Origin of the sequence: Falsiroseomonas sp. HW251, assembly GCF_050563545.1 — a bacterium.
Lineage (GTDB): Bacteria > Pseudomonadota > Alphaproteobacteria > Acetobacterales > Acetobacteraceae > Falsiroseomonas.
The window spans coordinates 220,336-275,511 of the sequence record NZ_JBNXUM010000002.1 but is presented as its reverse complement, the minus strand read 5'-3'; the positions used below and the strand labels follow the sequence as shown (position 1 = coordinate 275,511).

Sequence of the window (55,176 nt, the reverse complement as noted above, 5' to 3'; positions counted from 1 at the left end):
AGGTCCGCGTCGCCGTGCATGTCGCGGCCGACGCGCCGCGGGAAGCGCTGGCGGCGCTCGTCGCGCGCGCCACGCTCCGGTCGCAGGTGGCGAGCACGCTGCACGACGGCACGCAGATCACCGTCGCCCTGGCCTCGCCCGCCGAGGGCTAGTCAGGGTTCCCGGCGTCGCGTGATAACGGCGGGTCCAGGAGGGCGGCTTGGTCGCGGAAGGCCGCGACGACGGCGTCCAGCACCAGCCGGATCCGCGGCGTGCGCCGATTGTCCTTGTGCACGGCGAGCCAGATGCCGACCGCGGTGACCGGAACGCCAGGCGGCTCAATGCGCCGCAGCTGCGCCGCGAAGGCGTCGCCGCGCAGCCGGGCGAGGCAGGCGATCCCCGCCCCGCACAGGGCCGCGCGGAGCTGCGCCTCGGGGCTGTCGGTCCGCAGGGCGACGGTCGCGCGCGCCGCCAACTCGGCGAGCCAGCCCGCGACCTGCGGCACCTCGGCGCCGTCGAGCCCTGCCACCAGGCGGTGGCCGGCACAGCCCGCCGCGAAGTCCGGCTCGCCCTGGCGCTCCAGATAGGCGGGGCTCGCATAGAGGGCGTAGGACAGCGTCCCGATCCGCCGCGCCACCAGGTCGTGTCCCTCGAAGGGCGCGAGGCGCACGGCGATGTCGGCCTCCCGCATCGAGAGGCTGAGATGGCGCACATCGGCGACGAGTTCGAGCGCGACCTCGGGGCTGCCCGCCTGCAGGGCCGCGATGCACGGCGCGAGGACATGGCTGGCGAGGGTTTCGACGGCGGTCACGCGGACCACGCCTTCGAGCTGCGCGTCGCGTCCGCCGACCGTCCTCTCGACGGCACGCATCTCCGCTTCGACGCGCTCGGCCTGGCCCATGATCGCCTCTCCGGCCAGGGTGGGGACATAGCCCTCCGGCGTCCGGTGCAGCAGGCGGGCCCTGAGGCCGCTCTCGAGCGAGGCGAGTCGCCGGCCGACGGTGGACTGGGTCACGCGCAACTCGCGCGCCGCCGCGGAGAGGCTCCGCAAGCGCGCGATCGCGAGGAAGAAGCGCAGATCGTCCCAGTCCAGCATCGTCACCGCCCATCTCTGCCCGCCCGGCGCAGGCCGGACGGCTCAGGCGTGAAACGAAGTGGCGCCGGCGCGGTTTGCCGGGCCTGCGAGGGAAGCAGGCCCGGATCCGCGCCGGCTGGTCGGGCTCAGTCGTCCTCGCGCGGCGTGTCGGGCGTCTCCGCGCCGTCGTCGGGGGCGCCTGCGGCGGAGACCGGCTCGATCCGGTGGCTTTCCCGGATCAGCGCCAGCGCGTCGCGTGCCGTTGCCGCCCAGTCGCCGCCATTGGCGCCGTGCAGCGCGGCGATCCGCGGCGCGAGGCGGGCGGCGAGGTCATCGTCAAGGCTTGCCATTGTCGCCTCTCCGTCCCGGATTGCGCGCCGCCGCTCAGGCCGTGCGCGGGGTCATGCGGGGCGACGCCGCCTGGACGGTCACCCGGTCGCGCGTGCCGCGCCGCGCGCCCAGCACGGCGGCGATGGCGCCGAGCAGCAGTGCCGCGAAGGCGCCGAAGGCCCCGATCGAGGCGGCGCGCGCGGTCGCATCGGCGGCGGCGCGGGCCTGCTGCGCGGTCTCGGCCGCGGCGCGGTTCGCCTGGTCCTCGACGCTCCGCACGCGACGCGCCGCTTCCTCCGCGGGTATGCCGGTCTCGGCCGCGACGAGCGCGGTCAGCCGTGCCCGCGCCTCGTCGGGGAAGCTGCCGGTCGCGGCGCGGCGCGCGAGCAGGGACGCGATCTCGGCGCCACGCTGTTCCGTCGTCATTGCGCCGGGATCGTTGCCGGTGCCCCGCAGCGTATCCTGTGCGCGCTGCAGCAGGGCCTCGGGGCTTGCCTGGCCGGCGACGGCCGACACGGCCGATCCCACGCCGCTCGCGGCACGTCCGGCGACGCCCGACGCGGCCGAGGCCGCGGTGGACGCCACGCCGGCAAGCAGGTTGCCGAGCAGGACGGCGGAGACGAGGAACGCGATCGCCCAGACCGCCAGTCCGTGCAGCACGCCATCCGTGCCGTCCGCGCTGCCGGAGAGGCGTGCGGCCGTGTAGCCGCCGGCGGCGAGCGCGATCGTGTTGGCGACGACCATCCACGCGACGGCGCCGATGCCGAAGCTGGTCGCGCCGGGCGTGGCGTGGGCAACGGCATCGACCGTGGTCGCGCCGATCGCTGCGCCGAGGATGTTGAGGGTTGCCGAGATCGCGGCGGCGATGACGCCGCCCGCCAGCACGGCTCCCCAGGAGATCCGGGAGGGCAGGGCGGGTCCGCCTTCCGGCAGTGTGACGGCAGCGATGGTTTCGGTCTGGGCGCTCATGGTCGGTCTGTTCCTGTATGGTCGGCCATCGCAACGCGCCGAGCCCGCCAGGGCGGCGGATGATCCGCGCATAGCCACTGCCCGCCTTTCATGGTTCTGCGGAAGGCCGTCTCCCGCGTTGATCACCCGAACACACGGCCAGCTGCGGCCGGATACCGCCGGGAGTGCAGGCAAGGTGACAGATCAAGGGGCCGGCGCGACGGACCGGGCGATCCCGCTTCTTCAGGAATACCTCACCTTGGGCCACTGCGAGGTGGAGGCAGGGCATGTGCGCGTGCATTTCGCGACCACGACCGAGGACAGGACGCTGCGCGCGCCGGTGCAGCACCAGCGTGCCGAGGTCCAGCGCATCGCAATCGGCCGCGTCGTGAACGAGGCGCCCGGCATCCGCGAGGAGGAGGACGGGGCCGTCATCGTCGTGCCCGTGCTGGAGGAGATCCTCGTCACTGAGCGGCGGATCGTCCTGAAGGAGGAGATCCGCATCCGCCGCGTCACCACCACCGAAAGCGTGGAGACGACCGTCGCCCTGCACAGCCAGGCCGCGACGGTCGAGTGCCTGCCGCCGGGATCGCAGGCCGTGCCCGAAAGGGTCCGCGATGCGCTGCGCCGCACCGAGGAGGAGTTCGAGGACGACCGGGCGACCGGCGAGGGCATGCCCGCGCCGCCGCAGGCGGCTGGGGAGACGCCCGCCAGGCCTGCGACCACCGGCCTGCGCCGGTAGCCGAACTTGGGTGCGTCAGCGCAACGCGAGATGGAGGCGCCGCCGGCCGGCCGCGCCCCCGGCGCCGCTGCGGAACTGCGGGCCGTGGCGCTCGGGTTCCAGCGTCCCACCGGGCGCATCGCCCTGTTCCAGATCGCCACGACGATCCTGCCGCTGCTGATGATGATCGCGATGATGCACGCCGCGGTGGCGGTCGGCTGGTGGTGGGTGGTGGCGCTGCTCGCCCTGCCCGCCGCCGCGCTGACGGTGCGGACCTTCATCGTCCAGCACGATTGCGGGCACGGCTCCTTCCTGGCCTCGCGGCGTGCCAACGACGTGGTCGGCCGGCTCTGCGGCCTGCTCACCCTGACGCCATACGCCCATTGGCGTCGGCAGCATGCGCAGCACCACGGCACATGGAACGACCTGGACCGGCGCGAGGGCCGCGGCAGCGATCTCTACTCCACCTGCCTGACCGTCGCGGAGTACCGCGCCTTGCCGCGCTGGTCGCGGCGCTGGCACCGCCTGACGCGGCATCCCGTGGTGACGCTGGTGCTGCTGCCGCCGCTGATCTTCCTGGCGGTGTACCGCGTTCCCTTCGACACGCCCGCTTCGTGGCGGGCGGAGCGGCGCAGCGTGCACCTCACCAATCTCGGCCTGCTCGCCCTGCATGGCGGGCTCGGCCTGGCGCTCGGCTTCGTGCCGGTGCTGCTGGTGCTGCTGGCGGTCATGGTCCCGGCCAGCATCGCCGGCGTCGTGCTGTTCTCGCTGCAGCATCACTTCGACGGCGCGCGCTGGGCGCGTCACGAGGCATGGGATCCCGTCACGGCGGCGCTCGAGGGAAGCTCCTTCCTGCGGCTGCCGCGCCCGCTGCAATGGCTGACGGGCAGCATCGGCTACCACCATGTCCATCACCTCGCGCCGCGCATCCCGAACTACCGGCTCGAGGCGTGCCACAACGCCCACCCGGCCTTCACGACGGCGCGTGTCCTCGGTCTGCGCGAGGGGCTGCGGGCATCGCGATACGCGCTGTGGGACGAGGCGGCGGGCCGGATGGTGCGTTTCGGCGACGCCGAGCGCGCCGTGGCGCCCTGACGCGGCAGAGACCGCATCGCCGGCCCATCACGTCATGTCGGCAGAAATGCCGGGCCGCCCCAGGGCGGGCCGAGGCCCACGGTCAAATGGATGACGCCCAGCATCAGCGCGAGGGCGAGGAGGCAGGCGCCGAGCGTCAGCCGGAAGCGGTGCTCCGAGACGAAGGCTGCGGACACGGTGGGGGTCATCGTCATGGCGGCCTCGTCTGGTCGTGTGGTGCAAGCAGGGCGACGTCGGCGCCGCGCCCGGTCACAGGGGCGGCGTAATGTCCGCCGCTTGATCCCGGTCCGCGGCGATGGCCTTCTCCAGCTCGGCCGGATCGATCACCTGGGCCTGCAGAACGGCGCCTGAGGCCGCCATCCGCCGCGTCATCGTCGTCGAGACGCGGCGGTAGGCCGGGAAGGACAAGCCTTCCAGCAGCTCCTCCTCCGTCTCGATGTCGTAGGTGCCGGCAGGCTGCGGGCGGTCGAGGCCCTTCAGGACGAAGGGATGCCGGAAGACGAGCGTGGTGCGCTGGCTTCGGGTCAGCATGGTGCGCCTCCCGTGATGCGGATGGGATCGGCTGGCGAGAGCTTCGATGCGGCGGACGGCACGTCCCCGGCATTGCCGAACAGGGTCTCACTCCGGGCGACGGCACCCGGCGTCTCGCCGGTGAGCCAGAGCTGGAGCTGCTGGCGCGCGCGGAAGACGCGGCTCTTCGCGGTGCCGACGGCGCAGCCCGTCATCGCGGCGACCTGCTCGTAGGACATGCCGTGCAGGACGATCATGAAGAGCGTCTCGCGCTGAACCGCGGGAAGGCGGCCGAGCGCGACGTGAAGCTCCTTCAGCACCAGCATGTCCTCATGCGCGGCTGGCGTGGCGAGGAGCGCCTCCGGCACGGCGTCCAGGTCGGACGAGGGCCGGCGCTTGCGCGTGTCGCTGATGAAGCGGTTGCGCAGGATCCGGTGCATCCAGGCCGGGAAGTTGGTGCCCAGCGTGAAGCTGTCGCGTGCGGCCAGCGCGTTGAAGATGGCGTCCTGGACCAGATCGGACGCCGCGCTCGGGTTGCGGGTCAGCGCCAGCGCCTGGATACGCAGCCGCGGCAGAAGGGCGATCAGCTGACTGTCGAAATCGTCGAAGTGGGTTTTCATTCATAGTGTATACACTCTGCGACACGGCAGCAGGTGCGCCCATTCCACGAAGTTCAGCACGCATGCGCGAGGCGCCTTTGCCGACGCGGCGGCAAGGGCGCTCTGGCAGGAGCGGCATCGCCCTCCGCGTGCTGCCGTTCAGCGCGGCGGAGGTTCGAGCGGCCGCTGCAGCCTCGTCGATTGCGCAAGAACGCTCCGCGGCAGGACGAGAAGGGCAACGAGCCCCGCCTCGGGGCAGGTGATCTCGACCGTTCCGCCGAGATCGTGTCGGATCTCGCGCTCGATCAGCTCCGAGCCGAAGCCCTGGCGCGTCGGGGCGGGGTCCGGCCTCGGCCCGCCGGTCTCGGTCCAGCGCAGGACGAAGGACCGCTTGCCGTCCTGGATCTCCTCCGACCAGGCGATGGTGACCTTTCCGCCGTCGGTGGACAACGACCCGTGCTTGGCCGCGTTGGTGGCGAGTTCATGCAGCACCATGCCGAGCGCGAGCGCGGCCTTGGGCCTGAGCTGGACCGGCGATCCGACCGTCGTCAGGCGGTCGGCCGCCGGTGCATAGGGCTCGAGCTCCTTCCTGATGAGGTCGGCCAGCGGGACTTCCGCCCATCCGCCGATCGAGACGAGCTCATGCGCGCGGGCCAGCGCCCGGATCCGGCCAGAGAAGACGACGCCGAAATCCTCGAGGCTCGAGGCGCGGCGGAGGGTGTGGCTCGCGACCGCCGAGACCACCTGCAGCATGTTGCGGACGCGGTGGTTCAGCTCGTCCACGAGGCTGCCGAGGATCTCGCCCTCGACCACCTTGGTGACGTCGAAGAAGGTCACCACCGCCCCGTCCACCGCGCCGGCGCCGGTGGTGTAGGGCAGGATGCGCATGAGGTGGTGGGATGCGCCGTTCTGCGCGGTGACGCGCCGCTCGGTCGGCGACCGCGCCTCCATCACCCGCAGCGCCTCCCGCGCGACGTCCACGCCGTCGAGGTGCGAGGCGAAGCTGCTGAGCGGCCGGCCCCGATCCGCCTCCACCAGGTCGAAGATCGCGGTGACCGCCGGGGTGAAGTTGCGGATCCCGAGGTTGCGGTCGAGGAAGACCGTCGCGACCTGCGTGCTGTCGAACAGGTTGCGCAGGTCGGCATTGGCGCGGTCCAGCTCCTCTATCTTGCCCGACAGTTCGAGGTTGCTCGCGCGCAGCTCCTCGTTCACGGACTGCAGCTCCTCCTTCGAGGTCTCGAGCTCCTCGTTGATGGATTGCAGCTCCTCGTTGACCGAGACCATCTCCTCGTTGGCCGATTTCAGCTCCTCGGTGGCGGTCTCGTATTCCTCCGCCATGGATTGCAGGCGCTCCCGCGTCTCCCGCAGCTCGGCCTCGAGCTGCTCCACCACGCGTTCGCGCGGCGCCGAGTCAGCGGGGTCGGGCATCTCCTCCGGCGCGGCCGGGTTCTCGGCGAAGGCCACGAGGTAGAGCGCGTCCGCCCCCTCCGGCCGGGGCAGGGGTGCGACCGTCAGCGCGATCGAGAGCGGCACGCCGTCGAGCTCGAAGACGACGCGCGGGCGCACCACGCGCCGCTGCGTCTCGACCGCCTCGCGCAGCGCCGCGCGCAGCTCCGGCCGGAGACCGCGGCGCGCGAGGGAAGCGAGCTGGTGGCTCGGCGCGCCGGCCGGCAGTTCCAGGTAGCGCGACAGCCCGGCGGACTGGTGCACGACGTTGCCGTCGGCGTTCACCAGCAGGTGCGGCGGCGCGAACAGCTCGGCCGCGAAGGCGGAGGCGGCCTGCTGGAGTTCGGCGACGCCGCCGGCGCGCGGCGGCCTCGGCGGCGCCGGCGGCGGCCAGTGGCGGCGGATGGCGAGCGAGGCGGGCTGCAGCCGTAGCACCCCTTCGGCCGCCGCGCCGTCGCGCCGGCGGAAGATCCGGTGCGCCTTGTCCACCGGCGCGAACAGCCCGGCATGGCGGGTGACGGATTCCGCCACGCCGAGGAACAGGAAGCCCGAAGGCCGCAGCGCGTAGTGGAACAGCGGCATCACCTGTTCCTGCAGGCGGCCGCCCATGTAGATCAGCATGTTCCGGCAGGACACCAGGTCGATGCGGGAGAAGGGGGCGTCGCGGATGATGCTGTGGCTGGAGAAGACGCAGAGCTCGCGCGTCGTCGGCCTGATCGTCTGGAGCGCGCCATCGCGGAAGAAGAACCGTGCCAGCCGTTCGGCGGAGACCCCTTCCATCATCGACTTCGGATAGCGGCCGAGGCGCGCGATGGCGAGCGCGGCCTCGTCGATGTCGGTCGCGAAGATCTGCACCCGCGGCGGCGCGCGGCTCTTCGCCATCTGCTCCTGCGCGAGGATCGCAAGCGAATAGGCCTCCTCCCCGGTCGCGCATCCCGGGACCCAGATGCGGACCGTGTCGTCCGCGCCGCGGCCGGCGAAGAGCGGCTGCATCACCTGCGTCTCGAGCGCCTCGAAGGCTTCGGCGTCGCGGAAGAAGCCGGTGACGCTGATCAGCAGGTCGTGGAACAGCCGTCCCGCCTCCTCCGCGTCGCGTTGCAGGAAGGTGAGATAGGCCGGCAGGTCGGCGACGCCCGTGGCCTGCATGCGGCGCTGCACGCGACGGAAGAAGGTCTTGTCCTTGTAGCCCGAGAAGTCGTGGCCGGTGTTGTTGCGCAGGATGTCGCTGATGACCTGCTGCGTCCGCGAAAGGTCGCCCGCGATGGCGTCGCTGCTGCCCAGCTCGCCCGGCTGGCCGAGGAGGGCGGCGAGCCGGGCCGGCATGGCCTCGACCGGGATGACGAGGTCCACCGCGCCGGCGGCGACCGCGCTGCTCGGCATGCCGGGATAGCGCGGCGCGGAGCCGTTGGACCCCTGCGCCATGGTCAGCCCGCCGGCCTGCTTGATGGCCTTGAGGCCCAGGCTGCCGTCGCTGCCGTTGCCGGACAGGATGACGCCGATCGCCTCCTCGCCGCGGTCGGTCGCCAGCGACGAGAAGAAGAGATCCACCAGCTGGCGCTCCCGCGCCGCGGCGTCGGCCTGCGGCCGCAGCACGAGCCGCCCGTGGGCGAGCGTGATGAGGGCATCGCGCGGCGCGACATAGGCGTTGCCCGGCCGCAGCGCGTCGCCGTCCTGCATCGGGTGGACCGGCATGGCGGTGCAGTTCTGCACGATGGTCGGCAGCGCGCTTTCCTGGTTCGCCCCGAGATGCGTGACCACGACGAAGGCCATGGCGGGAGGCGGGTCCGGCATGGCGCGGAAGAAGGCCTGCAGCGCCTCGACGCCGCCGGCGGATGCCCCGATCCCGACGATGGGGAAGCGTTCAGCCGCGGGCATCGATGCCCTCCGATGTGGTGCGTGCGTGGAGCCGGCCGATCGCTGCGGAGGCGGGCGGCATCACCCGGTGCGCCGCTCTCGCCTCAACGTCTGCGCAATGTCTACACCCCGGCGGCGGCAACAGCCAGCGTTGCATGCAGCCGGCAGCGCGGCGTGGACCGTTCCGTGATGCGCGCTTCGTTGGTCGGCTATCCGACGGCGTCCTGGTGCTCCCGCAGGGCCTGCTCGACGGCCGCGGCGAGTTCCGCTTCGGCATAGGGCTTCGCCAGGACGGCGGCGCCCGGCAGCGCCGGCCCTCCGGTCGCGAGATCCTCGCTGTAGCCCGTGGCGAAAAGCACGCGCAGCCCCGGCAGGGCCGCGCGCGCCTGCTGCGCGAGCATGAGGCCGTTCATCCCGCCCGGCATCGCGATGTCCGTGAACAGCAGTTTCACTCCAGCGCCACCGGCGGCATGGAGCAGCGCGAGCGCCTCCTCCCCGCTGCGCGCGGCGAGGACCTCGTAGCCGCGCGTGGCGAGATGATGGACGGCAAGGTCGAGTACGTCCTCGGTGTCGTCGACGACGAGGATGCCGCATCGCGCTTCCGCCGGTCCGGGCGGCACCGTCGGCTCCGCCGATTGCTGGACGTCGGTCCCAGGCAGCGCCGGCAGGAACAGGCGGACCTGCGTGCCATGACCGGCCGCGCTGTCGATCTCGATGAAGCCGCCGGACTGCCGCCCGAAGCCGTGCACCGTGGCAAGCCCCAGGCCGATGCCGCGGCCGGGCTTCGTCGTGAAGAAGGGCTCGACGGCGCGCTCGAGGATTTCGGGCTCCATGCCCCGGCCCTCGTCCTCGACCGAGAGCATGACATAGGGGCCTGGCCTGGCCGCCGAGCCCGCGGTCAGGGTCTCGCGTGGCCCGATGATGGTGGCGCGCGTCCGTATCGTCACCCGCCCGCCCGACGCCGTCGCGTCGCGCGCATTCGACAGCAGGTTCAGCAGCGCGGCCTCGAGCTGCGCCGGATCCGCCATGCACCATGGCAGCGCGGGGTCGAGGTCGTAGCGCAGGTCCACCGTCGCGCCGACGGCGCGCGCAAAGGCGTCGTTGCAATCCGACAGCACGGCGTTGAGCGACACCGCCCGAGGCTGCAGGCGCGAGCGCCGCGCGAAGGCCAGGAGCTGGCGGGTCAGTGCCGCGACGTGCTCGCCGCCGCGGCGGGCGCGGTCCAGCGCCCGCCGCACCTCCTGCTCATCGGCGAGCCGCGTCTCCGCACGCCCGAGGTTGCCGAGCACGACATGGAGGGCGTTATTGAAGTCGTGCGCCAGCCCGGCCGCGAGCTGGGCCACCGCGTCCAGCCGCTGCGCCTTGTGCTGTTCATCGTCGGCCTGATGGCGGGGCGTGACATCGACCTGGGACGCGAAGAAGCACTCCGCCCTGCCGTCGGCGCCGAAGACGGGTGCGACGAACAGCGCGTTCCAGAACAGCGACCCGTCGCGGCGGCGGTTGAGGATCTCGACCGCGACCGGACGCTCGGCGGCCAGCGCGTCGCGTAGTTGCCGGATGGTCCCGGCATCGGTCGAGGGACATTGCAGGAAGCGGCAGTTCCGCCCCAGCACCTCGGCCTCGTCATAGCCGGTCAGGTCGAGAAAGGCCTCGTTGGCGAAGACGATGGGGTGGTCGGGCCGCCGCGCGTCGGTCACCACCATGGCCATGCGGGTCGACGCCGCGGCGGCGGCCAGCAGGCTGCCACGCTCGCTGAGGCCCGCCGGCGCGTCGCCCGGCAGCGCCCGGGTGTCGCCTGCGCCTCGATCCGCCATGAAGCCGGGTGCCGTTCCTGTGTCATTGGCCAACGTGCCAGGACCGCCCCGGCTCTTTCCGGCCATGGGCCCGAGAGGCGGAAAAGCCGGCGATGCCGGAGAAGTTTGCGGTGAGCCCTGCGAAGGGCGAGCCGCCGCGGTCAGGCGGCCCGACGCGGCGTCGTCGCCGGCGCAAGGGGCCGTCCGGCCGGCGCCGCCTGGCTGTCGTGGCGATGGATCGCGCGCGCGGCGTCCTGTCGCGCGGTCCTGGCGGCCAGGCCCCAGCGGCGACGGTAGCGCAGCCGCCCGAGCAGCCGGTGGACGAGGGTGAGGATCATGCGAGGGCCGGCGGGTCGGCAACGGCCGGCGCGGCCGGGCCGAATTCCTCGATGTCGCCCGACCAGAGCATCAGCGGGCCCTGCATGGCCGACCTTCGCCTCCGGAGCTTGTTCAGGACCATCGCCTCGACCGGGATGCGATGGGCGGCGAAGACGCGCAGCAGGTCCGCCGGCTTGAAGCAGCGCGACGCGGACAGGTCGCGCAGCGCGTCCGGCGATATCGCGCAGGGCAGTTCCGCCCCGTCGTGGCGCACCTCGAACAGCACGCGGCGCCCATCCCATCGGGCGTGCCGCGGTGCGGTGGCCGGAACCGCCGTCATGTCCCTGCTCCTTCTTCGACGCGCCGTTGCCGGTCGGCGGGCAAGGTCGTCAGGCCCGGAAGAAGGCCCGGCCCGCCTTGAGCTGCGCTTCGCGGAACACCCTCTCCAGCCCGTCGGTGCTGCTGCGGGCGCGGTAAGTCCTGCCGTCGTCGTCGCCCGGCAGGGCACGCGTGACGACATAGCCACCGCGCGGGATGTTGCGGTCGAAGACGGAAGGCATGAACTCGACGTCCTGGCCGACGGCGAATTCGTGCGGGCCGATCCGCGAGCGGCCGGGCGCGAGCGTCATCACGCGCGCTGCAGCTGGACGGCGGAGGTCTTGCCCTGCCGTCCCTGCTCGACCTCGAACCCGATCTTCTGGCCTTCGCTGAGGGTGCCGAGCCCGGCCCGTTCCACCTCCGACGCATGGACGAACACGTCGCCCGAGCCGTCCTCGGGTTGGATGAAGCCGTAGCCCTTGGTCGAGTTGAACCACTTCACGGTGCCGGTCTGCATGGGATGTTCCGATGAACGAGAGGCCTCGGCGCGCGCTCTCGCGCGCCGAATCAGCCTGCCGATGATCGAACACCAGGCCCGCGCTCCGCAGAGGCGCGTCGGGCAGGGCCAAGGACCGCACGGGTTGACTGTTCAGATGTGGGATGTCGCCGTCCGTTCTACGAGCGATTGAGGATGACGAAGCCGTGTTGCCGCATGGCGGAAGGACCTGGCGGAGAGGGCCGAGGCCTCGAGGCGCGCCGACGCTGAAATGCCGTTCTGGCCGAGGTCGAACGACGGACGCCCTCCGATGGCCAGGTGCAAGGAAGCGGGCGTCCGCCCCTCCACCGGTTCGGTCGGCGATGCCTACGACAACGCCATGGCCGAGGCTTTCTCCGCCACCCTCGAGTGCGAGCTGCTGGACCGCCGCAGCTTCCGCTCCCAGGCCGTGGCGCGGATGGCGGTGTTCGCTTTCATCGAGGGCTTCTACAACCCCACCAAGCGCCACTCGGCCCTGGGCTACCTCTCGCCCATCGAACACGAAGCCAGAGCCATGGCCGAAAACAACAGATCCCTACCCGCTAACCGTCCACGGAAGCGGGGCAACTTCAACGCGGCTTTGGACTGGGCGCTTGGCAGCTGCGGTGTCGCTTGCCGTCACCTCCTCGTCCGGCCGCGCGGCAGCCGCGATGCCCAGCCGCTCTTCTAGCCGTCCCCAGGTGAACATGAGAGCCGGCCCGAGCACGAGATAAGCGGCCAAGTAAGGCCACGTCCGCGGGTTTTCTGCGACGAGCGACACGAGCCACCAGCCAAGGCCGCAGAACAGGGCTACGGCGACTGCCCACATAAGCCCGTCCTCCCGGAAAAACCTGTTTCGGATGCCTTCGCGATCAATAGCGCCCTAAGCTGAATGCCCAATGGCCATGATAAACGCCTGACCGTGGCCACCGATGCCGCATTGGAGGGAGCGGCCTGGGACTCTGGTGGTAGGCTTTGGCAATGGATGCAGCGGTAGTTACGCCTTGCCCTTGAGACGGCGTTACAGCAGTTCGGCACACGCAGCAGCGTGGTGGCCCCCAGACGCCGCAGCGTGTCACCCGCCGAATTGCGGATGGGGCTGACCTAGCGAAGGCTAGGAGCGGGGATCCGAAGCTCGTCCAGGCCAGTCCAGTTGGCCAGGGTTCTGAGCAGACGGCGAGGCGGCGCGCAGTTGAAGCGCCACTCGCACCGCGCCTGGAACGCTAAGCGCAGCGTGGCCGAGTGCAAGGACTGCCGGGGCTTGCCGCCATGCGCGAGCGCGTTCCGCATTCAGTTCTCGCGGCGGCGTTGACGGCTTCGAGGTCGTCGGCAGGCCCATGGCCTGCACCAACTCGGCAACTCACCGCGTCGAGACCCCGCCGATCCAGGGCCTTGGAAATGCGCCGCTGCTGGGCGCCGAGCCGCGTGTGGCGCGTGCCGCCGCGGAAGCCCTTGCGGTCGTTCAGCCGCTCGCCGACGCGCTCGTGCTACCCGGCGCCCAACGGGCCCTCCACGTTGGCGACCATAAGCATCCGCAGCACCGCCTCGGCGACGCTGCGCAGGCTTAAGTGCATTAAGGTCAAGGCTGCCTTCTGCTTTTCGCCAGCAGCTTCGCAAGTGGCAGCCTGTTGTCAGTGACAGCGGCGTTGCTCGATTAGGGGCGAGAGCCCCTCAACCCTACACGCCGGTCAAGATTGGATTTTCCAGCAGTTCCTCGAATGCTACCGGACGAACGGAAACTAACAAACTGCCGGTTTTGTCGAAGCAAATGTTTTCAATCGAATGAGGTATTTTGACACATAAGTGACCGGATCGTGGCGCTAGTCACTTGCGGGAGCCTAATGAATCCAGGAATATGTCAATCAGGCGCACGTCTATTAGACGATTCCGGTACGAATACCGACCAATCAATAAGAATCGAATATTTTGATCTATACTAAATTAGGAGGGTCGTATGAACGACAAGACCCGCATAGCAATCGTCGAACCTACTCCAATATTCCTAGAAGGCATCAAGCATGTCTTGGTTGATGCAGGCTACGATATTTTCTATTGTACTAGAAGCTTAGATGATTTTTGCGAATCTGAACTTGGTAAGATAGCAGACATATTAATGGTTTCTCTTCCTGCGACTTACCTGGCGGATTGCTCCGAACAAATGGAGGGCATCCGCGCACGTATGCCGAAAGCAAAAATTGTGGCTCTTGTCGATTCCGTCACCGCCTATGAGGTATCGCAAATCTGGTCGTTCCTTGACGGGTTGATGGTACGCAACATAGATGCGCAGGCTCTCATTAAGGCTCTCGACATGATTGCTCTCGGGGAGAGGCTGATGCTCGGGATACCTCGAAACTCGACACTCGGGAGTGCTCATATCTCGATTCCCGGCGGCGGGCTCTGTGCCAGCGAGTTCTCCCATCTCTCGCCGCGCGAGGTGGACGTGCTTCGCTCCTTGAGCGCAGGCAGTTCGAACAAGATCATCGCTCGCCAGATCGGCGTCAGCGAGGCGACCGTGAAAGTCCACATGAAACGCATCCTGCGGAAGTTGAAGGCCAGGAATCGTACGGAAGCGGCGATGTGGGCCAAGGCAAACGGTCTCGGCTTCGACCAGGCCACCCCGCGCTAGCGGGTCGCCAGCCCGCACGCTGGATTTCTTCAAGAGATCCGCGCCGTCACGGTCGCATGCTGAAGTCCTGCGCGGAGCGGCGCGGGCCGTCCGGCAAGTCATTCGAGCAGCTCACAATACGGCTCGTTCTTCATCTGCCTTCCCGCCCTTGGTGTGGCCTGCCCGGTGCGCAACACCAGCACGATCGGGGCGTCCCGCGATTCGTGGAGAGCGGCCCGCGCTTTGCTGCGTTGCCCGGACACGCAGAGCCGGTGCTACGGAATCGCGTCGTCGGCCCGCGACAATGCTGGCCTCTGGATCGGCCGCGACGGGATCGCTGAAGCGCTCGTCAGAAGCTCGGCATACAGCTTCCTGTAGCGGTCGACCGTGAGCTCGAGGGAGAACTCCCGCCTGACGAGTTCCGCTGCGCGCTCCGCCATGATCCGTCCCGCCGCAGGGTCCGCCAGAGCCTGCAGGATCGCCTGGGCCAGCTCCTGGGGGGAACCCGGCGTCACAAGGATGCCGGTATGGCCATGCTCGACGACATCGGTGCAACCCGGCATGCGCGTCGCGATGATCGGAAGCCCTGCAACTGCGGCTTCGAGCAGCACGCGGGGGACCCCTTCGCGGAACTCGGTGGGGAAAGCGAAGACGTCAGCGAGCCGGAGAAGCGCGGGCACATCCGATCGCTTGCCGGTCGCGACGACATAGGGGGCGTGTGCATCGATTTCGGCCTGCGACACCGCGAAGCGCCCGGTGCCCTCCCGTGGCCCGACCAGCAGGAAGCGCACGTCCGGCCGCGCCGCGTGGACCAGCGCTGCTGCCTGGAGAAGGGTGGGAATGCCCTTCTCCCGTGTCACGCGCGTCACAGTCACCACGACTGGCGACGTGCCAAGTCCGAGTTGCTCTCGCAATTCGGCCGGCGAGTCGCCGGCACTCGGGACGGGGCGGAAAGCGGCAATGTCCACGCCGGAGCCAGGGATGAGCCGGCTCACGCCGTCGCCTACCATCCCATTTCGTTCGAAGTAGCTCATGTCCTCCCTGTTCTGGAACACGCTGGCCGAGGTCCAGCGAGCGGCTAATCGGTTCAGGGCGCAGTAGGCCGGGCGGAGCGCCAGGGCGAGCGGCGCCTTCGACGAGTAGAGCCAGCCCATTCCGTTAATAGTACGCACAACAGGGAAACCGCCCACTCGTCCGGCCGCCAGCGGGACGAGGATGTTCGGCTTGGTGTCAAATGACTGGACGATGTCGGGCCTTACCTGCCCGAAGATCCGCGTGAGCGCGCCGAGGCTCAACCAATCCGCCAGCGGGTTAGCGGACCGGTCGAAATGGAACGAGTGGTAAGTCAGCCCAGCCTGCGCGAAGGGCGCGGCGTCGCCGGTCCCGGCCGCGGAGACGCAATATCCCTCCGCTCGCAGCGCGAGAAGGAAGGCTATGCGCAGGTCATGGTCCTCTCCTCCAACCAGGAGAATCCGTGGACCTCGATCGTCGCCACGGGCACAGTACGCGCTGACTCGCTCCGATGCGATCGGCGACTTGGCTGTGTCTCGGTTCATATCTACACACCTACGATGTCGGGCAAGTAGTTCACGCACGGCAGCCGCGGAGCAGGTCCACGGCTACCCACTCAGAAGGCACGAACTCGGGGCAGCGCCTCCGCCAAGTCGGCCGGCCTGCGTCGCGTGATGCAAAGAGGCGCATGCGTTCAGCGCCCCACCAGCAGCGTGAAATAGCGCGTGAACACGGCGAGCAGGTCCGGAGCCTCGCGGCCATCCGCCATCGCGAGCGTCGGGCAGGCATGACGCGGCTGCGCGCCCCAGGAATACGTCATGTCGAAGGGACGGCGCGCCGGCGGGACAAGCTCGTCCCACAGGTCGAACATGGCCCGCATCTCGGCCTCGGTCGGCAGGCGCTGATACCCCGGCGCAGCGGTGCTGCAGGACTGTCCGAAAGCCTGGAAGACCGGCACCAGGCGCTCCGGCGCGATGCCGGCGGCCAGGGCGCCTTCGATGCGCTCACGCATTGCGCGAAGGTCGCAGCCCCGCGCCGCGTTCTTCCGATTGCAGGGGTACGGGTCGATCCCGACATAGTCCGCGGCATCGCGCAGCTGCGCGAGTTCATCGGGGTACCTCGAGGTGTTGAGCACCACGATGAACGTCCTGGCCCCTGGATGCAGGTAGCGGATCAGGGCGCTGCGCTCCGCGATCCGCCGAGGCGCTTCCGGACAGAGCGACGGATGCGGCTCGTCCGCAATGAAGTAGATGCCGCTGAAGCGCGGATGGCCGCGCACGGCCACGACCATGCTGCGGACGTCCGCGTCATCCATCCGCCACGCGCATTCGTTGCGCCGCCCGTTGAACCCACTGCGAAGCCAGAGCAGACCCTTCATGCCTTCGGGAAGCAGGTCGAGCGCCGAGGGAGAGGAGACATCGGCCAGGTTGAAGCCGACGGACGCCGCGCGTGCGTACTCGCCGCGGAGATTGACGGCGTAGTGCAGCGGCGCTTCGCGCCGGGTCTCGGCGATGGCCGGGAACGACAGGAGCAGGACCAGGCTCGCGACGGCGATCCGGAGTCGCCCTGCCATCCCGGGCGGGGAGAAGCGCATCAAGCCACTTGCCTCGTCCACCTGGCCCGTCTCCATCTTCATGCGCCGGAGATGCGGTGGTCGAATGGTGGCGCGATCCGCTGGCGGAGCGCATCGTCGCCACCTGGCGCGGCGGCATCGATAGCGTAGCGCCGCAGATCGACCTGCATCAGCACCGCGCTCACCGGCGTCGCATCGCCGTCGCGCTCGAGCGCCTTCGGGATCTCCCGCAGGGCGGCCCGAGCCGTGTCTAGTCTGGTGGAGCCCCATTTCAGCGCCAGCAGCACGTGATCGGCCAGGGCGACGAGCACCCGCGTCTCCGGATTGCCGATAAGCGGCGCGCCGTCGATGACGACACAGTCGTAGCGGCGCCGCATCTCCGCGAGCAGCGTCCTCAAGCTCTCGTCGGCGATCAGCAGCAGCGGGTCGGCCGCTGCGGGCGTGAGGGAAAGATAGTCGATGCCGATCTCGGGGCTGGTGCGGATGGCCGCCTCGGCGGGCATGCCCTGCAGCACCTCCAGCACGCCGGGTCCGTCATCGGCGCCGAGACGCCGAACCAGGCTGGGCGAGGGCAGGTCGAGGTCGATCACGAGCACCTTGCGCCGAAGAAGGGCGACATAGCAGGCGAAGCTGAGCGCCAGCGTCGTCTTGCCCTCCCTGCCCGCGCCGGAGGTGACGAGGATGACCTTGCCGCGCTGCTGCTCCATCGAAAGGCCGAGCATCGCCATCACGACGGAGCGGATCGCCTTGGTGTAGGGCGCGAAGGGCTCGCGCAGCAGCGCCAGCACCGAGTGCAACGTGGCCAGGCGTCGCGCGCGCGGCACGACGCCGATGCACGGCACGCCGAGTGCCGCCTCTGCCGCGCGCGCGTCGCGCACGCGACGGTCGAGGCGATCAAGGGCAATGGCGAGCAGGCTGCTACCGACCGCGCCCACCAGGAGAGCCGGCGCGAGAAAGAGGATCGGGTCCGGCGAGCTCGGCTCGTCCGGCGCGTTGGCAACCGAGACCAGTCTCGCGGCGGGCTGGACGGGGCTGTCGCGCAGTTCCGCTTCCTGGCGCAGCACCGCCTCATAGCCTTGTGCGGCGGAGGCCGCTTCCAGGCGCAGTTCGCGGAGCTGCGCCTCGTCGGTACGCGCCAGCGCGCTCGCCTCCTGCAGAGAGGCAAGCCGCGCGACGAGGAAGCGCACCCGGGCTTCGAGCGTCGCCGCATCCGTGCCGCCCACCGGGGCTGCGCCGGCGCTGAACTGGGACGCGGCGGGCCGACCGGCCGCAAGCGAGACGGCGCCGTCCTGCAGGCCGGCCTGCCTGCGGGCCGCAAGATCGGCGCTGGCGACGGCGAGCTGACGGCTCACCTCGGCGATCTGCGCGTCCGTCTGGTCGGCCCGATCGGCATCAGACACGCCATGCTCGACCCGGTACCGTGCGACCGCCGCCCCGGCGCGGTTCACGTCGCTGCGGGCGCGTTCGACGCGATAGCGCAATGCCCGGAGGTCGCGGTCACGCTCGAGCTGCTGGCGCTGGAGGTTGTCCTCCAGGAACAACGTTGCGCTGCGGTTCGCGATGGCAGCCGCGACATTCGGATCGGGCCAGGTGAAAGTGACCGACAGCACACGGGATGCGCGCTCCTTGAAGGACCTCAACCTCAACTGGAGCTGATCCAGGTCCGGCATGGACCTCGGCGCCGCGCCCGCCTCCTCTCCGGTGCCGGAGGGAGCCTGCGCCCCGTTCCCGAACATCGGTGCAAGGGTTGCCCGGACGACGTCGAGCAGAGTGCTCAGCACGGGCCGCTGGAAGTCCTCGGATCCGGGCACGATCGGATTCGTCCTGAGGCTCTCATCGAGCCGCCGGATGTGACTGTCCGTCGAGAGAAGCTCCGCCCAGGTTTCCACCGCGGCGTCGTCGAAGCGGGGTGAGCTGCCCGTCGGCGCCTCCAGGACGATCTGCGCCTTGGCCGTGTAGCGCGGCGGCACCACCAGGCCGATCGTCAACGCGGCCGTGCCGGCGAGCAGGGTGCCCGCAGCCACGACCCGCCAGCGCCGGCGCAGGACGTGCGCAAGCACGCCGAGCTGCAGTTGCCCACCGAGATTCTGGTTCATGATGTCGCCTCGCTGAACGCCTGCCGGTCCGATCCCGCGCTATGCAACACGCGCGCAGATTCCAGGAGGCAACACACCACGCCGAACCAGAATACCGGTTGTCGCACGATGAGGTGGAACATGCTGAAGGTGATCAATGCGCACAGCAGTGCTGCGATGCCGCAGAACCCGGCGCGCCAGGCGCCGCGGAACGCGACGAGCCAGAGCCATGCGAACGCGCCGACCGCCAGGAGGCCGCCCTGTGTGAACAGGTCCAGGAACGTGTTGTGCGCCTCGAACTTGTCGGGCGGCGGCCGCTTGTAGGACTTGCTGGTCAACTGCGGCCCCGGCCCCAACCCGATGAAGCCGGAGCTCACGCCCCGCTGCAGCGCCTCGCGCCAGAGATTGAGGCGCGTGTCGCCTTGGTCGTTGTCGTTGTAGAGCCTGTCGGAAGTCTGCTCGATCCGTTCCAGCGTCGCTGATGCGAAGGGAGCGAAGGCGGCGGCGAAGAGCGGCACCGAAAGCAGCGCCAGCAGCACTGCCGCGCCGCGTAGCATCAGGCCCGACCGCAGCGTCTGGAACCAGTTGACGCCGGTCAGCGCGACCCAGACAGCGCTGCCGGTCAGCAGCGCCACCGTGAATGAATCGCTCCTCGACAGAATGCCGGCCAGGATCGCGACGCCTGCGCATGCCAGCGCCCCGACCCTCTCTGCCACGGAACCTGCGGTGTGCGCGAGGTGCAGGGCGACGAAGGTGAGCACCGACACGGAGAATCCGAGCTGGTTCGGGTTCTCCGACCAGCCGCGAAAGCGGTTGTAGTACCAGAGGCCACCACCAGGCGTCGCAAGCTGCACGAGCAGGAGCGCTGCGCCCGACGCGGTGAACAGCCAGAAGGCGCAGCGCCTCCGGCGCGCGTCGCCGAGCTCGAGCGAGAGCGCGATGCCGAGCGCTCCCATCAAGAGGTACGCGAACACGTCATGGAGCATCGCCGGCATGTCCTGGAAGAGCTCGCGCGCGAAGCCGGAGATGAGGCCAACCGACAGCCCCAGGACGATCATCGCCCAGAAAGCGAGGACGCGCGCCGTCACGGCGTTCACTGTGCGGCTGCCGGTTGCGAGATGCGCCGTCAAGCCGACGAACATCCACGTGCCGAGCAGCAGCTCCGCCACGCCGAGCGGCGTGCCGCTGATGCGGAGCTGGGTCGCGGTGGAGAGGGCCAGACCGAGCGCAAGCAGGATGTCGCGAGGCAATGCGATGTCCTCCGCGGCGCCGCAGCGCGAAACGAGAATGACTTGAGTGTTGCACTACTCGCCTGCGCTCACGAGTCACTAGGATGGGAGCCGGAGGAGTAAAGGCGTACCTCATTCGTGTAGCAGGTAGTACTGCCTGGCTTACCACTTATGCTCAACGTTCTCGCGTCTCTGTGTGTTACTGAAAACTATAATACGGTGAAAGATGATTGCATTCGTGTCGCGACAACCGAGCGGTGCGAACTGAAATTCGGCTGATTCCGGTGATGAGGGGCAGCATCCATGAAAGCAGTAATTCAGTGCGGCGGTAAAGGCACGCGCCTCCGCCCTTACACAATGGTGCTTCCGAAGCCATTGATGCCGGTCGCATCGAAGCCTGTTCTTGAACTGCTCCTAAGTTGGCTGCGGCGTAACAATATTCGGGATGTCTACATCACCACGGGATACCTGGGGCATCTGATCAAGAGCTTCTGCAAGGACGGCGAGCAATGGAATCTGCGCATCCGATACACCGAGGAGAGGGAGCCCCTCGGCACAATCGGCCCGCTATGCATGCTTAAGGACGAGCTCGACGAGCCCTTCATGGTCATCAACGGCGATGTGCTGACCGACCTGAGTCTTTCGAGCTTCGCGGAATACCACCGCCGGCAAGGCAACCTCGTCACCGTTGCCACCAAGCTGCGCCGAACCAAGACGGAATTCGGTGTGATCGAGCAGACGGGCGGGCGCATCAAGAGCTTCAAGGAAAAGCCCGTGCTGACGAACCTGGTCAGCATGGGCATCTACTGCATGGATCCCGGGGTGCTCTCCTACATACCGATGGGGTTGCCGTTCGGCTTCGACGACCTGATTCTCTGCCTTCTGGCCGAAGGAGTGCCCACGGGCACCTTCCTGCATGACGGGCTGTGGCTCGACATCGGGCGCATCGAGGATTTCCAGACCGCGCAGAGCCTTGAGTGGGACGAGCAGTCGCCCGCCTTCGAAGAAGTCGCGGTGGTCGCATGAGCGCGACATCGGCCGGGACGCGCAGCCCGTCGCCGGATGCAACACGAGACGCGACCGGCGGTAAGCCGCCGGCCCTGCTCGTATCGGAGCCTCAGCTCGGCGAGGATGAGAAGCGCGCGCTGTGCGAGACGATCGACAGCGGGTGGATCACCATGGGCGGGCGCGTGCGCGCCTTCGAGGAAGAGTTCGCACGCCGGCACGGTGCCGCCGATGCGGCCGCCGTCGGCTCCTGCACCGCGGCCCTGCACCTCATCCTCGCGGCGCTCGACCTTGGACCGGGTGATGAGGTCTTGGTGCCGTCTCTCACCTTCGTGGCAACCGCCAACAGCGTGCTCTATGTCGGGGCGACGCCCGTTTTCGTGGACATCGTGTCCCTCGCCCGCCCGCTCCTCTCGCTGGCGGACGCCGAGGCCAAGCTGACCCCGCGGACGAAGGCGGTCATCCTTGTCCACTTCGCGGGCAAGCTCGCCGACCGCGAGGCCTGGCAGACCTTCGCCAGGCGCCACGGCCTCTATTTGGTGGAGGACGCGGCGCATGTGATCGGTCTCGAGGGCGTCGGCACGTTCGGTGAGGCCGCGGCCTTCAGCTTCTACGGCAACAAGAACATGACCACCGCCGAAGGCGGGATGGTGCTGGCGCGTTCCCCGGAACTGCTGGAGCGCGTGCGCCGGCTGCGCGGCCACGGGATGACAACCGGCACCTTCGAGCGCCTGCTCGCGCGGCACGCCGACTACGACGTCACCATGCTGGGCTACAACTACCGCATGGACGAGCTTCGCGCCGCGATCGGCCTCGTCCAGCTCAGGCATCTCGATGCATGGAACGAGAAGCGGCGGGTGCTCCGCGCCGCCTATGAGGCGGAACTGCCGCGGGAATGCCCGGCGGTGCTCATTCCCTTCAGCGACGACGAGCCATCGGCGAACCACATCATGCCGGCGCTGCTGCCGAAGGGCGTCTCACGCCGCGGCGTCGCGGCATCCATGCGCGAGGCCGGCGTGCAGACGACGATGCACTACCCACCGGTGCACCAGCTCTCCTTCTACCGCGACAGGTTTCCGGACCGCGCGCTGCCGGTGACGGAGGAGTTCTGCGATTGCGAGATCACGCTGCCGCTGCATCCGAAGATGCGGCAATCCGACGTGGTCAGGGTGGTTGAGACCCTCGCAGACGCGATCCGCGCCGAGGGAGGCAAGCCATGACGGACCGACTCAGCTGCCGTGCCTCGCCCGCGGGAAGCCGCGCCCTCGACATCGTGCTCGCGTGCGTCGGCCTCCTGCTGGCCGGCCCGCTAATGCTGGTGATCGCCCTTGCGATCCTCGTCGAGAGCGGACGGCCGATCTTCTACGCCCAAACCCGGCTGGGGCAGGGCGGACAGCATTTCCGCCTCTACAAGTTCCGGAAATTCAAGCCGAGCGCCTCCGAGGCCGGGCGCCCGCTCACCGTGCAGGGGGACGACCGGCTTTCCCGCATCGGCCGCTTCCTCGCCTCCAGCAAGCTCGACGAGCTGCCGCAATTCTACAATGTGCTGAAAGGCGACATGTCGATCGTCGGCCCGAGGCCGGAAAGCCTCGCCTTCGCCGACTGCTTCTCCGGCGAGACCATGGCCGTGCTGGACTACCGTCCCGGCATCTTCGGCCCGAGCCAGATCGCCTTCCGCGACGAGGGCGCGCTCTACCCGCCAGGCGCTGAGCCGACCCAGGTGTACCGCGAAGTCCTTTTCCCGACCAAGGCACGGATCGACCTTGCCTACTATGCGCATCGCACGCTGCTCACCGACTGCACCGTGATCGCGCGCAGCGTCGTCGCCGTGGTCGGCATCGACCGGATGCTGGGTGCCCGCAACGTCGATCCAGCGCCTCCCACCGCGAGCCTGGGCCTGTCCTGGCAGGCGGCGGGAGGCGTTCACGCGATGGCATCCGGCGCCGCTTCACGATCCGAGGGGCGAGGCTGAGGAAGATCGGAGTCGACGACATGCTCAGACAGGGTTCGGCGGGCTACGAGGAACTGAACGTGCTGGTCACCGGTGCCGACGGCTTCATCGGCTCCCATCTCGTCGAGGGGCTCGCCCGCGCCGGCGCGACGGTGACGGCGCTCAGCCTCTACAACTCCTTCGACTCGCATGGGTGGCTTGATGATATCGATGCAAGCCTGCGCGAGGGCATCCACGCCGTGCGGGGCGATGTGCGGGACGCCTCGCTGATGCGGGGCCTGGTGGCGCGCCAGGACATCGTCTTCCACCTGGCCGCGCTGATCGCCATTCCCTATTCCTACGCCGCGCCCCAGTCCTATGTGGAGACAAACATCCTCGGCACGCTCAACGTGCTCGAGGCGGTGCGCGCGAGCCACGTCACCCGAGTGGTCCACACTTCCACGAGCGAGGTGTACGGCACCGCGCTCGTCTGCCCGATCTCCGAGACACATCGCCTGCAGGGACAGTCGCCCTATTCGGCCTCGAAGATCGGGGCCGACATGATGGCGGAGGCCTATGCCCGCTCCTTCGACCTGCCGGTCGCCATCCTGCGTCCGTTCAACACCTTCGGGCCGCGCCAGAGCGAACGGGCGGTGATCGCGAGCGTGCTGCGCCAGGCGCTCGACCCGAACGTCTCCTCGATCAAGGTCGGCGATCTCTCGACGATCCGGGACTTCACCTTCGTCGCGGATACAGTAGCGGCGTTTCTCGCCATCGGCATCGGCCAGCGCATCGAGTACGGCACGCCCTACAACGCAGGCAGCGGCCATGCGGTGACGATCGGTGAGGTGGCCGCGCTGGCGCTCGAGGCGACGGGCAGTCACAAGCCGATCGAGTCGGAGTCCCAGCGTATGCGTCCAGAGCAGTCCGAGGTGCGGGAGTTGCTTGCCGACGCCAGCCGTTTCTCCGCGGCGACTGGATGGCGCCCGCGCACCAGCCTGCGCGAAGGCCTGGTGCGCACGGCGGATTGGTGGCGCTCCCGCCTCGAGCGCGGACGCGTGCGCCGCGAGCGGGACTACGTGACGTGATGGCGCGGCCGTTCTCATTCCGCACGATCCTTCGCGGTGGCATTTGCCTCACGGCGCTGCTCTGCCTCGCCTCCCCGTCGTCCCTGAGCCAGGAATACCGGTTGCAGCCCGGCGACGTGGTCGAGGTCTCCATCATCGGCCCGCCCGATCTTCTCCGTCGCGTGGCGGTGCAGACCGACGGGAGCCTGCCGATCCCGCTTGCCGGTCGTGTCGCCGCGGCCGGCGCCTCCCTTGCCGAGCTGGAGGCGCGCATCCAGACGGCGCTCGGCGGCCGGCCGATGCGCGCCTACACGACGGACGGCCGGGAGGTGCTGCGCTTCGTCGAGCGCGAGCAGATCTCGGTCGCCGTGGTGGAATACCGGCCCGTTTCGGTGATGGGGAGCGTGGCGCGGCCGGGGGAGCAGCCCTTCCGGCCCCGCATGACGGTCCACCACGTGCTAGCATCGGCCGGCGGCACGGCCACGGGGCGGCCCGAGGCGGCCCTGGCTGGCGAGGCGGCGCAGCTGCGCGGCGAATACGCGACGACCTGGATCGCCCTCGCGGCCGAGCAGGCGCGCGTCTGGCGCCTGCGGGCGGAACTCGGCGACCAGGCAGACTTCGATCACGCCGCCCTGCCTCCCTCGCCGGTGCCTGACCGCGTGACCGAGCAGCTCGTGGCGCGCGAGACGGAATATCGCAGCACGCGGGACAGCGACCACGCACGGGAGAAGACCTATCTGGCCGCCGCCGCGGCCGAGGCCGAGGTGCAGATCAACGTGCTGACCGACCAGAACGCCAAGGAGCGGGAGGGCGTCGAGGAGGACACCGCGGAGCTCGCGCGCACGATGGATCTGCTCCGGCGCGGCATGGTCACGCAGTCCCGGGTGATCGATGCCCGTCGTGTCCTGCTCTACTCCTCCACCCGCGCGCTGCAGACCGCCGCGCAACTGGCGTCCGTCCGTCGCCAACGCGGCGAGCTCCTGCGCGAGCTGGAGCGGATGGACGACCGGCGGCGCATCCGCCTCATCGCGGAGTTGCAGGAGGCGCTGCCGAAGCTGTCGATGGCGCGCGCGCGCCTCGAATCCGTCCAGGAGCGGCTCGGCGCCGCCGGCGTGCCGCTCACCGTCGCCCAGCCCGACGACCTGCTGATCACCATCGTAAGGGAGGGCGCAGGCGGGCGCGAGATCAGCCGGGCCGAACTCGACACCGAGCTGCAGCCGGGCGACATCGTGAATGTCGGCCCCGGCGGCGGCGCATCGCCGGCCACCAGGCCTGAGTCCGTCGTCGCGGCGCGCCCCGGGGCGGCCGCGGCCGATGCGGTCACGCCCCCTGCCGCGCTCCCGCAGCTCGAACCGGCACCTGCCGCCGCGGCGGCCCTGGTGCCGACGCCGCCGCCGCCGCACGTCACGCCGCTTCCTGCTGCCGTGGCGACCGTCACGCCGGTCGCGATCCCGCGGGTAACGCCGGCGCCTGCCGCTGCGCCGGCGCTCGTGCCGGCGACGCCGCCCCCGGTCACGCCGCTTCCTGCTGCCGTGGCGACCGTCACGCCGGTCGCGATCCCGCGGGTAACGCCGGCGCCTGCCGCTGCGCCGGCGCTCGTGCCGGCGACGCCGCCCCAGGTCACGCCGCTTCCTGCCGCCGTGGCGCCCGTCACGCCGGTCGCGATCCCGCATGTGTCACCGCCGCCGCCCCCGCAGACGGTGGTGCCGGTCCAGGCTCCGGAATTGGCATCGGCGCCAGTCGCGCCCGTCGCGCCCGACCCGCCCGGCAGCGTGCCTTCGGGGGCGGTCCCGGCCCCGCGCGCCGTCCTGGCCCAGCCAGCACCGGCCTCCTCCGAGCGACGCGCGGAGAGCGCCGGGCAGCCACCGGCTGCCTCCACCGACCTTGGCGCCGCGCGCGGTGCCGCGCCCGCCGAGCGCCGTGCCGCCCCGGGGATGACTGCCGCTGCCGGGCCTGCCGCGCTGGCGGCACCCCAGCCCAGCCCGGTGGTGGAGCGTGCGGGCGCGTCCGCGGCCGCGAACACGCCCGACCAGCCGGAACGGGACCGCCTGAGCACGGCACGCATGGTGGAACGGGGCCAAGCCCTGCTCGCACTCGGGGACATCTCCGGCGCGCGGCGCTTCTTCGAACGCGCTGCCCAGGGCGGCAGCGCGGAGGGCGCATTGGCGGCCGGCGGCACGCACGATCCCGCCGTGCTGGCGCGTCTGAACGCCCGGGGCGTCCGGCCCGATCCGGCCGCTGCCGCCGAGTGGTACCGCCGCGCCGCGACCCTGGGCGACGCGGAAGCCGAAACCCGCCTCGCCAGGCTCGGCGCGGGGGCGTCGCGGTGAGCGCAGGATGCCGGCCCGGCATCGGGCTCCTGTCCAGCGGAGCCGCGGGTCGGACGGATGCCCGCGCGATTGCGATGCGGCGCGACGGACTGGGGGGACCGCGATGAGTGCGCTGATCAATGCGCGTCCGGGCACCTCCGCGCCGGCCGCCCCGCCGGCGCCCCGGCACAGGGTTTCGACGCCGGTGCGTCCTTTCGTCGTCGAGGTCTTCGGGCCGGCAGGCGCCGGCAAGACCACCTTCGCGCAGGCCCTCCAGCAGGCCCTGCAGGCCGGGACGCGCTGCAGCAAGCTCATCACGAGCGCCCGTCCTGCGGAGCGCGCAGGCGCCGGCCCCGGCCTGCAGACAGCGATCCGCCGTTCCCTGATCGCCCCCTTGAGTCGAGCGTCCAAGGTCTTCGGGGCGATCGTGGGGCTCGGGGCGGACGATCCGGTAGGCGAGCGGCTGCTCGCACTATTTCCGGCACGATCCGCCGCGAGCCGGCTGCGCCACCGCCGCTACCTCGGGCGGCTCGCCCGCGCGGTCGCTCCGCAGCGCGCGGCGGGCGAGATCGTCATCCTCGACCAGGGCTACCTGTCGGCCGTCTGCTCGATGGCGGCGCGGTCGGGGCTGGCGCGTGCTGCGGATCGCGAGGCCGTCCTCACGCGCGCGCTCGACATCGTGCCGGCGGCCGACCTGATCGTATGGGTGGAGACGCCGCCCGACCTGGTGCTGGAACGCCTGCGCCACCGCCTGGCAAGGCAGACCGCTGCCGAGCGCCAGTTCGAGCCGGACTTGCCGACCATTCTGGACCAGGGGCATCTGGCGAAGGCCGTGCGCTGCCTGGTGCAGGCCCGTGGCTCCGACGAGCTGCAGGTGTGCGGGCTCGGCGAGGCCGGCGATGTCGCGCGCGTGGCCGGGGCGGTCGGCGCCCGGCTGGCGGAGCGGATGCGGTGAGGCGCGCGCACGCCCTGGCCCGATGCCGCGCAGACGCCAGCGCAGGCGGGAAGGGAGCAGCGATGTGAGCGCGAAGCTCTCGGTCGCAGCCGCGCCCACCGCCTCCCAGCGCAGATGGCCTGCCGCCCTGTCGCTCGAAGGCCGTATCTCGCGCCTGGCGACGGCGAGCGGCGGCTCGCTCGCGGTGCTCGTCAGCGGGGCCGCGCTCAGCTACCTGGCACAGGTCGCGACCGCGCGGCTGATCGGGCCGATGAGCTTCGGCGCATATGCGTATGTCCTGGCCTGGACGACCCTGCTGGGCCACGCCGCGACGCTGGGCTTCCGTGTCTCCCTGCTGCGGCTTCTCCCGGCCTATCGCGCCATGGGAGATTGGCCCCGCGCGCGCGGCCTCGCCCGCTTCTCGACCTGGAGCACGGCTGTCACGGCCTGCCTCGCCGCGGGCCTGGGGATGGCCGTGGTGGCCATCTCACTCGGCACCGGGTCGGAACAGGCGCAGGCCTTCCTGATCGGTCTCTGCGTGGTCCCGTTCGTCGCCTTGCAGCTCGTCGTCGCGGCGAGTGTCAGGGCCTGGGGGGGCGTCGTCTCGGCGCTCATCCCGGAACGCATTCTCCGCGATGCCAGCGCGGTCGTGGTCCTGGCCCTGGTCCTGGCGGGGGGCTGGCTCGCACCCGGGGCTCCGGCCGCAGCGCTGGCGCTCGTCGCGGGAGGCTTCATTTCGCTTGCGGCGAGCTGGACGATGGTCCGCCGCAGGAAGCCGCCGGAACTCGACCTCGCGCCGCCGATGCTGGCACCCCGCGACTGGCTCCGTCCGACCTTCCCGCTGACGGTGCTCATGCTGGCCGACGTGCTGATGAGCCGGGCCGGCACGCTTGTCCTCGGATCCATCGGCGCCAAGGAAGAAGCCGGGGTGTTCGCGGTCGCCTACAGCCTGTCGCTGCTCGCGGCGCTGCCGCGGATGGCCGTCGCCTCGGCCTTCGCGCCCACGGTCTCGGATCTGCACACACGGGGCGCAACGGCGAAGCTCCAGGCTCTCTCGGCCCGCGGTGCGCGGCTCGCGCTCGCGGCCACGCTGGTGGTCGCGGTGCCGCTGATGCTGGCGGCCAAGCCCCTGCTGGCCCTGTTCGGGCCGAGCTTCCAGGACGGCGCGCCGACAGTGGTCGTCCTCGTCCTCGCCCAGGTGTTCTCGGCGGCCTGCGGACCGCAGCAGCACCTCCTGACGATGACCGGCCACGAGCGCGCCGCGGCCTTCAGCCTGGCCGTTGCCGTCGCCGCGAACCTCGCTCTCGCCGTGCTGCTTGCCGGGCCGATGGGGCTCCTCGGGATCGCCCTGGCCTCGGGGGGCAGCCTGGTCGGCTGGAACCTGTTCCTGCTCGTCTTCGCGTGGTGCCGGCTGGGGCTTCGCCCCGGGCTGCGTGCCGTCTCGGACGACGAGGGATCGGACGTCGGAAAGGCCGCATGCCCCCGCACCGGAGCCCATCCATGAGCGAGCCGAGCGTCCTCCCGGCAGTCGGGCTCAGGGACGCGGGCGCAGCCGAAGCGACGCCGCCGCTTCCCGCGCCGCTGGTGACGCTGCGCGTGGCGCTCGAGCGGCTCGGCGTCCGCTATTGCCACTGGAAGAGCAACATCCGCTTGTCGCGCGCGCTGAGCGGCATGGAGGACATCGACCTTCTCGTCCACCGGGAGGATGCCTGCCACTTCCAGGCGGCTCTGGCGGAAGCCGGCTTCCGGCGCACCACCTCGCGCGCCGGACTGGGCCATCCGGGCGTCTTCCACGCGCTGGCGCTCGACGAGGCGAGCGGCCGGCTGGTGCATCTCCACGCCTATGTCCAGATCGTCGGCGGCGACAGCCTGGTGAAGAGCTACCGGCTGCCGGTGGAAGCGATCCTTCTGTCCGACCACCGCCTGCTGCACGGGTGGCCCGTTCCCTCGCCCGAGGCGGAACTCGCTGTCTTCGTGCTGCGCGTTGCGCTGAAACACGCCGGCCCGGTCGAGGCGGCGCTGGCGAATCGCGACTACGGCGGGACGGTCGAGGAGCTGGCATGGCTCCGCGCACAAGCCGACGAGGCACGGACCGCGCGGCTGTTCGCCACCCTGGTCCCGGGCGTCGGGCCTGAGCGCTTCGCGAGCCTCATGGCTGCGATCGGTCAGGAGCAGGCGCTCGGGCGGCGTATCATGCTCGGGATGCGCCTCGCCTGGTCCCTGCGCGGGCTGCGAAGGCTCGGCGCGGTGGCCGCGCTGCGGTCGCGCCTGCAGCGGGTGGCGTCCCTGGCCATGCGGCGCGTGACGGGTCGTAGGGACACGGTCCTCGAGACCGGCGGCGCCATCGTGGCACTGGTCGGGCCGAAGGCGACCGGCAAGTCGACGCTCGGCACCGGGATCGCCCGATGTCTCGCGAGCCAGCTCGACGTGGTGCGTATCCACGCCGGCAAGCCGCCCGCGACGATCCTCTCGGCGGCGCCGCGCATCCTGCTCCCCCTCGCGCGCAAGCTGTTCCCGGACGAACGGCCCAGTGCCTACGACAGCGAGGAACGGCGGCGCGATCGCCGCTTCTCGATGCTCTACGTCCTGCGCATGGTGCTGCTCGCCTACGATCGAAGCACGCTGCTGCGTCGGAGCCGCCGCGCGGCGGCGGCCGGCGCCATTGTGGTCAGCGATCGCTACCCGTCGGAGACGGAGGGCGCGATCGACGCCAGTTGCTTCGACCACGCGGCGTTGGATGCGTGCCGATCGCCGCTGAAGCGCCGGCTGATGCAGATCGAGCGCAGGCTCCACGCCTCCATGCCCCGGCCTCACCTCGTCCTCAAGCTCGAGGCGCCGATGGAAACCGCGATCCGGCGCGATGCGGAGCGGTCGAAGCCCGAGGGCCCGGACGCCGCGGCGGTGGTCCGGCGCTGGAGGCTCGAGACGCATGCCGAATTCCCGGGCACGCCGGTGGTGGTGCTGCGAACCGACGCGCCGCTGGACGAAACGCTGCGCACCGCCCTGCGGGAGGTCTGGTGCCGCCTCTGAACAGGGCGCGGCGGCGGTGCTCCGCCCCCGCGCTCCGCTAGACGCCTGGCCGGCGTCGCTCGCCAGGAGCGGCGTCGTGGAACGAAGCACAGGAGGAGCGACGAGCCATGGCCAAGACGAGCACTGTCCCCGGGACTGACCCGTCGAACGGTTTGCTGCCCGACCCGACCGGTGGCGCTTCCGGCAACGCCGATTTCGGCCTGAACCGGGCCAACCTTTTAGAGTCCGCGGATGAGATGGCGGCGCGGCTCGGCTTGTATGCCGGCCCTGGCCGTCTGGGCGCAGGCCGCGGCCTTGCCCTCGGCAGGGACGGCGGAAGCGATCTCCTGCGCCCCGATATCTCGTTCCGGGCCAATCCGCACGGCAAGCCTGATGCGGAGAATCCCTACGCGACGCTCGACTTCGCCTACTTCGTCGCCCTCGACACGGGGACGCTGACCAGCACGGCGGCGCTGGCCACGCCCGGCGGCATCACCGGGACCGACAACGGCGAAGACCTCGTCGGAACGGGCGGGCCCGATTCGATCTACGGCCTCGGCGGGAACGACCGCCTTTATGGCCGCGCCGGAAACGACCTGCTCGACGGCGGCGCCGGTGACGACCGCCTCGACGGGGGCGCCGGGCTGGACACCATGTATGGGGGCGCGGGGAACGACATCTATGTCGTAGACCATCCCGGCGACGTGGTCAGCGAGGCCGGCACGTCCGGCACCGACAGCGGCGGAACGGACTACGTCCTCAGCACGATCAGCACGTCGCTGGGTGCCTTCGTGGAACGCCTGGAGCTGCGCGGGACCGCGGATCTGAACGGCGCGGGCAACGAGCTTGCGAACAAGATCACCGGCACCACCGGCGCGAACGTCCTTTCCGGCGGGGCCGGCAACGACACGCTGCTGGGGCTGGAGGGCGACGACGTCCTGATCGGCGGTCCCGGCAAGGATTCGCTGAGCGGCGGGGCCGGGGCGGACACCCTGGTGTTCGGGTCCAACGACGGGCCCGCGGATGTGGTCGGCGATTTCGAGGCGGCAGACCGGATCGGCATCTACGCCGGCGCATTCCGGCTGACCGAGGGCGCCGGCCTCCGTAGCGGCCAGCTCGATCCCTCCTATTTCGTGGTCGGGCCGTCGGCCACGGTCTCGGGCCATGGCCAGTTCGTCTTCACGACCGGGACAAGCCCGAGCCTGAAGTGGGACCCGGATGGCAGCGGCGCGCAGGCGGCGATCACGCTGGCTACCTTCCCGTCGGGCACGCTCCTGTCCGCCGATCAGTTCCGCGTCTTCTCGGCGGCACCGGCCGCATCGGTGTCCACCTTCTCACCCGACCCGCAACCCGAGGACGCGGGCAAGGTCTTCTTCGCCCTGACGCTGTCCCAGGCCTGGTACCAGGATGTGATCCTGTCAGTGAGCACGGTGAACGGGACCGCCACCGCGGGCAGCGACTTCACGGCGGTGTCGAACACGCAGGTCCGCATCGCCGCAGGCCAGACCGTCGCCTATGTCGGGGTCGACGTCGCGAATGACAGTCAGGTCGAGCCGAAGGAGAACTTCTCGCTCCGGATCGACTCCGCGCAGATCGACGGCACTGGCCAGGCCCTGACCATCGTCGCCCCGGTCGCATCGACCGACATCACCGACCCGGCGCCGAGCGTGGTCGCCATCAATGACGTGTGGCAGTACGGCATCCCGGACCCATCCGGGCTCGGCTACAACACGACGACCGGCAAGCTGATGCTGTCCGACTCGGAGATCGATGAGGACCCGCTCTTCAATCCGACCGACATCTACGCCTTCAACCTCGCCGGCGGCGCGCCGACCGCGAGCTTTACCCCGAACTACACGAAGGAGCCGACGGGCCTGGCGATCGATGCGACGCGCGGCGTGATGTACGTCTCGGACGACGACAAGTACGTCATCAACGTCGTCGATCCAGCCAATCCGTCGGCACGCCAGTGGTCCTTCGACGTGCGGCCCCTCGGCTCCGACGACCCGGAGGATGTCGCGGTCGACCCCACCACGGGGCACCTGTTCATCGTCAACGGGCTCTCGCGCGCGGTGCAGGAAGTCGCGGTCAACCTTGCCACCCGGACGGCTTCGCTCGTAGACTCCTTCACCTTCGCCGACTCCCGCATCCTGGATCCGGAGGCGATCGCCTACGATGCCCAGCACAACCTGTTCCTGGTCGGCGGCGGGTTCGGCCCGGACGTCTTCCTCGTGGATCGGCACGGCAACACCGAAGGCGTCCTCACCATCCTGGAGGACTACCGGAACACGCATACAACCTCGGCCTCGGGTTCAATTCGGGCAAGCGTGAAGGACATCGAGCTCGCGCCGGCAAGCGACGGCAGCGGAGCGACGCACATCTACGTCGCGGATTACGGGCAGAGTCATCTGGTGGACGGGCGCACCATCGAGATCGACCCGGGGAACCTGTTCAGCCTGATTGCGTAGATCGCGCGCCGATCCGTCGCCGAAGTCCGGCGACGGATCGGTTCTTGGTTCTCAGAACCGGCGGGGTGCCGGAATCAGAGCATGAAGTCGGCCGCCGTGAAGGCGTGCTTGCCGGCGACGTTGAAGAAATACTCCGTGCCCGCGTCGTTGTCGGTGCTCAGTTGCACGACGGTGACATTCTTGGCGGAGTCGTAGGCAGCCCGGAGCTGTCCCGGCTTGCCCGCGCTGAACGCGGCCTCGCCGATGAAGGCGAAGGCCTGGTCGCCGGTCACGGCCGTGTTCGCGTCGATCGGCCTCAGGTCGAAGCGGTCCACGCCGTGTTCGAAGTCGGTGAAGAGATCGACCTTGCCGTTCCCGTCCATGTCACCGCCCCGGGCGAAGACGAAGACGTCCTTGCCGGCATTACCCGAGACCGTGTCAGCGCCATTGCCCGCATCGATGGTGTCGTCGCCGGCACCACCCGCCACGAGATCGTCCCCATTCTTCATCGTGATCGTGTTGGCCAGTGCGTTGCCGACGGCCGTGTCGTTGCCGGTCGTGCCCGCGAAGTTCGCGGTCGAGAAGGTGGCGGTGACATCTGTCGGCGTGGTGTCGCCTGGCGGAGGGGTGACCGGCGGGGGATCGGTTGGTGTCGAGCCCGACGACGAGGTGCCGGTGCTGGTGCCGATCCCGGGGTGCTCGGCGATCCACTCGGTTTTCGCCTGCTGCCAGTAGTCGCGGGCGGCTTGGCCCTGCAGGATCGTCCATCCCGCGGGCGGCGTCGGATAGCCGCTGGGGAGCGGCGTGTCGGAAAGGTTCAGGAAGACGTTGCCGTGCGACTCGACCGTGTGAGCCCAGGCGTCGAACATGCTGCGGTAGCTGTGGTGCTGAACGTCCTCGATCGCGAAGACGGTGTTGATGAAGCGCAGGTGGGGGGTGACCGCGCCATTCGTCGCGGAGTCGGTCTTGATCATCGAGGAATGCGTGAGCTCGCCCTCGTAAAGGAACGACTTCATCCGCATCAGGACGCCGTCGAGCGTCACCGTATTGTTGTGGCCGTCGACCGGATTGGCTGAGTCTGGATCGACGCTCACGCCGCTAAACACGCCGTCGAACAGGCAGTCGCGTATCGTACCGCTCTGGAGGCGGTCGTTCTCCACCGCATCGTCGCGGGCGTCGGTGACCCATACACGTTCGATGAGGAAGTTCGGGCTGTTCCAGGAGACGCGGACGGCGTCCCAGGTATCGGTGATGCGCCAGTCGCGGATGACGACATTCGGCGTGTCTTCTGTGCGGATAGCGGCCGCATTGCCGAAGTCATAGACGGTGCGCCAATCGGTCGTCAGGTCGATGTTGCCCATGATCGTGCCGCCATCGAGCACGACATCCGGCGCCTTGTAGATCGCGAACGGATAAGGATTGCTGTGCCCGTCAGCACTGTTGTTATCGTGAATCCAGGTTGAGTCGCCCGCGTTCACGATCGTGCCGGCTTCTAAGCCGGAAACTCGATATTGCGTATAACCGTATGCAGACGACAGATTGATGATATTCGTCATCGATACTCCTCCGTGATTGTTGCTATTTTGCACTGAAAATCGTGATCTTTGCACCATGGCCGGCTGTTGACGGCCTCTATGAATCAACCTCCGGTGGTATCAGCGGTGTTGCGTGCGGCTTATAGGGTTGCCGTACTTTCCCCTCATCGGCAGTAGAATTAATGCAACTTTTTGTTCAACCCCAAGGCGGTGCGGCAACAGTGTGAGCCAGCAACAGGTCTGCGCCCCTCCGAGCCCACCGCGCGTTGGGTGTAATCGAAGCCGCTGCGTTGCGGCAGGCACTGCCGCGCGGCAAAGAGTGGCAGAGGCTTCTCTACTTTAGGTTGATGTACGCCGCGCGTAGGGAGAGCGGCCAACCCCTTCTCACCGAGCCCCGATGTGAAGGACGGCCAGACTACGCGCCGACCCTGGATGACAGAGCCGCTTTTCCGAGCCGGTCTGCACCGTCAAGCCGCTGGCGAGGCATGGCATAGGAACGCCAAAGCATTGTGCTGGGCGACGTCGCTGACACTGAACGCGCCCTTCCCGCCGGCCATGTGCTGCGGGAAGTCAAGGCTGCCCGCCCTGCCGGTCAGGGCTTCCGCGACGTCGCGCAGGTCCTTGGCAGTGGTCCGGACGAACTCCTGGCGGTGACAGGCTGATGGCGTTGCCGCTGCAACAGACTACGCAGGACTGCGCAGCCTTTCTCGTTTCTCGTGACCGCTTCGGACGACGCCCACACTCCTTCGTGGGAGGGCTCTTTGGGATGATCTGCGTGCGCATTGGTATTACCGCTGCACTCCTACTGATTTCGCGCGTTTTCTCGGCGACCTCAGGCGCGCATTGTTCGACGCTACGCATCATTCGAGACAGTGCTGACGCTGCGGGCGGAGCAAGCTTGCAGAGAATTGGGTCGGTTGGTGCCGAAGTGCTTGGAGGAAGCGGCCGTGACAATCCGCGTCACAGTCATGGAGGAGAACCTTCGGCCGGGGTTCGAGCGTCTGCTGATCGAAGCCTGGGGCCAGACCTGGAGCGCCGACTACGCCGTCGACCTGATACGGTGGCGCTACTACGAACGTGCGGCGTTGGGCCAGACCTGGGTCGCGATCGATGGGACCAGCTGTGTCGCGATACTCGATTCCTATCTTCGGCCCTACCTGCTCAACGGAAGCCGGGTGCTTGTGCGCGAACCCTGCGACTGGTTCTGCCTGCCAGAGTACCGCCCGCGCGGCGTAGGGGTGCTCTTAATGAAACGCTTAATGGACTGCGACGAGCCGATGCTCTCGATTGGCGGCACGCCACCGACATTGGCTATCCTGCCACGACTCCGATGGACAAGGCTGCCGGAGGTGACGAAGCTCGTACTGCCACTTCGGGTGCGAGATTTCGCGGCGACAGCACTGCGCAAATGGTGGCCGGCGCAGGAACCGCTGGCCAGACTTGTTCCCGGTAAGATCCCGTACCGATGGCCGAAGCGACCCATCAGGCCGCATGAGGCCGCCCACGTTGTCGAATGGACGCCTGGAACGCCGCTACCCGTTTTGCGCGGAGCTCAGGACGGGCTGGTCGAGCTTATCGAACAGGCTGACGCGGACTGGATAGCCGGAATGCCGCGCTGGCTTGCGCAAGCGGTCGGCCTCGTTTTCTTCCTCGGCGAAGAGCCGGTCGGCTTCACCTTGTCCCAGATTGAGCCGTCCGCCGCTGGCCTTGATGCCTGCCTGGTGCACGTCCAGCTTTCGGATCACGCGCAGCCGCTGGTGAACTGGATCATCGCCGAGACTGCTTCGAACCTCGCCGCGCGAGGGGTCGGCATCATCCGCTGCTTGGCTTCGAGCCCCTCCAAGATTGCGGCGCTCGAAATGGCGGGGTTCTTTCGGACCACGCCGCGGCCCAGCTACTGGTGGCAAAGGGATCGTGAGCCAGCCCCCACGCAGCTCGATGCTGGATACTTGCGGGCGGATGACGCCGTGCCTCTGGCGGCGCTCCGCGGACGCCATCTTGGCGCGCCACCCGCTCGCGCGGGCCGGGCCGATAGGTCAGCCGCCTCTACGAGCAGACCTCGGTGATCGTCACCACCAACTTGGCGTTCGGCTAATGGGCCAGCGAATTCGGCGCCGACAAGATGACCACGGCGCTGCTCGACCGCCTGACGCGCCACTGCGACATCGTCGAGACCGGCGACGAGAGCTGGCGCTTCAAGAGCCGCGCCTGATCACCACCACAACCGGTGCAAGCGCGGCGCTGGCGGCCGAACACCAGAACCGGGTCCCTTGCCGGCGCCGATCCGCGGTCCCGTTTCCACGCTGATTGACAGCCAGGTCGCGCGCAGCACCTTCGTCACCGCGGCCTTCAGGCTCTCATGGGCGTCGGAGACGACCAGCTTCACGCCGGCCACGCCGCGGCGCTCGAGGGTGCGCAGGAAATCTAGCCAGAAGGGCTCTGCCTGCGAGCTGCCGACCGCCATGCCAAGCACCTCGCGTCGCCCGTCGGCGTTGGCGCCCACCGCGATGGTCACGGCGACGGGCTACATATCGGCCAATCAGACGGCCGCGTTGCGGCGCAGCCAGGCGACCATTCTCCAGCACCGTAAGGCCGCGCACCGCGCCGAGTCGGCGGTGTCACGATGAGTTGGCCGTCAAGCACCATCATGCCACGCGTTGCGCTTTGCGCCCGCTACTCGTCGGACCGGCAGTCGGAGCACTCGATCGCGGACCAGCTGCGCATCTGCCGCGAGCGTGCCGACCGGCAGGGCTGGACGGTGCTCGCCACCTTCCAGGACGCGGCGCTGTTCGGCTCGAGCATCCAGCGGCCGGGGTTCCAGGCGCTACAGGCGGCGATGCGGCGTGGCGATATCGACATTGTCCTTGGTCCATCCGAGCCCGCCGCGGAAGCCGCCCGGGTTCACGGTGGAGGGGCACCTCGCCTGGATGCTGGCGACCGCCCAGCCGGACCTGCCCGGCCACGTCGCGGAGAGCATCGCATGCGCTGGCCGGCTGTCAGTCAAGGAAGGAACGGGGGCCCGTCGGCCCCTGGCGGGGCGGGTCTGGGAGGGGCAGCGCGCCTCCCAGGTCGCTCACTCCACCCGTATCCCCGCGACCCGGATCACCTCGCCCCAGCGTGCATCCTCGGCCGCGGCGCGGGCGGCGAGCGCCTGCGGTCCCTCGCCGATCGGCTCGACGCCGAGGCCGGCGAAGCGCTCGCGCAGCGCGGGATCGGCGCAGGCCGCGGTGACCGCCGCCTCGACGCGCTCGGCGAGGTCCCGCGGCAGGCCCGCCGGCGCGGCGGCGGCGATCCAGGATGCGGCCTCGAAGCCCGGCAGGGTCTCGGCCACGGCGGGCAGGCCGGGCGCGAGAGGCGAGCGCACCGCGCCGGTCATCGCGATCGCCTTGGCCCGCCCGTCGCGCACCAGCGGCAGCCCGGTCGGGAAGCCATCCGCCGCGACCGGCACGCGGCCGGCGGCGAGGTCGAGCAGCGCGTCCGCGCTGCCGCGATAATGGATCAGCTCGGCATTCGCCTCCAGGCGGCGGAGCAGCAGCTCCGTCGCGAGATGCGGGATGACGCCGGCGCCGCCGGTGGCCCAGAGCGGCGGGCGCGGCTGGGCGCGAATCCAGTCGCCGAGCTGGGCCAGGTTGCTGGCCGGCACCGAGGGATGCGCCAGGATCACCCCGGGGAAGCGCGCGAATTCGGAGACCAGCGTGAAGTCGCGCGCGGGGTCGTAGCCGAGCGTGGCGTAGAGATGGCGGTTCACCGCGAGGTTCGCGGCGAAGAGCGTGCCGAAGGTGGTGCCGTCCGGCGCGGCGCGGGCGAGCGCGGCGGCGGCCAGGTTGCCGGCGGCGCCCGGACGGTTCTCCACCACGATGGGCTGGCCGAGGGCGGGTTGCAGCAGCGGCACGAGGAGGCGGGTCAGCAGGTCGGGCCCGGCGCCGGGCGGGAAGCCGACGATCCAGCGGACCGGGCGGGTGGGCAGCGACGCGCGGGCGGTCGCGGGCAGGGCGAGGGCGGCGGCGAGCAGCGCGCGGCGCGTGGGGCTGGGCATGGCGGGTCATAGAAGGATTTTCCGTCGACCTGCAAGATGGCTTCGGCCGATAGAATGGATGTTCCCAATAGTCGCCCGTGCGCGACATGGAACTCCTTCGTCACTGCCGCTCCGGGCCAGCGCTTGCCCCGCGCCGGCCCCCTCGCGCGGGATCGGGATGGATGGTACGCCGCCGCGCCCTGTCCTCCGCGCCGTCGCCGATCCGGAGTCGTCAATGCCCAAGCCCCGCCGCGCCGCCCCCTTCCCGCCAAGGCGGCCGGCATGAAGGCGGTCGCACTGATCCTGGCGGGGGCGATGGCGATTGCCGCTGTGCTGAACCTGCGCGCGCCGCGCTTCGTCCGCGCCGAATTCGCGCGCTGGGGCTACCCGTCCTCGCTGCGCATCGCCGTCGGCGTCGTGGAGGCCGCGGCGGCGGTGATGCTGCTCTTCCCGTCCTGGCGCGCGCGGGGCGCGGCGCTCGCGCTCGCGGTGCTGGCCGGCGTGATCGCGACCCTGCTGCGCGACCGCGCGTGGCTGCGGCTGGAATACCCGGTGGTGCTTGCGGTGCTCGCACTGCTGGTGCTGCGCGCGGCCTGACCTGCCCGCTTCCCTGGGCGGCTTCCCGCCGGGGGCAGGCAGGACTAGCCTCCCCGCCGGGATGGAAGCGCAACCACGCGGCGTGCCGCTCGGGATCGAGAGGCTCGCCGTCTCCTACGGACGCACGCAGGTGCTGCACGAGGTCTCGCTGGCGGTCGGCGCCGGGGAGTTCGTGGCGCTGCTCGGGCCCTCGGGCTGCGGCAAGACGACGCTGCTGCGCGCCATCGCGGGCTTCGTGCAGCCGAGCGCCGGGCGGATCATGGCCGGCGGGCGGGACATTACCCACGCGCCGCCGGAGAAGCGCGGCGCGGCGATGGTGTTCCAGTCCTATGCGCTGTGGCCGCATATGAGCGTCGCGAAGACGATCGGGTATGGGCTCGCCGTGCGCGGCTGGGATCGCGCACGGATTACCGCGCGGGTCGAGGAGATGCTGCGGCTGCTGCGGCTGGAAGGGCTCGGCGCGCGGTTGCCGGCGCAGCTGTCGGGTGGGCAGCGCCAGCGCGTCGCGATGGGCCGCGCGCTGGCGGTGGACCCCGAGATCCTGCTGCTCGACGAGCCCATGTCGAACCTCGATGCGCGCGTGCGGGAAGGTGTGCGGCACGAGCTGCGCGTGCTGCAGCAATCCCTGGGGATCACCGCGATCCACGTCACCCATGACCGGGAGGAGGCGATGATCCTCGCCGACCGGATCGTGGTGCTGGAGGAAGGCCGCATCGCGCAGGCTGGCCCGCCGGAGGAGCTGTGGCACCGGCCGGCCAACGCCTATGTCGCGGATTTCCTCGGCGCCACGAACCGCCTGCCGTTCGGCGGCGGCGTCGTGATGTTCAGGCCTGAGGAAGCGCGCGTGCTGGCGCCCGGCGAAGCGCTGGACGGGCCGGTCTTCGACGGCGTCGTCGCCTTCTGCGCCTATGCCGGCGGGCGCTGGCGCGCCACGGTCCGCGCCGCCGGCGCCGAGGCGCTGGTGGATGTGCCTCAGCGGCTGGAAGCCGGTGCCGCCGTGCGGCTCGGCATCCCCGAGGCCGCGGCGCATCGCTTCGCCGACACGGGACCGTCACCCGAACGTCACGTCGCCTACGCCGAGGCCGGATAACACCGCGCCCGGATGAACCAGAGGGAGGTATCCATGAACCGTCGCGCTCTTCTCCTCGCTTCCGCCGCCATCGCCGCGGCGCTGCCCGCCGGCGCGCAGCAGCGGGTTACGCTCAACGTGCTGACCGCCGGCGACCAGAACATGGTGGACTACATCACGGACTATCTCGGCCCGCTCTTCCAGCGGCAGAACCCGGGCGTCACGGTGCGCGCGATCGGCACCGGGCCGGGCGATGCCGGCAGCCAGCGCATCTGGGAACGGCTGGAGGCGCAGCGGCGCGCCAACAGCCAGTCCGTGGACGTGGATGTCGCGGTGGTGCACCAGGCGATGGCCGGCCAGATGGTGCGGGAGGGGCTGCTGTCCCGCTACCGCGACCAGGCGCAGACCGGGAACCTGACGACCGCCGCGGTGACGCGCAACGCGCTGGGCCAGAACGTGGACGGCTTCGTCATGCCGATGTTCAACAGCCAGGTCGCGATCGCCTACAACCCCGCCCGCGTGCAGAACCCGCCGCAGAGCTTCGCGGCGCTCGAGGACTGGGCGAAGGCCAACCCGCGCCGCTTCGGCTACAACGGCATCCGCGGCGGCATGTCCGGCGTCGGCTTCGTCTTCGGCTGGGCCTATGCCTTCGGGCCCGACCAGCGCCGCCTGATCGAGGGGCCGTATGACGCGGAAGCCATCGCCGCCCTGACGCCGGCACTGCAGCGGCTGCGCGAGTTCAATCGCAACGTCACCATCACCGGCGGCAATGCCGGCACGCTGGACGCGCTGAACCGCGGCGAGATCGACATGGGCCCGGTGTGGATGGACATGTTCTACACTTGGCAGGCGGAGGGTCGTCTTTCGCCGAGCCTGCGCCTGGTGCTGCCGGAGACCGGGCTGCCCGGGCAGCCCATGTACTACGTGATCCCGTCGCGCGCCGCGAATGCGGATGTCGCGCGCCGCTTCATCGAGCTCGCGACCAGCCCGCAGGTGCAGGCCGAAGGCATCGTGAAGCGTTTCAACTGGCTGCCCGGCATCGATGCGCAATATGTCCGCCAGCACCTGGACCAGGCGACCTGGGACCGGCTGTTCCGGGATGTCGGGCCTGATCAGTTGAGCCGCGGGGCGAGGCCGATGCCACAGGCGGAATTCATGCGCGCGATCCAGGAGGCGTATGAGCGGGTGGTGTTGAACTAGGTCGCCGTTCGGCGCGCGCTGTCGCAGTGACGTTCCTTCCTCGCAGCAGCGGTTCCCTCCCCCGCAAGCGGGGGATGGTCAGGGAGGGGGTGCTTCGTTGAGCGCGCCCTTGATCCTCGCACCCCCACCCCATCCCTCCCCCGCAAGCAGGGGAGGGAGGCGCATGGGCGGGGCAGGGAAGCGCGCGTGACCCGCCTCTTCCCCTACCTCCTCCTCGCCCCCGCGCTCCTCGTCGTCGGCGCCTTCTTCGTCCTCCCGCTCGGATTCTCCGTTGCCGGCGCCTTCGAGGGACCGGGCGGCCCGACCTTCGACAACCTCGGCCGCGCCTTCGGGCTCTATCGCACCGACCTGCTCTTCACGCTGGTCATCGTCGCGGCCTCCACCGCGCTGATTGGGATCGGCGCGGTCGCGATCGGCGGCTACCTCACGCTCGGGCGGAACAGGACGGCGGTGCGGATCCTGTCCGCGATGTATCGCTGGCCGCTCTTCATCCCCTTCATCGTCGCGGCGCAGGCGATGCGCGGCTTCATCGGGCAGAACGGGCTGATGAACAACACGCTCGTCTGGATCGGCCTGATGCCGCAGGAATGGGCGCAGAGCTTCCTGGACTGGCGCGGCATCGTCATCACCTTCGTCTGGAAGCAGCTGCCCTTCGCGACGCTGCTGGTCGCCGGTGCGATGGCCGCGCTCGACCGCGCGGGGATCGAGGCCGCGCAGAACATGGGCGCGGGGCGCATGCGCATTCTTCTCGGCATCGTGCTGCCGCAGGTCGCGCGGAACGTGATGGTCGCGCTGGTGCTGAGCTTCGTGACGATGATGTCGGTGCTGTCCGTGCCGCTGATGATCAGCGGGCAGTCGCCGACGATGCTGACGGTGGCGATGGCCTGGCGGATCAACTCGCTCGGCGACTACGGGACGGCGAACGCGCTCGGCCTCGTTGCCTGCGTCGCGAGCGGGATCGTCGCCTGGGCCTGGCTGCGGCAATCGGCGCGCGAGGCCGCGCGATGATGGCGCGCGATTCCGCACTCTGGTGGCTGCCGCGCGCGGTCCTGCTCGTGCTGTTTGCCTTCTTCGTCTTCGGCCCCGTGGTGAACCTGGTCCTCTGGTCCGTCGCGGAATCCTGGTTCTGGCCGAACCGCCTGCCCAGCCAGTACGGCTTCCGCTTCTGGGAACGCGTCTTCCGCCCCCAGGGCCAGGCGATGGAGAGCCTGTGGCTGTCCATCTGGGTGGCGAGCCTGACCACGCTGCTGTGCCTCGCGGTCTCGATCCCCGCGGCCTGGGCGCTGGCCAAGGCCAGGCTGCATTGGCGCGCAGCGATCCTGCTGGTGTTCCTGCTGCCGCAGGCCTTCCCGAACCTGCCGGTCTACATCAACGTCGCGCGCATCTTCTTCGCCTTCAACCTCAACGGCACGGTGCCGGGCGTCGTGCTGGTGCATGCCGCGCACGGCCTGGTCTATTCGATCTGGATCGCGACGGCGGCCTTCGCCGCGGTCGACGACGACCTCGAACTCGCGGCGCGCAACATCGGCGCCTCGGGGTTCACGGCCTTCCGCACGGTGACGCTGCCGCTGGCCGCGCCGGGCATCGCGGCGAGCGCCATCTTCGTCTTCCTGGAATCGCTCGACGAGTTCACCGCGACCTATTTCGTCGGCGCACCGGAGGTCCGCACCCTGCCGCTGCTGCTGTTCAGCGCGGCCTCCGGCGGCAACATGCAGATCGCCGCGATCACCGCGCTGATCCTGCTGGTGCCGAGCGTGCTCTTCATGCTGCTGGTCGAGCGCTTCCTGCGCGCCGACGTCCTGGCGAAGGTCGGGAAATAGTCAGAGCCCTGCCTTCTGCAGCGCCAGCGCGCCCATCACGCGCAAGCGCGCCGGCAGCGTCAGCTCATGGCCCCAGACGCTCGGCATCGGGCCTTCCGGCGCCGGGCCCTCGACGCCCGCGCCCATGCCGGCGCCGACCTCGATTTCGAAGCCGGACGGCGTGTGCGCGTAGAACGAAACCGTGCCGTCCGGCAGCGCATGCCGGCCGAGCTCGAGGCTGATCGGCACCTTCGCCGCCTTCGCCCGCGCGCGCATCCCCACGACGTCGGCCACCTCCGGCGCCTCGAACTCGATGTGGTGCAGGCGCCGCCGTCCCGGCACGTTCAGCACCGCCAGGCAGTGGTGCCGCGCCGGCGAGCCGAGGAAGCCGCCGCGCAGGTCGAGCGGCCCGACGCGACCGCGCATCCGCTCGTTCAGTCGCAGGCCGATCGCGGCCTCGTAGAAATCCACGAGCGGCTCGGGCGACGGGCTGGCCAGCGCGACATGCCCGATCGGCCAGGAGCCGTCGCCGGGCTCCGTCACTTCGGCCAGCAGCAGGTCCAGCACGTTGCCCGCGGGATCGGCGCAGCGAATGGCGCGCGCGGCGCCCTCGGCCTCGATTGTCTCCAGCATGGCGCCGGTCGCGGCGATGCGCGCCAGCGCGTCGCGATACGCGGCCTCGTCCTGCCAGGCCAGTCCGAGCGCGACCAGGTCGTCGCGCGGGCCTTCCGTGACGCGCAGCGCGCGGCTGCGGCGCGCGGCGTTCCAGTCCACCCGCGCGTCGCCGCCGGTGATCGCGTCCACGAAATCCCGCCAGCGATCCGGGCGGCGCACCTCCACCGCGGCATAGGCGATCGTGACCTGCTCGTCGTTCCTCATGGCTCGATATCCTCCTCGCGGCCGGCACCGCGTGGCCACGGACCTAGCGCCCGCAAGCCTTCCACCGTGAGAACCACTCTTGCGGAGCGGTTCACCGGAATTGAAGAATGGCGCCGTGTTCGACTGGGACGATCTGAGGGTCTTCCTCGCGGTGGCGCGGCGGGGCTCGACATTGGCGGCGGCGAAGGCGCTGGGCATCGGCCAGGCCACCGCGGCGCGCCGCGTCGCGGCGCTGGAGGAGGCGCTGGGCCAAGCGCTTTTCGAGCGCCGGCAGGACGGGTACCGGACCACGCCGGCCGCCCAGGCCCTGCTGCCGGCCGCCGAGGCGATGGAGCGCGCGGCCGCCGCCGTGGCGGATGCGGCGGCCGCGCTGAACCGCGGCGCGACCGGCACGCTGCGCATCACCACCATCGACATGGCCGCGAGCTTCTGGGTACTGCCGGACCTGCCGGATTTCCACCGCGCGCATCCCAACGTGCAGGTCGAGCTGCTGACCACCGAGGAGCGGCTCGACATCGCCCGCGGCGAGGCCGAGATCGGCATCCGCTTCGGCAGCGCGCCGGAGGAGCCGGGCCTGGTGGTGCGTAGGCTCGGCACGCTGCGCATGGGCCTGTTCTGCAGCGAGGCCTATGCGAAGGCGCATGGCGTGCCGGCCAGCGTGGAGGAGATCGGGCGGCACGCCATCATCCGCGGCAGCGGCTACATCGACAGCCGGCCCTACAATGCCTGGCTCGCCGCCCGCGCACCGGGCGCGCGCATCGCGCATCGCGCGAGCAGCGGCCTCGGCATCCTCGAGGCGATCCGCGCCGGTGTGGGCATCGGCTGGCTGCCCTGCGGTTTTCTGGAGGACGAGCTGATCCAGCTCTTCCCGCCGCCGCCCGAGCTCGACGCCGGCGCCTTCCTGGTGACGGGCGAGGCGCTGCGGCGCCTGCCGCATGTCCGCGCCTTCATCGATTTCTTCGCGCCCCGGATGGCGGCGCGGCTGAAGCGCGCGGGTTAGCCCGCGATCGCTCTGAGTGTGCACGCCGCAGGCGGGCATACGACGAGCGTGAATCGCCGGGCCGGAGAAAGCTGGACCCACATGCCCTGACCACAGTCAGGGCAGTGCGGGTCTAGCTGACGGCGACGCGGAAGCCGTTGCCGCGCCAGGAACCCGCGGGCTCGAGGCTGCCGCGATAGGTGCAGTTCGCCTTCTCCGCGCCGGAGGAGAAGCAGCCGCCGCGCAGCACGCGGCGGATGATCGGTGCGGCATCCGGGTCCTCGCGCCCGTCATCGGCGTAGGGGTAGCGGAAGGATGACGTGGCCATGTCCTCGCCCCAGTTGGTCGTGCACCATTCCCAGACTTGGCCCGCCATGTCGTCGGCACCAAAGGGCGAGCGGCCCGCCGGGAACAGGCCGACGGCGCAGCGGTCGTTGACGCCGGCTTCCTCGGAATTGCAGCGCAGCGGAGCCCAGGGGCCGGACCAGGGATAGACCTGCGAGTCGGAGGCGGGCTGGCCGCCGCGCGCGGCGTGTTCCCATTCGGGCTCGGTGGGCAGGCGGACGGTCTCCTGCGCGGCGATACGGCCTTCAGCGCGCCAGAGCGGGGTGATCCAGGCGCAGAAGGCGCGGGCGTCGTGCCAGGAGAGGTCGGTCGCGGGCGCGTTCGCCATGGCGGGATCGCGTCCGTCCGCCGAATGCCAGGCGCGGCCGGTCGCGTCCACGAAGCCGGCGTAGAGCGCGTTGACCACGGGAAAGCGCCCGACGCGGAAGGGCGCGAGCGTGACCTGGTGCGGCGGCGCGGAATTCGGGTGCAGCGCTGAGCCCATGGTGAAGGTCCCGCCCGGCACGGCGACGAGTTCCGCGAGGTCGCGCGGATCCCCGGCGCGAGCGAGGTGCCGGCCCGCCCGCAGCCTCGCGGGCAACGGCAGGTCGTCGCGCGCGATGGCGCGGGCAAGCGCCTCGGCGGGCGCGCTCGCGATGTCGGCGGCCAGCACCATCAGGTCGCTGCGGCCGGTCGCGACGAGGGCCTGCGCGACCGTCGCATCCCGCATGTGACGGATGGCGCCATGCCAGCGCGGATCGGCGGCGAGGCGCGCGACGCGGTCGGCGGGCAGCGTCGCGAGATGCAGCGCGGTGGCACGTTCGGCGGCGAAGCGCGGGAAGGCATCGGTGCCGAGCCGAATCGCAGTGAAGGCCGCGGCGGGATCGGGCAGCGCGGCGTGGGACAGCGCGAGGGACATCAGGCCGGGATTGGCGGGCAGGCCGGGGCGCTTCCCGAAGGCCTCGCGCTGCGCGGGCAGCGGCGGGAGCAGGCGGTGGCGTCGCACGCCGAGCGGGATCGGCCAGGCGCCGCACGCCTCGGCGTCGCCGAGCAGCAGGGCGCGGCGGCCTTGAGCCGCCAGCGCGGCGAGCAGCGCAGGGCCGCCGTCGCCGAGACGCTCGGCCCGGTCGACGATGAGCAGGCCGTCGTCGGGCAGCATCGTGACGGGCGCGTCCAGCAGATGCGGGAGGATGGCGGTCTTCCATTCCTCGCGCATCGTCGTGCCGGCCTCGTCGCGCGGGACGTCGGAGGCGAGGGTGCCGAGGTTGAAGCGCGCATCGCCCAGCGCCTCGCCGGCAAGATGCAGCGCCAGGCGGCGTGCGAGGACCGTCTTGCCGGACCCGGCCTCGCCGACCAGCAGCAGGACCGGCACGTCCTGCGCGAGCTCCAGCGCGGTGAAGAATTGCGGCGTGCGCGGCGTGGAGTCACGGAGACGCCGCAGGCCCTTCGCGGCCTTGTCCTCCAGGCTGAAATCCACCAGCGCGGGGATGCAGCCATCGGCGAGGGTGCGCGTGCCGTAGAGGATCGTCGCCGCGCAGTCCTGCAGCAGCGCGGCGAGCGTCATGTGAAGAGCGCCGCGACCTCGGGCTTGCGGAAGTGCTGGACCTGCAGCGCGTAGCCCGCGGGGTCTTCGAAGAAGAAGAACCTGTCGCACCAGGTGGCGCTGCGGATCTCGGTCAGGTTGGGGACGCCGGCGGCAGAGAGCCTGGCGTGCCAGCCCTCGACGTCGTCGGTGACCATGCAGAAGAGGGCGGCGGATTTCGGCGTGGTCTTCAGGTGCCCCTTGTTGCCGTCCACGATGCCGAAATACGACCGGCCCACGCGGTAGATGCGCGCCATGCCCTGGTCCACGACGAGCTCGAAGCCGAGCGTTTCCTCGTAGAAGCGCGCGATCGGGGCGAGGTCGTCGTAGTAGAAGAAGGTGATGGCGTAGTCCGCTTGCATCGTCATTCGCTGCGTCTCCGGGGGTCGAACCAGTCGCCCAGCGCATCGCCGATCAGGTTGAAGCCGATCACCGTCGCCAGGATGGCGAGGCCCGGCGCCAAAGCAGGCCAGGGCGTCTCGCGCAGGTATTGCAGGTTGGCCGCGACATCCGCGCCCCATTCCGGCGCCGGCGGCTGCGCGCCGAGGCCCAGGAATCCGAGCCCGGCGGTCTGCAGGATCGCGCTGCCGACGGCGAGCGAGGCCTGCACCAGCAGCGGCCCGATGCCGTTGGGCAGGACATGGCGGCGGATGATTGCGCCGGGCGTGCTGCCCGCGGCGACCGCGGCCTCGACATAGGGCAGCACGGAGATGGAAAGCGCCTGCGCGCGGGCGAGCCGCGCGAATTGCGGCGCGAGCGCGACGGCGACGGCCAGCATCGCATTCGTCAGGCTCGGGCCGAGCGCGGCGGCGAGCGCGATGGCGAGCACGAGGGACGGGAAGGACAGCAGCGCGTCCACCACCCGCATCATCACCAGGTCCGGCCAGCCACCGGCGAAGCCCGCGATCAGTCCAAAGGTCGTGCCGGCGAGGAAGGCGAGCGCGACGACGCCGATGCCGATCGTCAGCGTGGCCTGGCCGCCGTGCAGCACGCGGGCCAGCACGTCGCGGCCGAAGAAGTCGGTGCCGAAGGGGTGCGCGAGCGAGGGCGGGCGCAGCGCGGCTTGCATGTCGATCGCGATGGGGGAGACGGTGAAGACAGGGCCGATGGTGACGGCCAGCAGCACCGCCAGCAGGATCAGCGCGCCCAGTGCAGCCAGCGGATTGTGCCGCAGGAAATGCATCAGAGGCGACGCCTGACGCGCGGGTCCAGCACGCCGTGCAGCAGGTCCACGCCGAGCGAGACCAGCATGAACAGCGCGGCGAAGACCAGCGTCGCGCCCTGGATCACGGGGTAGTCGCGGTTGCGGATCGCCTCGAACATCCAGCGGCCGATGCCGGGCCAGGCGAAGACGGTTTCGGTCAGGATCGCGCCCCCGAGAAGCTCGGCGAACTTCAGGCCGAGGATGGTGACCGCGGGCAGCAGCGCGTTGCGCAGCGCATGGACGAAGACGACCGCCCGCTCCGGCAGGCCCTTCGATCGCGCGGTGCGGATGTAGTCCTCCTGCAGTGCTTCGAGCATCGAGTTGCGGACGAAGCGCGCCAGCGTCGCGGCGAGGAAGGCGGCCAGGACAGCGGTCGGCAGGGCGAGGTGGCGGAGCGCGTCGCCGACGGCTTCGATGTCGCCGGCCAGGGCCTGGTCGAGGACGGCGAAGCCTGTGACGGGCTCGTCGTAGAACATCGGGCTCGCGCGGCCGGAGATCGGCAGCCAGCCCAGCCAGATGCCGAAGACCAGCTGCAGCACGACGGCGAGCAGGAAGGCCGGCATCGAAACGCCGGCCAATGAGACCACGCGGACGACGTGGTCGAGGACGGTGTTGGCGCGGACGGCGGTCAGCACGCCGACGGGGATGCCGACAAGGATCGCGACGAACGTCGCGGCGATGGCGAGCTCGAGCGTGGCGGGGAGGCGGAGGAGGACCTCGTTCAGCACGGGCGCCCCGGTCTTGAGGGAGCGGCCGAGGTCGCCCTGCAGGACGCCCGTCACATACGACAGGAACTGGATCGGCGCGGGGCCGTCGAGATGGAGTTGCGCGCGCAAGGCCTCGATCTGCTGCCGGGTTGCGCCGGGGCCGAGCAGCGTCGTCGCGGGGTCGCCGGGGATGGCGCGCGACAGGGCGAAGACGATAGCGAGGACGAGAAGAAGGACGGGGAGGGTGGCGAGCAGGCGCTGGGCGATGAAGCGGATCATGGGGTGGGCCTGTCCTGCACGCCCCCCTCAGCCAACCCGCTCCCCGTCGCGCCGAAGGCGTGCATTCGCACGACGGGGGGAGAGGGCTTCTGTGTGAACCTCACGCCTTGGTCACGGACCAGTACTCGTTCAGCGGCGGCGCGCTGTTCACGACCAGGCCCTGCACGCCCTTGCGGCGGAAGACGATGAGCTTGGGGCTGAACAGCCAGGCCGCGGGGGCGCGCTTCACGATCTCCTCCTGGACCTGGAAATAGAGCTGCTTGCGGCGGTCGAAATCGACCTCGGTCTGGGCGCGAAGGATCAGGCTGTCCAGCGCCTCGTCCTTCGGCATGCGGAAGGTCATCGCGCTGTCGGCGAGCGTCGAGAGATAGCCGATGGTGATGTGCGCGTCGGGGTCGTTGTACCAGGGCTGGCGGCCATCCAGCATGATCTCGTGCCGTCCTGCGACATGCAGGGCGCGCAGCGCGGGGAACTCGGTCTGCGCGATGGTGGTCTCGATTCCGACCGCGGCGAGGTTCGCCTGCACGAAGGTCGCGACCGCGCCCCAGAGCGGGCCCTGGAAGGAATACATGGTCAGCTTGAGCTGCCCGGGCTGCACGCCGGCCTCGGCTAGCAGGCGGCGCGCCAGCGCCTGGTCGAATTTCGGCGCGGTGTCGCGCATGCGGGGGTCGAAGGCCCAGGAATTGGAGGTCAGCGGGCCGTAGACGCGATCCGCGGTGCCGCCGAAGACGCCGTTCAGCAGCCCGTCATAGTCGATGGCATGGGTGATGGCGCGGCGGACGCGGAGATCGGCGATCGGCCCGCTCGTCATGCTGTTGTTGAATTCGAGCTGGCGGATGATCTGGCTCGGGACCTCGATGATCTCGACATCGGCGTTGTTGCGCAGCGCGCGCACGTCCTGCGTCGGGATCGCGGCGAGCTGGCCGGATTGGTGCACGATGTCGAGCCCGCCGTTTTCCAGCTCGAGCCGCCGCGTCGAGGCGTCGGGGATGATGCGGTACAGGATGCGCGGCGTCCGCGGCGCGCCTCGGAAATAATCGGGGTTCGCTTCCAGCACGACTTCCGTGTCGGCGCGGTAGGAGCGGAAGCGAAAGGGGCCGGTGCCGACGGGGTTGACGTTGAAGGTATCGCCGAAACGCTGCACCGCGGCGGGGCTGACGATCGCGGCCTGGGGCTGGGCCAGCAGCGAGAGGAAGACGGGCATCGTCTCCTTCAGCGTGATGCGCACCGCGAGCGGGCCCGTGGCCTCGATGCTGGCGATGGGATCGAAGCTCGCGCGCATGAAGGGATTCGTGCGCGCCGTGCGCTCCAGCGAGAACTTCACGGCCTCGGCGTCCAGCGCGGTGCCGTCGTGGAACTTCACGTTGGGCCGCAGCGCGAAGTCGAAGACCTTGCCGTCGGGCGAGACGGTCCAGGATGCCGCGAGCCTTCCTTCCAGCGCGTCGAAGGCCGGCGGCTTCCACGCCACCAGCGTGTCGAAGACGTTGAGGATGATCTCGCTGCCGATGGGCTCGGCGCGGTTGGACCCGGGCTCGAGGCCCGCGGGGTCGGAGGGCACGCCGACGACCAGCGTGCGGGCGCGGATCTCGCGCGCGGATTGCGCGAAGGCGGGCGCGGGCAGCGCCGCCGCCGCGAGCAGGGAACCCGCCTGCCGCCTGCCGAGCTTCATCGCTTTTCTCCTGATCGCCGCGGGGAGGCTAGCGATGGGGTGGAGCGGGGGTCAAGGCAGTGGGCAGGCGACGAAGAATCCTCTCCACCCGCAGGGGGGAGAGGGCAGGGTGTGGGGGGCGTGTATGACGGCGAACGCGCGCGCGCCTCTCGACGTCCCCCTCGCCCAACCCTAGCCGACGCGTTGTCGGCCAAAGCCGACAGCTCCGGCGCCGACGCAGTGCGTCGGGCCCCCATAAGCGGAGGAGAGGGCTTGCTTTGCGAGAGATCAGGCGGCTTCGCGCAGGCCGACGCCCATCTCCGTCAGCGTCGCCTCGATCTGCGTCAGCGCGAAGCGGATGTCCTTCTCCTCGATCGCGCCGATGGCGGCGATGCGGATCGTCGGGGCTTTCGTGTTCCAGAAATTGCTGATCAGCACGCCGCGCGACTTCATGAGGGCGATGAAGCGCTTCAAGTCCCAGGCCGGGCTCTTGGGTTGATGCACGTTGACGATGATCGGGCCCTGGTGGCGCTTCTCGACATACGGAACGAAGCCGAGCGCGACCAGCCCGTCAAACAGGACATCGGCATTGCGGCGGTAGCGCGCGAGCCGTGCGGGCTGGCCGCCTTCCGCGTCATACAGGTCCATCGCGATGCGGAAGGCGCGCAGCGCCTGCACCGCGGGCGTGAAGCGGAAGCTGCCCCAGCCATTCACCACGGCGTGGCGATAGACGTCATGCAGGTCGAGCAGCCAGGACCCGGCATTGCCGGCGCAGGCCTCCAGCCGCTCGATCGGCGCGACCGCGAAGCCGATGCCGGGCAGGCCCTCCAGGCACTTGTTCGACGTGAAGACGACGACGTCGCATTCCGGATGCTCGGACAGCCTGAAGGGCCAGGCGCCGAAGGCGGAGACGGCGTCGCAGATCAGCCGCCTTCCATGCGCGCGCACGACGGGGCCAAGGACCTCCGGGTCGTTGATGATGCCGCTGCCGGTCTCGCTGACGATGATCGCGACATGGCTGACATCCGGGTTGGCCTTCAGCGCGGCGTCGAGCTTCTCCGGCGACATCGGCTCGCTGTCCGGGCCTTCCAGCGGGACGACGACGCGGCCGGCCTCGGTCGCGAGCCGCACCAGGCGGTCGGCGTAGTTGCCGTTGCGCACGACCAGCAGCTTGCCGCCAGCCGGGACGAAGGTCCGCACCGCGGCCTCCACCACCATGTGGCCGCAGCCCGGCAGCGGCAGCGCGACGTCCTTGCCCTCCTCCCCGCCGGCGATCCGCACGATGCGCGGCCGCATCGCCGCATATTCCGCCCGGAAGTCGTCGTCCCAGGGGGCGATGTCGTCGCCCATCGCGGCGCGGACCTCGGGGCGGGTCTGCACGGGGCCGGGGATGAGAAGCAGCATGAGCGAAACCCGATCGGGATGAGCGAAAGCGGGGCTTATGCCCTTGGCGGCGGTGCCTCGGCAACAGCGCCGGGCGCAAGCTCGCGTCGCAATTTCCGCAGGATGGCGTCGGCGAAGTCGGCGTAGTCCGCGCAGGTCATGGCGAAGCTCCCCGGTCCACCGATCACCTCCGATGAGTAGTGGTCCAGCAGGTCCGGCTCCTCGTTCAGGATGGCCAGGCCGTTGACGGTGATGCCGGCCTGCACCGCGAGGTCGCGCACCGGCCCGGGCGGGCGGCCGGCGTTGTGGCCGCCATCGCCCGAGACGTCCATCACCAGGCGCCGCGCCTCGCCGGGGAAGCGGGCGAGCAGCGCCAGCCCCGCCGCCATGCCCTCCCCGATCGCGGTCAGGCCCGGCGGCGGGATGCGGGGCACATTGGCGATGGCGTCCGCCAGCGCGCCGGCGCTTTCCGGCCCATCCAACCTTGTCCAGCCCAGCGCGACGTCCTGCGCGCCGACGCCCGACCACAGCAGCAGGCCGATCGCGGCGGCGCGGCGGGGACCGGACGTGGCGGCGGCGATCACCCCGGCATCGCGCAGCGCGGCGGCGGTGCCGCGGGCCATCAGGTCGAACTCGTCGAAATCCACGCTGGCCGAGCAGTCCATCGCGAGGCACAGCGCGACATCCACCGGATCCATCACGCGCGGCCTTGAACCCGGCACGCGACCGGCCGAGACTGCTTCATCAACCCACGGGACCGAGCATGGGCCAGACCTTCCCCAACGCGCCGACGCGGGACGAGACCGCGCGCAACTACGCCGTCATCGTGCATGCCTGCATGGCGGCCGGGATGGTCACCGGCGGCATCGCCTCCATCGTCGGGGTGGTGGTCGCCTACATCAAGCGGCCTGACGCAGCGGGGACGATCTACGAATCGCACCTGCACTACGCCATCCGCACCTTCTGGATCGGGCTGGCGATGGGCGTGGCGGGCTTCATCCTGACCTTCGTCCTGATCGGCATCGTCGTCCTGATCTTCACCGGCGTGTGGTACATCATCCGCGTCGTGCGCGCCTTCCTCGCATGGGCCGACCAGAAGCCGATCGACGATCCGAAGCGGTTTTTCTGATCCCGACGGGCGACGTCATCCCGACGCGCCGACGACGTCATCCTGACGCGCCGGCGTTGCGTCGGCGGCGCTTTCCCGCCATGTGAGCCCGCAAAACAGCGGGAGACCTCATCATGATCGGACGTCGCGGCATGCTCGGGGCGGGCGGCGCGCTGCTCGCCGCGCCGGCGCTGGCGCAGGCGCCTTGGCCGAACCGGCCGGTGCGGGTGATCGTGCCCTTCACGCCGGGGGGTGCGACCGACGGCATGGCGCGCGTCGCGGCCGGCAAGCTGCAGGAGAAGCTCGGCCAGCCCTTCGTGGTGGAGAACCGGCCAGGCGCGAACGGCGCCGTCGGCGGCCAGGCCGTCGCCCAGGCCGCGCCGGACGGCTACACGCTGCTGTCCTCCGCCTCGATCCAGATCCTGGCGCGGCTGGTGATGCGCAACCCCGGCTACGACCCCGTCACGGACCTCGCGCCGGTGGTGCGCATGGGGCAGGGGCCACTGCTGCTGGTGCAGACGCCGGGCCGGCCCCAGCAGACGCTGGCCGAGACGCTGGCCGCGGTGCGCGCCAACCCGCGCGACTGGTCCTTCGCGGTCTCCTCCCTCGGTGCGGCGGGGCACCTCGCGACCATCGAGTTCACCCGCCAGGCCGGGGTGGACATCACCCATGTCCCCTATCGCGGCACGGCGCCGGCGCTGACCGACGTGGTCGCGGGCAATGTCCAGCTGATGTTCGACCCGATCCTCGCGACCCTGCCGCAGGTCCGCGAACGCCGCGTGCGGGGCCTGGCCATCACCGCCCCGAACCGCAGCCAGGCCGCGCCCGACATCCCGACGGCGGCGGAGGCCGGCATGCCCGGGCTCGACATCCAGTCCTGGTGGGCGCTGTGGGGGCCGCGCGGCCTGCCGCCCGAGGTCACCGGGCGCATCGGCGAGGTGCTGCGCGCCGGCATGTTCGAGCCCGACGTGCAGGCCCGCGTCGCCACCCTCGGGATCGAGCCGCTGGCCGAGCCGGGGCCCGATTTCGCGGCCTTCATCCGCCGCGACTTCGACCGCTCGGAGCAGCTTCTCAGGCTCGCCAATTTCCAGCCGGAATAGGCGCCCGGCCACGGCCCGTGCTAGGCAGCGCGCGTGAACGACGCCGCCATGACCCCGGGAGAGGCGCCCGGCCACGACGAGGACACCGCCCCGATCTCGCGCATCGTGGCCGAGGTCGCGGCGACCTTCCCGGGTGAGCGCATCACGCTCGGCGACATGGCCGAGGCCTTCGGCGACCGCGCCTTCGGCATGCTGTCGCTGCTGCTGCTGCTGCCGGGCCTGCTGCCGGGGATGGCGAGCGTCTTCGGCACGCCGCTGCTGATCCTCGGCGTGCAGATGGGGCTGGGCTACCGCGTGCCGAAGCTGCCCAAGGTGCTGGCGCGCCAATCCGTCAAGCGGTCGGACCTGCTGCGGCTGGCCGGGGCCTCGTCCAGGGGGCTGAAGCGGATCGAGCGCTGGATCCGCCCGCGGCCGGGCTTCTTCACGAGCAAGGCGGGCGAGCGGATCATCGGCTGGCTCACCGCCTATGTCGCGATCATGCTGATCCTGCCGGGGCCGGGCACGAACGGCCCGCCGGCCTTCGGCAACATCGTCATGGCGCTCGGGCTGATCGAGCACGACAGCAAGGTGACGGGGATCGGCGTGGCGCTGACGGTCGCGGGCTGCGCTTTCGCGACCGCGATCCTGGTGGCGATCGGCTGGCTCGGCGTCGCCGCGGTGGGGTGGTTCTTCTAAAGCGGTCGGAAAGCACTCTTCCGCCCAAAAATTCAGGGAAGATGTCTTTGATCCGCCGGCTTGGCGCGGCTGTCCCGGCCGATTTACACTCGTCCCATGCCTCGGTGGCCCGCAAGGGCTGAAACGGGAACGCGAGAAGGCGGGCTGCGCCCGCCAAGTCCGCGGCTGCCCCCGCAACTGTAGGCGGAGTTGTCCGTCCCACACGCCATTGGGCCGCAAGCCCGAGAAGGCGGGACGGACGTCGGAGACGTCTCCGGCACTCCGCGAGCCAGGAGACCGGCCAGGGCAGAGACGTCCCGCGCGTGCCGGGCGGGGTGCACCGGCGCAACGGAGTGAGACGCGTGCCAGCGATGGCATGCGTGCGGCTCCGCCTGCGGCGACGACGCCAGCCGTCCGGTC

General features: G+C 70.2%; 51 protein-coding genes, 4 pseudogenes and 1 riboswitch (1 of these 56 only partly in view). Of the genes and pseudogenes, 27 read left to right on the top strand and 28 right to left on the bottom strand.

What is annotated here, in order from left to right; translation table 11 throughout:
* Positions 1–152 carry the 3' end of an OsmC family protein gene (locus tag ACLF3M_RS03240; protein ID WP_430655399.1) on the top strand. 301 nt of this gene lie to the left of the window's left edge, so the window shows 152 of its 453 coding nt (coding positions 302–453); its start codon lies beyond the left edge, outside the window; it ends in the stop codon at positions 150–152.
* Here ACLF3M_RS03240 and ACLF3M_RS03235 read toward each other — a convergent pair.
* From ACLF3M_RS03235 to ACLF3M_RS03225, 3 genes are all read right to left on the bottom strand, one after another.
* Complete coding sequence (locus tag ACLF3M_RS03235; protein ID WP_430655477.1) at positions 149–1,075, bottom strand: LysR family transcriptional regulator; 927 nt, start codon at positions 1,073–1,075, stop codon at positions 149–151. The two genes, ACLF3M_RS03240 and ACLF3M_RS03235, sit on opposite strands and share 4 nt — an antisense overlap.
* A gap of 125 nt (positions 1,076–1,200) precedes the next feature.
* The gene (locus tag ACLF3M_RS03230) at positions 1,201–1,404 is read right to left on the bottom strand and encodes a hypothetical protein (protein ID WP_430655398.1); all 204 of its coding nucleotides are present in this window, start codon (positions 1,402–1,404) and stop codon (positions 1,201–1,203) included.
* A 34-nt stretch (positions 1,405–1,438) separates the two neighbouring features.
* Positions 1,439–2,353, bottom strand: a complete 915-nt coding sequence (locus tag ACLF3M_RS03225) for a hypothetical protein (RefSeq protein ID WP_430655397.1) — start codon at positions 2,351–2,353, stop codon at positions 1,439–1,441.
* Between the two features lie 175 nt (positions 2,354–2,528).
* Here ACLF3M_RS03225 and ACLF3M_RS03220 point away from each other — a divergent pair, with 175 nt between their 5' ends.
* Together ACLF3M_RS03220 and ACLF3M_RS03215 are read left to right on the top strand one after the other, a co-directional pair.
* Positions 2,529–3,074: a YsnF/AvaK domain-containing protein gene (locus ACLF3M_RS03220; protein WP_430655396.1), complete on the top strand. Its 546-nt coding sequence runs from the start codon at positions 2,529–2,531 to the stop codon at positions 3,072–3,074.
* Positions 3,075–3,104: 30 nt separating this feature from the next.
* The gene (locus tag ACLF3M_RS03215) at positions 3,105–4,148 is read left to right on the top strand and encodes a fatty acid desaturase (RefSeq protein WP_430655395.1); all 1,044 of its coding nucleotides are present in this window, start codon (positions 3,105–3,107) and stop codon (positions 4,146–4,148) included.
* A 32-nt stretch (positions 4,149–4,180) separates the two neighbouring features.
* Here the strand turns inward: ACLF3M_RS03215 and ACLF3M_RS03210 are convergent, their stop codons facing one another.
* The 9 genes from ACLF3M_RS03210 to ACLF3M_RS03170 all read right to left on the bottom strand — a co-directional run bounded on the left by ACLF3M_RS03210 (position 4,181) and on the right by ACLF3M_RS03170 (position 11,503).
* Complete coding sequence (locus ACLF3M_RS03210) at positions 4,181–4,342, bottom strand: hypothetical protein (RefSeq protein WP_430655394.1); 162 nt, start codon at positions 4,340–4,342, stop codon at positions 4,181–4,183.
* A gap of 55 nt (positions 4,343–4,397) precedes the next feature.
* A complete protein-coding gene (locus tag ACLF3M_RS03205) occupies positions 4,398–4,679 on the bottom strand; it encodes a hypothetical protein (protein ID WP_430655393.1) in 282 nt (93 codons plus the stop codon).
* Entirely contained in the window at positions 4,673–5,278 is a 606-nt protein-coding gene (locus ACLF3M_RS03200) for a sigma-70 family RNA polymerase sigma factor (RefSeq protein WP_430655392.1), read from the bottom strand. The genes ACLF3M_RS03205 and ACLF3M_RS03200 overlap by 7 nt, the downstream gene beginning before the upstream one ends.
* A 138-nt stretch (positions 5,279–5,416) precedes the next feature.
* A complete protein-coding gene (locus tag ACLF3M_RS03195) occupies positions 5,417–8,578 on the bottom strand; it encodes a chemotaxis protein CheB (protein ID WP_430655391.1) in 3,162 nt (1,053 codons plus the stop codon).
* A gap of 188 nt (positions 8,579–8,766) precedes the next feature.
* On the bottom strand, positions 8,767–10,371 hold the full coding sequence (locus tag ACLF3M_RS03190; protein ID WP_430655390.1) for a PAS domain-containing protein: 1,605 nt from the start codon (positions 10,369–10,371) through the stop codon (positions 8,767–8,769).
* A 140-nt stretch (positions 10,372–10,511) separates the two neighbouring features.
* The gene (locus ACLF3M_RS03185) at positions 10,512–10,688 is read right to left on the bottom strand and encodes a hypothetical protein (RefSeq protein ID WP_430655389.1); all 177 of its coding nucleotides are present in this window, start codon (positions 10,686–10,688) and stop codon (positions 10,512–10,514) included.
* Entirely contained in the window at positions 10,685–11,008 is a 324-nt protein-coding gene (locus ACLF3M_RS03180; protein ID WP_430655388.1) for a DUF1488 family protein, read from the bottom strand. The genes ACLF3M_RS03185 and ACLF3M_RS03180 overlap by 4 nt, the downstream gene beginning before the upstream one ends.
* A 49-nt stretch (positions 11,009–11,057) precedes the next feature.
* On the bottom strand, positions 11,058–11,297 hold the full coding sequence (locus ACLF3M_RS03175; RefSeq protein ID WP_430655387.1) for a hypothetical protein: 240 nt from the start codon (positions 11,295–11,297) through the stop codon (positions 11,058–11,060).
* A complete protein-coding gene (locus ACLF3M_RS03170) occupies positions 11,297–11,503 on the bottom strand; it encodes a cold-shock protein (protein ID WP_430655386.1) in 207 nt (68 codons plus the stop codon). Before ACLF3M_RS03170 ends, ACLF3M_RS03175 begins: the two co-directional genes overlap by 1 nt.
* A gap of 295 nt (positions 11,504–11,798) precedes the next feature.
* Between ACLF3M_RS03170 and ACLF3M_RS03165 the strand changes: the two are divergent.
* Both ACLF3M_RS03165 and ACLF3M_RS03160 read left to right on the top strand, forming a co-directional pair.
* Positions 11,799–12,041 (top strand): annotated as a pseudogene (locus ACLF3M_RS03165) (integrase core domain-containing protein); the annotation flags it as partial.
* A 1,413-nt stretch (positions 12,042–13,454) separates the two neighbouring features.
* Complete coding sequence (locus ACLF3M_RS03160) at positions 13,455–14,126, top strand: LuxR C-terminal-related transcriptional regulator (RefSeq protein ID WP_430655385.1); 672 nt, start codon at positions 13,455–13,457, stop codon at positions 14,124–14,126.
* Between the two features lie 254 nt (positions 14,127–14,380).
* Here ACLF3M_RS03160 and ACLF3M_RS03155 read toward each other — a convergent pair whose 3' ends face one another.
* The 4 genes from ACLF3M_RS03155 to ACLF3M_RS03140 all read right to left on the bottom strand — a co-directional run bounded on the left by ACLF3M_RS03155 (position 14,381) and on the right by ACLF3M_RS03140 (position 20,014).
* Positions 14,381–15,661, bottom strand: a complete 1,281-nt coding sequence (locus ACLF3M_RS03155) for a glycosyltransferase (protein ID WP_430655384.1) — start codon at positions 15,659–15,661, stop codon at positions 14,381–14,383.
* Positions 15,662–15,810: 149 nt separating this feature from the next.
* Positions 15,811–16,752, bottom strand: a complete 942-nt coding sequence (locus tag ACLF3M_RS03150; protein WP_430655383.1) for a hypothetical protein — start codon at positions 16,750–16,752, stop codon at positions 15,811–15,813.
* On the bottom strand, positions 16,749–18,785 hold the full coding sequence (locus ACLF3M_RS03145; protein WP_430655382.1) for a GumC family protein: 2,037 nt from the start codon (positions 18,783–18,785) through the stop codon (positions 16,749–16,751). Before ACLF3M_RS03145 ends, ACLF3M_RS03150 begins: the two co-directional genes overlap by 4 nt.
* A complete protein-coding gene (locus ACLF3M_RS03140; RefSeq protein WP_430655381.1) occupies positions 18,782–20,014 on the bottom strand; it encodes an O-antigen ligase family protein in 1,233 nt (410 codons plus the stop codon). The genes ACLF3M_RS03145 and ACLF3M_RS03140 overlap by 4 nt, the downstream gene beginning before the upstream one ends.
* Positions 20,015–20,296: 282 nt before the next feature.
* On the opposite strand from ACLF3M_RS03140, the gene ACLF3M_RS03135 reads away from it, so the two are divergent.
* From ACLF3M_RS03135 to ACLF3M_RS03095, 9 genes are all read left to right on the top strand, one after another.
* A complete protein-coding gene (locus tag ACLF3M_RS03135; protein WP_430655380.1) occupies positions 20,297–21,019 on the top strand; it encodes a nucleotidyltransferase family protein in 723 nt (240 codons plus the stop codon).
* Positions 21,016–22,218 carry a DegT/DnrJ/EryC1/StrS family aminotransferase gene (locus tag ACLF3M_RS03130; RefSeq protein ID WP_430655379.1) on the top strand — a complete coding sequence of 401 codons (1,203 nt, stop codon included), beginning with the start codon at positions 21,016–21,018 and terminating at the stop codon, positions 22,216–22,218. Before ACLF3M_RS03135 ends, ACLF3M_RS03130 begins: the two co-directional genes overlap by 4 nt.
* Positions 22,215–22,970 carry a sugar transferase gene (locus tag ACLF3M_RS03125; protein ID WP_430655378.1) on the top strand — a complete coding sequence of 252 codons (756 nt, stop codon included), beginning with the start codon at positions 22,215–22,217 and terminating at the stop codon, positions 22,968–22,970. Before ACLF3M_RS03130 ends, ACLF3M_RS03125 begins: the two co-directional genes overlap by 4 nt.
* 20 nt (positions 22,971–22,990) lie before the next feature.
* Complete coding sequence (locus ACLF3M_RS03120) at positions 22,991–24,016, top strand: SDR family NAD(P)-dependent oxidoreductase (protein ID WP_430655377.1); 1,026 nt, start codon at positions 22,991–22,993, stop codon at positions 24,014–24,016.
* Entirely contained in the window at positions 24,016–26,325 is a 2,310-nt protein-coding gene (locus ACLF3M_RS03115; protein WP_430655476.1) for a polysaccharide biosynthesis/export family protein, read from the top strand. The genes ACLF3M_RS03120 and ACLF3M_RS03115 overlap by 1 nt, the downstream gene beginning before the upstream one ends.
* Positions 26,326–26,509: 184 nt before the next feature.
* Positions 26,510–27,259: an AAA family ATPase gene (locus tag ACLF3M_RS03110; protein WP_430655376.1), complete on the top strand. Its 750-nt coding sequence runs from the start codon at positions 26,510–26,512 to the stop codon at positions 27,257–27,259.
* Positions 27,260–27,323: 64 nt separating this feature from the next.
* Positions 27,324–28,742 (top strand): lipopolysaccharide biosynthesis protein, encoded by a 1,419-nt coding sequence (locus tag ACLF3M_RS03105; RefSeq protein WP_430655375.1) that lies wholly within the window; start codon positions 27,324–27,326, stop codon positions 28,740–28,742.
* Positions 28,739–30,268, top strand: coding sequence for a hypothetical protein (locus ACLF3M_RS03100; RefSeq protein WP_430655374.1), 1,530 nt, complete (start codon positions 28,739–28,741; stop codon positions 30,266–30,268). The genes ACLF3M_RS03105 and ACLF3M_RS03100 overlap by 4 nt, the downstream gene beginning before the upstream one ends.
* Before the next feature lie 107 nt (positions 30,269–30,375).
* The gene (locus ACLF3M_RS03095; RefSeq protein ID WP_430655373.1) at positions 30,376–32,715 is read left to right on the top strand and encodes a Calx-beta domain-containing protein; all 2,340 of its coding nucleotides are present in this window, start codon (positions 30,376–30,378) and stop codon (positions 32,713–32,715) included.
* A 74-nt stretch (positions 32,716–32,789) separates the two neighbouring features.
* Here the strand turns inward: ACLF3M_RS03095 and ACLF3M_RS03090 are convergent, their stop codons facing one another.
* Positions 32,790–34,250 (bottom strand): M10 family metallopeptidase C-terminal domain-containing protein, encoded by a 1,461-nt coding sequence (locus tag ACLF3M_RS03090; protein ID WP_430655372.1) that lies wholly within the window; start codon positions 34,248–34,250, stop codon positions 32,790–32,792.
* 488 nt (positions 34,251–34,738) lie between these two features.
* Here ACLF3M_RS03090 and ACLF3M_RS03085 point away from each other — a divergent pair, with 488 nt between their 5' ends.
* From ACLF3M_RS03085 to ACLF3M_RS03075, 3 genes and pseudogenes are all read left to right on the top strand, one after another.
* Positions 34,739–34,891, top strand: coding sequence for a hypothetical protein (locus tag ACLF3M_RS03085; protein WP_430655371.1), 153 nt, complete (start codon positions 34,739–34,741; stop codon positions 34,889–34,891).
* A 285-nt stretch (positions 34,892–35,176) separates the two neighbouring features.
* Positions 35,177–36,295 carry a hypothetical protein gene (locus ACLF3M_RS03080; RefSeq protein ID WP_430655370.1) on the top strand — a complete coding sequence of 373 codons (1,119 nt, stop codon included), beginning with the start codon at positions 35,177–35,179 and terminating at the stop codon, positions 36,293–36,295.
* Positions 36,265–36,441: pseudogene (locus tag ACLF3M_RS03075) on the top strand (ATP-binding protein); the annotation flags it as partial. The gene ACLF3M_RS03080 and the pseudogene ACLF3M_RS03075, both read left to right, overlap by 31 nt.
* 102 nt (positions 36,442–36,543) lie before the next feature.
* Here the strand turns inward: ACLF3M_RS03075 and ACLF3M_RS03070 are convergent.
* Positions 36,544–36,750 (bottom strand): annotated as a pseudogene (locus ACLF3M_RS03070) (transposase); the annotation flags it as partial.
* Positions 36,751–36,852: 102 nt separating this feature from the next.
* On the opposite strand from ACLF3M_RS03070, the pseudogene ACLF3M_RS03065 reads away from it, so the two are divergent.
* Positions 36,853–37,035, top strand: a pseudogene (locus ACLF3M_RS03065) (recombinase family protein); the annotation flags it as partial.
* Positions 37,036–37,053: 18 nt separating this feature from the next.
* Here ACLF3M_RS03065 and ACLF3M_RS03060 read toward each other — a convergent pair.
* On the bottom strand, positions 37,054–37,206 hold the full coding sequence (locus tag ACLF3M_RS03060) for a hypothetical protein (RefSeq protein ID WP_430655369.1): 153 nt from the start codon (positions 37,204–37,206) through the stop codon (positions 37,054–37,056).
* A gap of 96 nt (positions 37,207–37,302) precedes the next feature.
* Positions 37,303–38,265, bottom strand: coding sequence for a Bug family tripartite tricarboxylate transporter substrate binding protein (locus ACLF3M_RS03055; RefSeq protein ID WP_430655368.1), 963 nt, complete (start codon positions 38,263–38,265; stop codon positions 37,303–37,305).
* Between the two features lie 261 nt (positions 38,266–38,526).
* Here ACLF3M_RS03055 and ACLF3M_RS03050 point away from each other — a divergent pair, with 261 nt between their 5' ends.
* The 5 genes from ACLF3M_RS03050 (at position 38,527) to ACLF3M_RS03030 (ending at position 42,930) form a co-directional block, all read left to right on the top strand.
* Positions 38,527–38,841, top strand: coding sequence for a DoxX family protein (locus ACLF3M_RS03050; protein WP_430655367.1), 315 nt, complete (start codon positions 38,527–38,529; stop codon positions 38,839–38,841).
* Between the two features lie 61 nt (positions 38,842–38,902).
* A complete protein-coding gene (locus ACLF3M_RS03045) occupies positions 38,903–39,931 on the top strand; it encodes an ABC transporter ATP-binding protein (protein WP_430655366.1) in 1,029 nt (342 codons plus the stop codon).
* Positions 39,932–39,964: 33 nt separating this feature from the next.
* Complete coding sequence (locus tag ACLF3M_RS03040) at positions 39,965–41,110, top strand: extracellular solute-binding protein (protein ID WP_430655365.1); 1,146 nt, start codon at positions 39,965–39,967, stop codon at positions 41,108–41,110.
* A gap of 186 nt (positions 41,111–41,296) precedes the next feature.
* On the top strand, positions 41,297–42,118 hold the full coding sequence (locus ACLF3M_RS03035; protein ID WP_430655364.1) for an ABC transporter permease: 822 nt from the start codon (positions 41,297–41,299) through the stop codon (positions 42,116–42,118).
* Positions 42,118–42,930, top strand: coding sequence for an ABC transporter permease (locus tag ACLF3M_RS03030; protein WP_430655363.1), 813 nt, complete (start codon positions 42,118–42,120; stop codon positions 42,928–42,930). Before ACLF3M_RS03035 ends, ACLF3M_RS03030 begins: the two co-directional genes overlap by 1 nt.
* Here the strand turns inward: ACLF3M_RS03030 and ACLF3M_RS03025 are convergent, their stop codons facing one another.
* The gene (locus ACLF3M_RS03025; RefSeq protein WP_430655362.1) at positions 42,931–43,788 is read right to left on the bottom strand and encodes a VOC family protein; all 858 of its coding nucleotides are present in this window, start codon (positions 43,786–43,788) and stop codon (positions 42,931–42,933) included.
* Positions 43,789–43,903: 115 nt separating this feature from the next.
* Between ACLF3M_RS03025 and ACLF3M_RS03020 the strand changes: the two genes are divergently transcribed.
* Positions 43,904–44,788 carry a LysR family transcriptional regulator gene (locus tag ACLF3M_RS03020; RefSeq protein WP_430655361.1) on the top strand — a complete coding sequence of 295 codons (885 nt, stop codon included), beginning with the start codon at positions 43,904–43,906 and terminating at the stop codon, positions 44,786–44,788.
* 112 nt (positions 44,789–44,900) lie between these two features.
* Here ACLF3M_RS03020 and ACLF3M_RS03015 read toward each other — a convergent pair whose 3' ends face one another.
* The 7 genes from ACLF3M_RS03015 to ACLF3M_RS02985 all read right to left on the bottom strand — a co-directional run bounded on the left by ACLF3M_RS03015 (position 44,901) and on the right by ACLF3M_RS02985 (position 52,592).
* On the bottom strand, positions 44,901–46,655 hold the full coding sequence (locus tag ACLF3M_RS03015; RefSeq protein WP_430655360.1) for an SUMF1/EgtB/PvdO family nonheme iron enzyme: 1,755 nt from the start codon (positions 46,653–46,655) through the stop codon (positions 44,901–44,903).
* Positions 46,652–47,041, bottom strand: coding sequence for a VOC family protein (locus tag ACLF3M_RS03010; RefSeq protein WP_430655359.1), 390 nt, complete (start codon positions 47,039–47,041; stop codon positions 46,652–46,654). The genes ACLF3M_RS03015 and ACLF3M_RS03010 overlap by 4 nt, the downstream gene beginning before the upstream one ends.
* The gene (locus tag ACLF3M_RS03005) at positions 47,038–47,856 is read right to left on the bottom strand and encodes an ABC transporter permease (RefSeq protein WP_430655358.1); all 819 of its coding nucleotides are present in this window, start codon (positions 47,854–47,856) and stop codon (positions 47,038–47,040) included. The genes ACLF3M_RS03010 and ACLF3M_RS03005 overlap by 4 nt, the downstream gene beginning before the upstream one ends.
* A complete protein-coding gene (locus ACLF3M_RS03000) occupies positions 47,856–48,863 on the bottom strand; it encodes an ABC transporter permease (protein ID WP_430655357.1) in 1,008 nt (335 codons plus the stop codon). Before ACLF3M_RS03000 ends, ACLF3M_RS03005 begins: the two co-directional genes overlap by 1 nt.
* A gap of 100 nt (positions 48,864–48,963) precedes the next feature.
* The gene (locus tag ACLF3M_RS02995) at positions 48,964–50,532 is read right to left on the bottom strand and encodes an ABC transporter substrate-binding protein (protein ID WP_430655356.1); all 1,569 of its coding nucleotides are present in this window, start codon (positions 50,530–50,532) and stop codon (positions 48,964–48,966) included.
* 267 nt (positions 50,533–50,799) lie between these two features.
* A complete protein-coding gene (locus tag ACLF3M_RS02990) occupies positions 50,800–51,915 on the bottom strand; it encodes a 2-aminoethylphosphonate--pyruvate transaminase (RefSeq protein ID WP_430655355.1) in 1,116 nt (371 codons plus the stop codon).
* Between the two features lie 35 nt (positions 51,916–51,950).
* Positions 51,951–52,592: a DUF1194 domain-containing protein gene (locus ACLF3M_RS02985; RefSeq protein ID WP_430655354.1), complete on the bottom strand. Its 642-nt coding sequence runs from the start codon at positions 52,590–52,592 to the stop codon at positions 51,951–51,953.
* 65 nt (positions 52,593–52,657) lie between these two features.
* Between ACLF3M_RS02985 and ACLF3M_RS02980 the strand changes: the two genes are divergently transcribed.
* The 3 genes from ACLF3M_RS02980 to ACLF3M_RS02970 all read left to right on the top strand — a co-directional run bounded on the left by ACLF3M_RS02980 (position 52,658) and on the right by ACLF3M_RS02970 (position 54,777).
* Positions 52,658–53,023, top strand: a complete 366-nt coding sequence (locus ACLF3M_RS02980) for a DUF4870 family protein (RefSeq protein WP_430655353.1) — start codon at positions 52,658–52,660, stop codon at positions 53,021–53,023.
* 113 nt (positions 53,024–53,136) lie between these two features.
* A complete protein-coding gene (locus ACLF3M_RS02975) occupies positions 53,137–54,102 on the top strand; it encodes a Bug family tripartite tricarboxylate transporter substrate binding protein (protein ID WP_430655352.1) in 966 nt (321 codons plus the stop codon).
* A 33-nt stretch (positions 54,103–54,135) separates the two neighbouring features.
* On the top strand, positions 54,136–54,777 hold the full coding sequence (locus ACLF3M_RS02970) for an exopolysaccharide biosynthesis protein (protein ID WP_430655351.1): 642 nt from the start codon (positions 54,136–54,138) through the stop codon (positions 54,775–54,777).
* An 85-nt stretch (positions 54,778–54,862) separates the two neighbouring features.
* Positions 54,863–55,076, top strand: a riboswitch (cobalamin riboswitch).
* Positions 55,077–55,176 lie beyond the last annotated feature (100 nt).

Excerpts from the sequence above, each read along its gene's own strand:
- ACLF3M_RS03205 (WP_430655393.1), bottom strand. The coding sequence starts at position 4,679 with ATGCTGACCCGAAGCCAGCGCACCACGCTCGTCTTCCGGCATCCCTTC.
- ACLF3M_RS03150 (WP_430655383.1), bottom strand. The coding sequence starts at position 16,752 with ATGAAGATGGAGACGGGCCAGGTGGACGAGGCAAGTGGCTTGATGCGC.
- ACLF3M_RS03135 (WP_430655380.1), top strand. The coding sequence starts at position 20,297 with ATGAAAGCAGTAATTCAGTGCGGCGGTAAAGGCACGCGCCTCCGCCCT.
- ACLF3M_RS02975 (WP_430655352.1), top strand. The coding sequence starts at position 53,137 with ATGATCGGACGTCGCGGCATGCTCGGGGCGGGCGGCGCGCTGCTCGCC.
- ACLF3M_RS03175 (WP_430655387.1), bottom strand. The coding sequence starts at position 11,297 with ATGACGCTCGCGCCCGGCCGCTCGCGGATCGGCCCGCACGAATTCGCC.
- ACLF3M_RS03210 (WP_430655394.1), bottom strand. The coding sequence starts at position 4,342 with ATGACGATGACCCCCACCGTGTCCGCAGCCTTCGTCTCGGAGCACCGC.
- ACLF3M_RS03015 (WP_430655360.1), bottom strand. The coding sequence starts at position 46,655 with ATGACGCTCGCCGCGCTGCTGCAGGACTGCGCGGCGACGATCCTCTAC.
- ACLF3M_RS03045 (WP_430655366.1), top strand. The coding sequence starts at position 38,903 with ATGGAAGCGCAACCACGCGGCGTGCCGCTCGGGATCGAGAGGCTCGCC.
- ACLF3M_RS03090 (WP_430655372.1), bottom strand. The coding sequence starts at position 34,250 with ATGACGAATATCATCAATCTGTCGTCTGCATACGGTTATACGCAATAT.
- ACLF3M_RS02985 (WP_430655354.1), bottom strand. The coding sequence starts at position 52,592 with ATGGATCCGGTGGATGTCGCGCTGTGCCTCGCGATGGACTGCTCGGCC.
- ACLF3M_RS03030 (WP_430655363.1), top strand. The coding sequence starts at position 42,118 with ATGGCGCGCGATTCCGCACTCTGGTGGCTGCCGCGCGCGGTCCTGCTC.
- ACLF3M_RS03215 (WP_430655395.1), top strand. The coding sequence starts at position 3,105 with ATGGAGGCGCCGCCGGCCGGCCGCGCCCCCGGCGCCGCTGCGGAACTG.
- ACLF3M_RS02980 (WP_430655353.1), top strand. The coding sequence starts at position 52,658 with ATGGGCCAGACCTTCCCCAACGCGCCGACGCGGGACGAGACCGCGCGC.
- ACLF3M_RS03055 (WP_430655368.1), bottom strand. The coding sequence starts at position 38,265 with ATGCCCAGCCCCACGCGCCGCGCGCTGCTCGCCGCCGCCCTCGCCCTG.
- ACLF3M_RS03155 (WP_430655384.1), bottom strand. The coding sequence starts at position 15,661 with ATGAACCGAGACACAGCCAAGTCGCCGATCGCATCGGAGCGAGTCAGC.
- ACLF3M_RS03120 (WP_430655377.1), top strand. The coding sequence starts at position 22,991 with ATGCTCAGACAGGGTTCGGCGGGCTACGAGGAACTGAACGTGCTGGTC.
- ACLF3M_RS02995 (WP_430655356.1), bottom strand. The coding sequence starts at position 50,532 with ATGAAGCTCGGCAGGCGGCAGGCGGGTTCCCTGCTCGCGGCGGCGGCG.
- ACLF3M_RS03025 (WP_430655362.1), bottom strand. The coding sequence starts at position 43,788 with ATGAGGAACGACGAGCAGGTCACGATCGCCTATGCCGCGGTGGAGGTG.
- ACLF3M_RS03060 (WP_430655369.1), bottom strand. The coding sequence starts at position 37,206 with ATGCTCTCCGCGACGTGGCCGGGCAGGTCCGGCTGGGCGGTCGCCAGC.
- ACLF3M_RS02990 (WP_430655355.1), bottom strand. The coding sequence starts at position 51,915 with ATGCTGCTTCTCATCCCCGGCCCCGTGCAGACCCGCCCCGAGGTCCGC.
- ACLF3M_RS03190 (WP_430655390.1), bottom strand. The coding sequence starts at position 10,371 with ATGGCGGATCGAGGCGCAGGCGACACCCGGGCGCTGCCGGGCGACGCG.
- ACLF3M_RS03010 (WP_430655359.1), bottom strand. The coding sequence starts at position 47,041 with ATGACGATGCAAGCGGACTACGCCATCACCTTCTTCTACTACGACGAC.
- ACLF3M_RS03125 (WP_430655378.1), top strand. The coding sequence starts at position 22,215 with ATGACGGACCGACTCAGCTGCCGTGCCTCGCCCGCGGGAAGCCGCGCC.
- ACLF3M_RS03200 (WP_430655392.1), bottom strand. The coding sequence starts at position 5,278 with ATGAAAACCCACTTCGACGATTTCGACAGTCAGCTGATCGCCCTTCTG.
- ACLF3M_RS03130 (WP_430655379.1), top strand. The coding sequence starts at position 21,016 with ATGAGCGCGACATCGGCCGGGACGCGCAGCCCGTCGCCGGATGCAACA.
- ACLF3M_RS03095 (WP_430655373.1), top strand. The coding sequence starts at position 30,376 with ATGGCCAAGACGAGCACTGTCCCCGGGACTGACCCGTCGAACGGTTTG.
- ACLF3M_RS03185 (WP_430655389.1), bottom strand. The coding sequence starts at position 10,688 with ATGATCCTCACCCTCGTCCACCGGCTGCTCGGGCGGCTGCGCTACCGT.
- ACLF3M_RS03230 (WP_430655398.1), bottom strand. The coding sequence starts at position 1,404 with ATGGCAAGCCTTGACGATGACCTCGCCGCCCGCCTCGCGCCGCGGATC.
- ACLF3M_RS03000 (WP_430655357.1), bottom strand. The coding sequence starts at position 48,863 with ATGATCCGCTTCATCGCCCAGCGCCTGCTCGCCACCCTCCCCGTCCTT.
- ACLF3M_RS03050 (WP_430655367.1), top strand. The coding sequence starts at position 38,527 with ATGAAGGCGGTCGCACTGATCCTGGCGGGGGCGATGGCGATTGCCGCT.
- ACLF3M_RS03005 (WP_430655358.1), bottom strand. The coding sequence starts at position 47,856 with ATGCATTTCCTGCGGCACAATCCGCTGGCTGCACTGGGCGCGCTGATC.
- ACLF3M_RS03115 (WP_430655476.1), top strand. The coding sequence starts at position 24,016 with ATGGCGCGGCCGTTCTCATTCCGCACGATCCTTCGCGGTGGCATTTGC.
- ACLF3M_RS03235 (WP_430655477.1), bottom strand. The coding sequence starts at position 1,075 with ATGCTGGACTGGGACGATCTGCGCTTCTTCCTCGCGATCGCGCGCTTG.
- ACLF3M_RS03225 (WP_430655397.1), bottom strand. The coding sequence starts at position 2,353 with ATGAGCGCCCAGACCGAAACCATCGCTGCCGTCACACTGCCGGAAGGC.
- ACLF3M_RS03145 (WP_430655382.1), bottom strand. The coding sequence starts at position 18,785 with ATGAACCAGAATCTCGGTGGGCAACTGCAGCTCGGCGTGCTTGCGCAC.
- ACLF3M_RS03195 (WP_430655391.1), bottom strand. The coding sequence starts at position 8,578 with ATGCCCGCGGCTGAACGCTTCCCCATCGTCGGGATCGGGGCATCCGCC.
- ACLF3M_RS03170 (WP_430655386.1), bottom strand. The coding sequence starts at position 11,503 with ATGCAGACCGGCACCGTGAAGTGGTTCAACTCGACCAAGGGCTACGGC.
- ACLF3M_RS03100 (WP_430655374.1), top strand. The coding sequence starts at position 28,739 with ATGAGCGAGCCGAGCGTCCTCCCGGCAGTCGGGCTCAGGGACGCGGGC.
- ACLF3M_RS03180 (WP_430655388.1), bottom strand. The coding sequence starts at position 11,008 with ATGACGGCGGTTCCGGCCACCGCACCGCGGCACGCCCGATGGGATGGG.
- ACLF3M_RS03160 (WP_430655385.1), top strand. The coding sequence starts at position 13,455 with ATGAACGACAAGACCCGCATAGCAATCGTCGAACCTACTCCAATATTC.
- ACLF3M_RS03040 (WP_430655365.1), top strand. The coding sequence starts at position 39,965 with ATGAACCGTCGCGCTCTTCTCCTCGCTTCCGCCGCCATCGCCGCGGCG.